The organism is Nocardia aurea, from assembly GCF_003123685.1.
Lineage (GTDB): Bacteria > Actinomycetota > Actinomycetes > Mycobacteriales > Mycobacteriaceae > Nocardia > Nocardia aurea.
Window position 1 is genome coordinate 1 of the sequence record NZ_QCYJ01000127.1, and the last position, 56,401, is coordinate 56,401.

General features: G+C 67.6%; 50 protein-coding genes, 2 tRNA genes and 1 riboswitch. Of the genes, 22 read left to right on the plus strand and 30 right to left on the minus strand.

From position 1 onward, the window contains the following. Positions 1–233 (minus strand): biotin carboxylase N-terminal domain-containing protein (locus tag DAT37_RS28820; protein ID WP_157978765.1); only part of this gene is annotated, 233 nt, incomplete at its 3' end. 292 nt (positions 234–525) lie between these two features. Then, a riboswitch (cobalamin riboswitch) is annotated at positions 526–730 on the plus strand. A 144-nt stretch (positions 731–874) separates the two neighbouring features. Here DAT37_RS28820 and metE point away from each other — a divergent pair. Both metE and DAT37_RS28830 read left to right on the plus strand, forming a co-directional pair. Further along, positions 875–3,142: a 5-methyltetrahydropteroyltriglutamate--homocysteine S-methyltransferase gene (metE, locus tag DAT37_RS28825; RefSeq protein ID WP_109528042.1), complete on the plus strand. Its 2,268-nt coding sequence runs from the start codon at positions 875–877 to the stop codon at positions 3,140–3,142. 928 nt (positions 3,143–4,070) lie between these two features. Beyond that, positions 4,071–5,492, plus strand: a complete 1,422-nt coding sequence (locus DAT37_RS28830; RefSeq protein ID WP_198654491.1) for a short-chain fatty acyl-CoA regulator family protein — start codon at positions 4,071–4,073, stop codon at positions 5,490–5,492. Between the two features lie 21 nt (positions 5,493–5,513). On the opposite strand, the gene recG is transcribed toward DAT37_RS28830, so the two are convergent. Further along, positions 5,514–7,817 (minus strand): ATP-dependent DNA helicase RecG, encoded by a 2,304-nt coding sequence (gene recG, locus DAT37_RS28835; protein WP_109528043.1) that lies wholly within the window; start codon positions 7,815–7,817, stop codon positions 5,514–5,516. A 27-nt stretch (positions 7,818–7,844) separates the two neighbouring features. Continuing rightward, positions 7,845–9,524, minus strand: coding sequence for a DAK2 domain-containing protein (locus DAT37_RS28840; protein WP_232840059.1), 1,680 nt, complete (start codon positions 9,522–9,524; stop codon positions 7,845–7,847). A gap of 297 nt (positions 9,525–9,821) precedes the next feature. On the opposite strand from DAT37_RS28840, the gene rpmB reads away from it, so the two are divergent. The 3 genes from rpmB (at position 9,822) to DAT37_RS28855 (ending at position 11,534) form a co-directional block, all read left to right on the plus strand. Continuing rightward, positions 9,822–10,013 carry a 50S ribosomal protein L28 gene (rpmB, locus tag DAT37_RS28845; RefSeq protein ID WP_011210730.1) on the plus strand — a complete coding sequence of 64 codons (192 nt, stop codon included), beginning with the start codon at positions 9,822–9,824 and terminating at the stop codon, positions 10,011–10,013. 166 nt (positions 10,014–10,179) lie between these two features. Next, positions 10,180–10,686, plus strand: a complete 507-nt coding sequence (locus DAT37_RS28850; RefSeq protein WP_109528044.1) for a GNAT family N-acetyltransferase — start codon at positions 10,180–10,182, stop codon at positions 10,684–10,686. 59 nt (positions 10,687–10,745) lie between these two features. Beyond that, positions 10,746–11,534, plus strand: a complete 789-nt coding sequence (locus tag DAT37_RS28855) for an enoyl-CoA hydratase/isomerase family protein (protein WP_109528533.1) — start codon at positions 10,746–10,748, stop codon at positions 11,532–11,534. 43 nt (positions 11,535–11,577) lie between these two features. Here DAT37_RS28855 and DAT37_RS28860 read toward each other — a convergent pair whose 3' ends face one another. The 4 genes from DAT37_RS28860 to DAT37_RS28875 form a co-directional block, all read right to left on the minus strand. After that, on the minus strand, positions 11,578–12,453 hold the full coding sequence (locus DAT37_RS28860) for an alpha/beta fold hydrolase (protein ID WP_109528045.1): 876 nt from the start codon (positions 12,451–12,453) through the stop codon (positions 11,578–11,580). Between the two features lie 57 nt (positions 12,454–12,510). Beyond that, positions 12,511–12,762: a hypothetical protein gene (locus DAT37_RS28865; RefSeq protein WP_109528046.1), complete on the minus strand. Its 252-nt coding sequence runs from the start codon at positions 12,760–12,762 to the stop codon at positions 12,511–12,513. Positions 12,763–12,830: 68 nt separating this feature from the next. Next, complete coding sequence (locus tag DAT37_RS28870; protein WP_109528047.1) at positions 12,831–13,514, minus strand: uracil-DNA glycosylase; 684 nt, start codon at positions 13,512–13,514, stop codon at positions 12,831–12,833. Positions 13,515–13,525: 11 nt separating this feature from the next. Then, positions 13,526–14,554 (minus strand): thiamine-phosphate kinase, encoded by a 1,029-nt coding sequence (locus DAT37_RS28875; protein ID WP_269814818.1) that lies wholly within the window; start codon positions 14,552–14,554, stop codon positions 13,526–13,528. A gap of 176 nt (positions 14,555–14,730) precedes the next feature. Here DAT37_RS28875 and DAT37_RS28880 point away from each other — a divergent pair, with 176 nt between their 5' ends. Beyond that, the gene (locus DAT37_RS28880) at positions 14,731–15,525 is read left to right on the plus strand and encodes a DUF3515 family protein (protein WP_232840060.1); all 795 of its coding nucleotides are present in this window, start codon (positions 14,731–14,733) and stop codon (positions 15,523–15,525) included. 67 nt (positions 15,526–15,592) lie between these two features. On the opposite strand, the gene DAT37_RS28885 is transcribed toward DAT37_RS28880, so the two are convergent. Together DAT37_RS28885 and DAT37_RS28890 are read right to left on the minus strand one after the other, a co-directional pair. Then, a complete protein-coding gene (locus DAT37_RS28885) occupies positions 15,593–16,699 on the minus strand; it encodes a D-alanine--D-alanine ligase family protein (RefSeq protein WP_109528048.1) in 1,107 nt (368 codons plus the stop codon). A gap of 77 nt (positions 16,700–16,776) precedes the next feature. Continuing rightward, a complete protein-coding gene (locus DAT37_RS28890; RefSeq protein ID WP_109528049.1) occupies positions 16,777–17,787 on the minus strand; it encodes an NAD(P)H-dependent glycerol-3-phosphate dehydrogenase in 1,011 nt (336 codons plus the stop codon). A gap of 95 nt (positions 17,788–17,882) precedes the next feature. On the opposite strand from DAT37_RS28890, the gene cofC reads away from it, so the two are divergent. The 3 genes from cofC (at position 17,883) to DAT37_RS28905 (ending at position 21,777) form a co-directional block, all read left to right on the plus strand. Next, the gene (gene cofC, locus DAT37_RS28895) at positions 17,883–18,557 is read left to right on the plus strand and encodes a 2-phospho-L-lactate guanylyltransferase (protein ID WP_109528050.1); all 675 of its coding nucleotides are present in this window, start codon (positions 17,883–17,885) and stop codon (positions 18,555–18,557) included. 71 nt (positions 18,558–18,628) lie between these two features. After that, the gene (locus DAT37_RS28900; RefSeq protein ID WP_109528051.1) at positions 18,629–20,803 is read left to right on the plus strand and encodes an RNA degradosome polyphosphate kinase; all 2,175 of its coding nucleotides are present in this window, start codon (positions 18,629–18,631) and stop codon (positions 20,801–20,803) included. Further along, positions 20,800–21,777, plus strand: coding sequence for an NUDIX hydrolase (locus tag DAT37_RS28905; RefSeq protein ID WP_109528052.1), 978 nt, complete (start codon positions 20,800–20,802; stop codon positions 21,775–21,777). The genes DAT37_RS28900 and DAT37_RS28905 overlap by 4 nt, the downstream gene beginning before the upstream one ends. A 118-nt stretch (positions 21,778–21,895) precedes the next feature. Here DAT37_RS28905 and DAT37_RS28910 read toward each other — a convergent pair whose 3' ends face one another. From DAT37_RS28910 to leuC, 3 genes are all read right to left on the minus strand, one after another. Further along, positions 21,896–22,576: an HU family DNA-binding protein gene (locus DAT37_RS28910; protein ID WP_109528053.1), complete on the minus strand. Its 681-nt coding sequence runs from the start codon at positions 22,574–22,576 to the stop codon at positions 21,896–21,898. 157 nt (positions 22,577–22,733) lie between these two features. Continuing rightward, positions 22,734–23,342, minus strand: a complete 609-nt coding sequence (leuD, locus tag DAT37_RS28915; protein WP_109528054.1) for a 3-isopropylmalate dehydratase small subunit — start codon at positions 23,340–23,342, stop codon at positions 22,734–22,736. Between the two features lie 102 nt (positions 23,343–23,444). Next, on the minus strand, positions 23,445–24,869 hold the full coding sequence (gene leuC / locus DAT37_RS28920; RefSeq protein WP_109528055.1) for a 3-isopropylmalate dehydratase large subunit: 1,425 nt from the start codon (positions 24,867–24,869) through the stop codon (positions 23,445–23,447). Positions 24,870–25,059: 190 nt separating this feature from the next. On the opposite strand from leuC, the gene DAT37_RS28925 reads away from it, so the two are divergent. The 3 genes from DAT37_RS28925 (at position 25,060) to DAT37_RS28935 (ending at position 26,604) form a co-directional block, all read left to right on the plus strand. After that, positions 25,060–25,761 (plus strand): IclR family transcriptional regulator, encoded by a 702-nt coding sequence (locus DAT37_RS28925; protein ID WP_109528056.1) that lies wholly within the window; start codon positions 25,060–25,062, stop codon positions 25,759–25,761. Positions 25,762–25,794: 33 nt separating this feature from the next. Next, positions 25,795–26,292 carry a pyridoxamine 5'-phosphate oxidase family protein gene (locus tag DAT37_RS28930; protein WP_109528057.1) on the plus strand — a complete coding sequence of 166 codons (498 nt, stop codon included), beginning with the start codon at positions 25,795–25,797 and terminating at the stop codon, positions 26,290–26,292. 129 nt (positions 26,293–26,421) lie between these two features. Beyond that, positions 26,422–26,604: a DUF5302 domain-containing protein gene (locus tag DAT37_RS28935; protein WP_109528536.1), complete on the plus strand. Its 183-nt coding sequence runs from the start codon at positions 26,422–26,424 to the stop codon at positions 26,602–26,604. Positions 26,605–27,031: 427 nt separating this feature from the next. On the opposite strand, the gene DAT37_RS28940 is transcribed toward DAT37_RS28935, so the two are convergent. From DAT37_RS28940 to DAT37_RS28955, 4 genes are all read right to left on the minus strand, one after another. Beyond that, a tRNA-Glu gene (locus DAT37_RS28940) sits at positions 27,032–27,104 on the minus strand. Between the two features lie 153 nt (positions 27,105–27,257). After that, a tRNA-Gln gene (locus DAT37_RS28945) sits at positions 27,258–27,329 on the minus strand. A 145-nt stretch (positions 27,330–27,474) separates the two neighbouring features. Continuing rightward, the gene (gltX, locus tag DAT37_RS28950; protein ID WP_109528058.1) at positions 27,475–28,947 is read right to left on the minus strand and encodes a glutamate--tRNA ligase; all 1,473 of its coding nucleotides are present in this window, start codon (positions 28,945–28,947) and stop codon (positions 27,475–27,477) included. 30 nt (positions 28,948–28,977) lie between these two features. Further along, complete coding sequence (locus DAT37_RS28955) at positions 28,978–29,766, minus strand: fumarylacetoacetate hydrolase family protein (RefSeq protein ID WP_109528059.1); 789 nt, start codon at positions 29,764–29,766, stop codon at positions 28,978–28,980. Positions 29,767–30,095: 329 nt separating this feature from the next. Here DAT37_RS28955 and DAT37_RS28960 point away from each other — a divergent pair, with 329 nt between their 5' ends. From DAT37_RS28960 to DAT37_RS44375, 3 genes are all read left to right on the plus strand, one after another. Then, entirely contained in the window at positions 30,096–31,283 is a 1,188-nt protein-coding gene (locus DAT37_RS28960) for an MFS transporter (RefSeq protein ID WP_109528060.1), read from the plus strand. A gap of 58 nt (positions 31,284–31,341) precedes the next feature. Next, the gene (locus DAT37_RS28965; protein ID WP_109528061.1) at positions 31,342–32,415 is read left to right on the plus strand and encodes an ADP-ribosylglycohydrolase family protein; all 1,074 of its coding nucleotides are present in this window, start codon (positions 31,342–31,344) and stop codon (positions 32,413–32,415) included. Between the two features lie 63 nt (positions 32,416–32,478). Further along, on the plus strand, positions 32,479–33,039 hold the full coding sequence (locus DAT37_RS44375) for a hypothetical protein (RefSeq protein WP_157978766.1): 561 nt from the start codon (positions 32,479–32,481) through the stop codon (positions 33,037–33,039). A gap of 271 nt (positions 33,040–33,310) precedes the next feature. Here the strand turns inward: DAT37_RS44375 and DAT37_RS28975 are convergent, their stop codons facing one another. Both DAT37_RS28975 and serA read right to left on the minus strand, forming a co-directional pair. After that, positions 33,311–34,318 carry a 3-isopropylmalate dehydrogenase gene (locus DAT37_RS28975; RefSeq protein ID WP_109528063.1) on the minus strand — a complete coding sequence of 336 codons (1,008 nt, stop codon included), beginning with the start codon at positions 34,316–34,318 and terminating at the stop codon, positions 33,311–33,313. Between the two features lie 45 nt (positions 34,319–34,363). Then, positions 34,364–35,962 carry a phosphoglycerate dehydrogenase gene (gene serA / locus DAT37_RS28980; protein WP_109528064.1) on the minus strand — a complete coding sequence of 533 codons (1,599 nt, stop codon included), beginning with the start codon at positions 35,960–35,962 and terminating at the stop codon, positions 34,364–34,366. A gap of 822 nt (positions 35,963–36,784) precedes the next feature. Here serA and DAT37_RS28985 point away from each other — a divergent pair. Further along, a complete protein-coding gene (locus tag DAT37_RS28985) occupies positions 36,785–37,603 on the plus strand; it encodes a nucleotidyltransferase domain-containing protein (RefSeq protein ID WP_109528065.1) in 819 nt (272 codons plus the stop codon). Between the two features lies 1 nt (position 37,604). On the opposite strand, the gene DAT37_RS28990 is transcribed toward DAT37_RS28985, so the two are convergent. Beyond that, positions 37,605–37,811 (minus strand): cold-shock protein, encoded by a 207-nt coding sequence (locus DAT37_RS28990; protein ID WP_109528066.1) that lies wholly within the window; start codon positions 37,809–37,811, stop codon positions 37,605–37,607. Between the two features lie 248 nt (positions 37,812–38,059). Beyond that, complete coding sequence (locus DAT37_RS28995) at positions 38,060–38,551, minus strand: winged helix-turn-helix transcriptional regulator (protein ID WP_109528067.1); 492 nt, start codon at positions 38,549–38,551, stop codon at positions 38,060–38,062. 99 nt (positions 38,552–38,650) lie between these two features. Between DAT37_RS28995 and DAT37_RS29000 the strand changes: the two genes are divergently transcribed. Next, positions 38,651–39,295 (plus strand): dihydrofolate reductase family protein, encoded by a 645-nt coding sequence (locus tag DAT37_RS29000; RefSeq protein WP_109528068.1) that lies wholly within the window; start codon positions 38,651–38,653, stop codon positions 39,293–39,295. 84 nt (positions 39,296–39,379) lie between these two features. On the opposite strand, the gene DAT37_RS29005 is transcribed toward DAT37_RS29000, so the two are convergent. The 5 genes from DAT37_RS29005 to DAT37_RS29025 all read right to left on the minus strand — a co-directional run bounded on the left by DAT37_RS29005 (position 39,380) and on the right by DAT37_RS29025 (position 44,762). Beyond that, positions 39,380–39,583, minus strand: coding sequence for a cold-shock protein (locus DAT37_RS29005; protein WP_014987157.1), 204 nt, complete (start codon positions 39,581–39,583; stop codon positions 39,380–39,382). A gap of 188 nt (positions 39,584–39,771) precedes the next feature. Further along, complete coding sequence (gene iolD, locus DAT37_RS29010; RefSeq protein WP_109528069.1) at positions 39,772–41,604, minus strand: 3D-(3,5/4)-trihydroxycyclohexane-1,2-dione acylhydrolase (decyclizing); 1,833 nt, start codon at positions 41,602–41,604, stop codon at positions 39,772–39,774. A gap of 25 nt (positions 41,605–41,629) precedes the next feature. Then, complete coding sequence (gene iolB, locus DAT37_RS29015) at positions 41,630–42,517, minus strand: 5-deoxy-glucuronate isomerase (protein ID WP_109528537.1); 888 nt, start codon at positions 42,515–42,517, stop codon at positions 41,630–41,632. Positions 42,518–42,748: 231 nt separating this feature from the next. Then, positions 42,749–43,687 carry a 5-dehydro-2-deoxygluconokinase gene (gene iolC, locus DAT37_RS29020; RefSeq protein WP_109528538.1) on the minus strand — a complete coding sequence of 313 codons (939 nt, stop codon included), beginning with the start codon at positions 43,685–43,687 and terminating at the stop codon, positions 42,749–42,751. A 166-nt stretch (positions 43,688–43,853) separates the two neighbouring features. Further along, the gene (locus DAT37_RS29025) at positions 43,854–44,762 is read right to left on the minus strand and encodes a TIM barrel protein (RefSeq protein ID WP_109528070.1); all 909 of its coding nucleotides are present in this window, start codon (positions 44,760–44,762) and stop codon (positions 43,854–43,856) included. A 246-nt stretch (positions 44,763–45,008) separates the two neighbouring features. Here DAT37_RS29025 and DAT37_RS29030 point away from each other — a divergent pair, with 246 nt between their 5' ends. The 3 genes from DAT37_RS29030 to DAT37_RS29045 all read left to right on the plus strand — a co-directional run bounded on the left by DAT37_RS29030 (position 45,009) and on the right by DAT37_RS29045 (position 48,379). Next, positions 45,009–46,040: a LacI family DNA-binding transcriptional regulator gene (locus DAT37_RS29030; RefSeq protein ID WP_109528071.1), complete on the plus strand. Its 1,032-nt coding sequence runs from the start codon at positions 45,009–45,011 to the stop codon at positions 46,038–46,040. A gap of 11 nt (positions 46,041–46,051) precedes the next feature. Beyond that, a complete protein-coding gene (locus DAT37_RS29035) occupies positions 46,052–47,095 on the plus strand; it encodes a Gfo/Idh/MocA family protein (RefSeq protein ID WP_109528072.1) in 1,044 nt (347 codons plus the stop codon). A 441-nt stretch (positions 47,096–47,536) separates the two neighbouring features. Further along, positions 47,537–48,379 (plus strand): DUF559 domain-containing protein, encoded by an 843-nt coding sequence (locus DAT37_RS29045; RefSeq protein WP_232840061.1) that lies wholly within the window; start codon positions 47,537–47,539, stop codon positions 48,377–48,379. 73 nt (positions 48,380–48,452) lie between these two features. Here the strand turns inward: DAT37_RS29045 and DAT37_RS29050 are convergent, their stop codons facing one another. Further along, positions 48,453–49,178: an HNH endonuclease gene (locus DAT37_RS29050; protein WP_109528073.1), complete on the minus strand. Its 726-nt coding sequence runs from the start codon at positions 49,176–49,178 to the stop codon at positions 48,453–48,455. A gap of 107 nt (positions 49,179–49,285) precedes the next feature. Here DAT37_RS29050 and DAT37_RS29055 point away from each other — a divergent pair, with 107 nt between their 5' ends. Continuing rightward, complete coding sequence (locus DAT37_RS29055) at positions 49,286–50,575, plus strand: IS256 family transposase (RefSeq protein ID WP_109528074.1); 1,290 nt, start codon at positions 49,286–49,288, stop codon at positions 50,573–50,575. A 48-nt stretch (positions 50,576–50,623) separates the two neighbouring features. Here DAT37_RS29055 and DAT37_RS29060 read toward each other — a convergent pair whose 3' ends face one another. The 3 genes from DAT37_RS29060 to DAT37_RS29070 all read right to left on the minus strand — a co-directional run bounded on the left by DAT37_RS29060 (position 50,624) and on the right by DAT37_RS29070 (position 54,470). Further along, entirely contained in the window at positions 50,624–51,994 is a 1,371-nt protein-coding gene (locus DAT37_RS29060; protein ID WP_109528540.1) for a vWA domain-containing protein, read from the minus strand. 172 nt (positions 51,995–52,166) lie between these two features. After that, complete coding sequence (locus DAT37_RS29065; RefSeq protein ID WP_109528075.1) at positions 52,167–53,051, minus strand: AAA family ATPase; 885 nt, start codon at positions 53,049–53,051, stop codon at positions 52,167–52,169. Between the two features lie 57 nt (positions 53,052–53,108). Further along, a complete protein-coding gene (locus DAT37_RS29070; protein ID WP_109528541.1) occupies positions 53,109–54,470 on the minus strand; it encodes a DUF2252 domain-containing protein in 1,362 nt (453 codons plus the stop codon). Between the two features lie 416 nt (positions 54,471–54,886). On the opposite strand from DAT37_RS29070, the gene DAT37_RS29075 reads away from it, so the two are divergent. Continuing rightward, complete coding sequence (locus tag DAT37_RS29075; protein WP_157978767.1) at positions 54,887–55,198, plus strand: hypothetical protein; 312 nt, start codon at positions 54,887–54,889, stop codon at positions 55,196–55,198. Positions 55,199–55,255: 57 nt separating this feature from the next. Here the strand turns inward: DAT37_RS29075 and ilvC are convergent, their stop codons facing one another. Further along, entirely contained in the window at positions 55,256–56,257 is a 1,002-nt protein-coding gene (gene ilvC / locus DAT37_RS29080) for a ketol-acid reductoisomerase (RefSeq protein WP_198654520.1), read from the minus strand. Between the last annotated feature and the right edge of the window lie 144 nt (positions 56,258–56,401).

A 56,401-nucleotide genomic window follows, 5' to 3' on the forward strand; every position in this document is an offset into this window, starting at 1 on the left:
GCGTCCGCGCCCGCGGTCTTGGCCGCACCGATGATCGCCTCGATCGAGAGATAGGTACGGACCGGATGGCCCTTCTCACCGATCTGGTAGGACTCCGCCGCCTTCAACCGGTGGACCGAATTGCGGTCCTCGTACGGGAAGACGGCGACGGTCCCGATGCCGAGTTCGTAGGCCGCGCGGAAAGCGCGGATGGCGATCTCGCCGCGATTGGCAACCAAGACTTTCGAGAACATTGGCTTAAGGTACCCGCCCCGGAGGCGGCTGCCGACAGGGAAGTGCCCTTCGCAGAAATCTTCACAACAGAACTAGCACGGTTGCGAAGTTGTGTTCACCGTACGGTCACATGCTGCGACGATGAACCGCGGACCCGGCGCTGCGAATTAGCTCACACGAATCGCTCCATGGTAGCTGGAGGGTATCGCACCACCACGGCGCGCGACCGGCCGTTCTGCGTATGCTGACGGGTGCAGCTGGTTCGCCGAGCGCAGACGAGATGGAGCCCCTACGTCGCGCCTCGGCGTCGAACCCGTCCGCCGCGATATCGGTGGACAGGTGAGAGGGAACCCGGTGGGAATCCGGGACTGTCCCGCAGCGGTATGCAGGAACGACCGCCGTCATGAGCACTGGGCGCACGCCCGGGAAGCGACGGCCAGTAGGTGAGCCCCGTACGGGGTCGGCCAGAAGGCCCGTGCCCGCGAGTCCGAAGACCTGCCGCTGTGCCGGATACGCCGTATCCGGCGGCCACCGCCTCGTGGACCGGGCGCGCGGACCACCAGTGTCGATTTCTCGGGCTCCGATCGCGGCTTCCGAGACATCCGCTGGTTCGCGCTGCCCGCATGGCGATGGCTCACGACCACAGCACTGGAGTATCGACGTGACTGTTTCTCCGCACACTCCGTTCACCGCAACGGTTCTCGGGCTGCCACGGGTCGGCCCGAATCGAGAGTTGAAGCGCGCCACCGAGTCCTATTGGGCCGGGCGCATCGACGCCGAACGATTGCACGGCATCGCCCGGGATCTGCGCCGCGCCCAATTCGCCGAATTGCTCGCGGCCGGAATGGATTCGGTGCCGGTGGGCACCTTCTCCTACTACGACCAGGTCCTCGACACCGCCGTTCTCCTCGGCGCGCTGCCAGCACGTGTGGCGGGTATCACCGATCCGCTCGACCGATATTTCGCCGCCGCGCGCGGCACCGACACCGTCGAACCGCTGGAGATGACCAAATGGTTCGACACCAACTACCACTACCTGGTGCCCGAGATCACGGCGGAGACCACCTTCGCCCTGCATCCCGAACAATTGCTGGAGCAGGTGGACGAGGCGCTCGCGCTCGGCGTGCCCGCCCGGCCGGTGGTGATCGGCCCCGTCACCTTCCTGAAATCGGCCAAGGACGCCTCGGGCGCGCCGCTGCGGCGGTTGCCCGAGTTGGTTCCGCTCTACCGCGACCTGCTCTCCCGGCTCGCGGCGAAGGGCATTGCCTGGGTCCAGATCGATGAGCCGGTGCTGGTGACCGATCTCACCGAATCCGAGATCGACGCGGTCCGCGAGGTCTACACCGACCTGTCGGCCGCGACCGAACGCCCCGCGCTGCTCGTCGCCACCTACTTCGGCAGGCCGGGCGCGGCGCTGCCCGCGCTGGCGGGCACCGCGATCGACGGCATCGCGCTCGATATCAGCGACGCCGACGATCTGTCCGAGGTGGCGGGCGTACCCGCGCTGGCGCGGAAACTGCTCGTGGCCGGTGTCGTCGACGGCCGCAATGTCTGGCGCGCCGACCTGGACCGCGCCCTGGCCGCCCTCGGCACACTGCTGGGTTGCGCCGGGGCGCTGGCGGTGTCGACTTCCTGCTCGCTGCTGCATGTTCCGTACACCCTCGACGCCGAGAAGGAGCTGGACGCCGAGCTGCGCTCCTGGTTGGCGTTCGGGTCGGAGAAGGCGCACGAGGTGCGCCTGCTCGCGACCGCGCTGGCCGCGGGCCCCGACGCGATCGCCGACGAACTCGCCGCCGTGCGCGCGGCGGCGACCGCGCGCCGGACCGATCCCCGGCTGTCCGATCGGCGGGTCCGCGCTCGCCTGTCCGCGCTCGACGCGGACGCCGTGCGGCGCGCACCGGCCGACGAACGGCGCGTACTGCAATCGGAGCGATTGCGGCTGCCCGCGCTGCCCACCACCACGATCGGGTCCTATCCGCAGACCTCGGCGATCCGGCTGGCACGCGCGGCGTCGCGCAAGGGCGAGATCGACGAGGCCGAATACCTGCGCCGGATGCGCGCCGAGATCGCGGAGGTGATCGCGTTGCAGGAACGGCTCGGCCTGGACGTACTCGTGCACGGCGAGCCGGAACGCAACGACATGGTGCAGTACTTCGCCGAACAGCTCGACGGCTTCGCCGCCACCGAGGCCGGGTGGGTGCAGTCCTACGGCACCCGGTGCGTGCGGCCGCCGATCCTGTACGGCGACGTGGCGCGCCGGGCCCCGATGACGGTGGACTGGATCGGCTACGCGCAATCGCTCACCGATAAACCGGTCAAGGGCATGCTCACCGGACCCGTGACCATCCTGGCGTGGTCGTTCGTCCGCGACGATCAACCGCTGTCGGATTCGGCCGACCAGGTGGCGCTCGCGATCCGCGACGAGACCGTGGACCTGCAATCCGCCGGGATCGGGATCATCCAGGTGGACGAGCCGGCGCTGCGGGAACTGCTGCCGCTGCGCACCGCCGACCAGCCCGCCTATCTCGCGTGGTCGGTGCGCGCCTTCCGGCTCGCCACCTCCGGCGTCTCCGACGCCACACAGATCCACACGCATCTGTGCTATTCGGAATTCGGTGAGGTCATCGACGCCATCGCGGGTCTGGACGCGGATGTGACCTCGATCGAGGCGGCCCGCTCGCATATGGAGGTACTCGACGACCTGAACGCGGCGGGCTTCGCGCTCGGCGTGGGGCCGGGCGTGTACGACATCCACTCGCCGCGGGTGCCGAGCACCGAGGAGATCACCGCCTCGTTGCGCGCCGCGCTGAAGGCCGTTCCGGCCGAACGGCTCTGGGTGAATCCGGACTGCGGACTCAAGACCAGGGGTCCGGTCGAGGTGGAGCAGTCGCTGCGCAATATGGTCGCGGCCGCCGACGCCGTGCGCTGATCGGGTTCGGCTCCGCGCGCATCGTTTCGCGCGGAGCCGTTCGCCCGGCCACGACGAGGTCATTCCGTCCGCGGCTTCGGCCTGCGCCGCGAGGTGTAGGCCTCGCAGGCTTCGCCCGCGCGCTCGACGGCGCGTAACCGCGCTCTGGGATCGTTTCCGCGAGTACCGCTTTCGCGGGCACCGTCGTCACGGGGCCCGATGCCCCTGCCGTCGATCCCGCGCCGCCACGACATGTGGCTCGAACAACGATCCATTCGTCACGCCTCCTCGCACGTCGACCTCGTCCGTCACCCCTCTTCAACGCGCGATCCCGCGTTCCGGTTCCCGCGATCTCCAGCGGGTTTTCCGAGGGTGCGGAATCCGGGCCCGACCTCACGGGTCCGCGGATGATCCGAGGTGACGGCCGCATGGTCGACACCGACGCGGCGCGGCGGACCGGGCATCAGAAGATCCCCTCACGAACCTCCGGTGCCCGGTCCGGTACCACGGGCGCCACGACGAACGGCGGCTGATCGAGTGCGTCCGCACCGACTCCGGTCCTACTCGCCGTGTCGAGAAACGGTCGTACCCCGCAGGTTTACTACCCCGGCCGCGAGAATCCGAAACGTCTCGAAGTCGGACTCGCGAACGGGTCGGGACGACGGTGCGAATCCCCGCACCGCGCCGGTGACGGCGACCCGGCCCCCGCGCGCCACCCCCGAGCGATCCGTTCCGCCGGAGATTCCGAACTCGGAAACGCCGCGCGAACGGGGCGAACGCGTAATATGTGGTTCTTCACGCCTCCCAGGTCGGCTCTCGGCCCCCCGCTGCCCCTTCGCATGCTACGCAAGGTTGACCTGTCACTGAAACCCCTCGCAAGAGTGGATTTTTGTGCGCGAGAACTCCGTTTTGTGCAATGTTTGCGAAGGCCGCCGGTTACTATTCGGCCGTGCGCAAGATGTACGCGGGCGCCCGGCTACGGCGACTGCGCGAGGAAAGACGGATGACCCAGGCCGCGCTGGCGAAATCCCTCGACCTATCGCCCAGCTACCTCAACCAACTCGAGCGCGATCAGCGGCCGCTCACCATCCCGGTCCTGCTGAAACTCAATTCCACCTTCGACCTCGACGTCCAGTTCTTCGCGGCCGATTCGGACGCGAGGCTGGTCTCGGATCTGCACGAGGTGCTCGTCGACGCGGCGGGCGGTGACAGCGCGCCGCTGACCGAGGTGGAAGAACTCGCGACCAGGCAGCCCGAAGTGGCGCGCATCCTCGTCGCCATGCACCGCAGGCTACGGGCGGCCACCGATCAACTCGACCTGTTCTCCTCACGGGTTTCCGCCCCGTCCGGGGTCCCCGGCGCCCCCATGCCGTACGAGGACGTGCGCGATTTCTTCTACGACCACCACAATCACATCCCGCACCTGGATCTGGCGGCCGAGCACCTGTTCGACGAATGTGGGCTCACCATCGGGTCATTGGATCGTCAGCTGGCGCGGATCGCCGAGGAACGCGCCGGGGTCACGGTGCTGGTGCGCGGCGACGGCGCCGATCCGTCTATTCCGAAACGCCACTACGACGCCGACAGCCGCACCCTGACCCTGGCGCGCCGATTGCGCCCCGGCCAGCGCGCGTTCCAGATCGCGACCACACTCGGATTCCTGCTCTACGGCAACGATCTCGACATCGTGCTCGACGAGACCCCCTCACTCGTCGGCGAATCGCGCACCCTGGCCCGCATCGGTCTGGCCAACTACTTCGCCGGCGCGCTGGTACTTCCCTACGGCCGTTTCCTGCGCTCGGCCGAGGAACTGCGCTACGACATCGACCTGCTCAGTCTGCGTTTCGAGGTCGGCTTCGAGACGATTTGCCACCGGCTGAGCACGTTGCAACGCCAGGGGCAGCGCGGCGTTCCGTTCTTCCTGGTCCGCACCGACCGCGCGGGCAATATCTCCAAACGCCAGTCGGCGACCGCGTTCCACTTCTCCCGGGTCGGCGGCAGCTGCCCGCTGTGGGTGGTGCACGAGGCCTTCGCCCACCCCGGCCGCATACTCACCCAGGTCGCGTCCATGCCGGACGGGCGGCGCTACCTGTGGGTCGCGCGCACCGCGACGACCGCGCCGCAGGGCTTCGGCACCGCGACGAAGAATTTCGCGATCGGAGTCGGCTGCGATATCGAATACGCCGACCGCCTGGTGTATTCGACCGGATTGCAACTCGGCGATCCGGCGGCCGCGGTGCCGATCGGGGCGGGGTGCAAGGTGTGCGAGCGGCCGAGCTGCGCGCAACGCGCCTTTCCGCAGATCGGCAGCCCACTGGCCGTCTCCGAGCACATCAGCACCGATTTGCCGTATCCGCGCGCCCTACGCTGAATTCGGCGCGCCGCCACCGGGTCAGGACTTCGCCAGATACTCCAGACGTTCGGCGTCGACGGCGGCGCGCATCATGCTCGCCAGGCCGGGATGCTTGTCCAGACCCGGATCCTCGCGCACCACTTCGCGGGCGAAATCCTGTGCGGCGGTGATCGTTTCCAGATCATCGAGCAGCGAGAGCAGTCGTAGCGAACGCGCCGTGCCGGACTGGGCCGAACCGAGGACGTCACCCTCGCGACGCTGGCGCAGATCGAGCACCGAGAGTTCGAAACCGTCGGTGGTCCCCGCGACGGCGGTCAGACGCGCCATGGCCGAACCGCCCGGAGCGGCATCGGTGATCAGCAGGCACAGACCCGGATGCGCGCCCCGTCCGATGCGACCGCGCAACTGGTGCAGCTGACTCACCCCGAAACGATCGGCGTCGAGGATCACCATGACCGTCGCGTTGGGCACGTCGACGCCGACTTCGACCACGGTGGTGCAGACCAGCACATCGATATCGCCGTCGTTGAACGCGCGCATGGCCTGGTCCTTCTCGTCCGAGTGCAACCTGCCGTGCAGCAGTCCGACGCGCACGTCCGCCAGCGGACCGGCCCGCAACATGTCGAAGACCTCGACGGCGGCCTGTGTGGTCGGGGGTTCCTTCTCCTGGGCCGCCTTGGCCTTGCCTTTCGCACCGCCTTTCCCCGTGCCGCCTTTCCCCGTGCCCGCGCCGCCGTCCTCCTCGTCCTCGCCGATGCGCGAACAGACCACGTACGCCTGCCTGCCCGCGCCGACCTCTTCGAGGATGCGTTCCCACGCGCGGTCGACCCAGTTCGGATGCTGTTTGCGCGGAACCACTTTGGAGGTGATCGGCGAACGGCCCCGCGGAAGCTGGGTGAGCGTCGAGGTCTCCAGATCGCCGAGGGTCGTCATCGCGATGGTGCGCGGGATCGGTGTCGCGGTCATGACCAGAAGATGCGGGCTGGTTCCGGATTTCGCCTTGGCGCGCAACGCGTCCCGTTGCTCGACGCCGAACCGATGCTGTTCGTCGACGATCACCATGCCCAGATCGAAGAATTCCACCGCGTCCTGGATGAGCGCGTGGGTGCCGATCACGATCCCCGCTTCGCCGGTCACCGCGTCCAAGAGCGCGGCCTTCTTGGTGGCGGTGGACATCGACCCGGTCACCAGCACCACCTTGGTCGCCTGATCCGCCGCGCCGAGTTCACCCGCGGTCGCCAGTTCGCCGAGCATCGCGCGCAGCGACCGATAGTGCTGGGCGGCCAGCACTTCCGTCGGCGCGAGCAGCGCGCATTGCTGACCGGCGTCGACGACCTGCAACATCGCGTGCAGGGCGACGATGGTCTTGCCGGAACCCACCTCGCCCTGGAGCAGCCGGTGCATGGGCTGCACGCGGGAGAGATCCGAGGCGATCTCCCCGATCACCTCCTGCTGCCCCGCGGTGAGTTCGAACGGGAGTTTCTTCTCGAAGGCCGCCGCGATGCCGTCGGTACGCGGCGGGCACGGCCGCGCTGTCCGGCCCGCCACCTCGTGCCGACGCTCGGCCAGCACCAATTGCAAGGCCAACGCCTCGTCGAAACGCAGCCGTTCCTTGGCCTGGTCGATATCGGCTCTGCTCTCGGGCAGGTGGATCGAGCGCAGGGCGTCGGAGATCTTCATCAACGCGCGTTCCTCGCGCGTGCGCTCGGGCAGCGGGTCGTCGATCGGGTCGAGTTGTTCGAGCACCTGGCGCACACAGGCGAGCAGATCCCAGCTCTGCACCTTCGCCGTGGCCGGATAGACCGGGATGAACTCCCGCTCCATGAACGAGACGTCCACGCCACCGGCGCCTTTCGCGCTCTCCGCGAGTCCCCGCAGATCACCGCCGCCGCGCACCCTGGTGAAGGTGCCGACCGAATCGTCCTCGGTCTCGGGCAGAATCAGGTAGCCGGGATGCGAGAGATTCCAACTGCCGGGCCGCCAGTAGCTGACCGTGCCCGACATCATCGCCCGCAAACCTTCCTTGACGACGTATTTCACCTTGTCGCCGTTGAAGAAGGTCACATCGACCGGGCGTCCGGCGCCGGTATCGAGCATCACCTTGAGCAGGGAGCCGCGCCGATTGCGCATCGGCTTGAGTTCGGTCTTGGCGATCCGGCCGATGACGGTGATGTGCGAACCGTCCTCGGGTTCCTCCTCGGTCAGCGGCTGCCCCTGGGTCGCGTAGCGCAGCGGGTAGTGCCGCAGCAGATCCTCCACGGTGCCCATGTCGAAGGCCTCGGCCAGCGAATCGGCCGCCTTCGCCCCGAGGATGTGATCGAGCCGATCACCGAGTGTCGCCATGCCTCATTCCTTCGTCCGCGCGCGGGGTCATTCCACCCCGATCTGCACCAGATCCTCCTGCTGCCCACCGGAATACACGGTGACCTCGACTCCGGGGAAGCCGCGCGCGATATGCGCGGACAGTGCCCCGGCGAGTTCCTCCGGTGTACCGGCGCCCATCAGCAGGGTGACCAATTCTCCACCGAGACCGAGCATCCGATCCAACAGCGTCCGCCCCGCCGACAGTACGTCGCGCTCGATCAGCACCACGTCGTTGCCGACGAGTCCGAGCCCGTCGCCGGATTCGCAGGTGCCGACCATCGTCAGCGCGCGATGCGCGGCCGCGCGCAGCGAACCCCAGCGCGTCGCCGCGGCCGCCTCCGACATGGCGAAGGCGTCATCCACCGCGATCCGGCCCCGATCGTGGACGGCGAGCGCGGCCAGCCCCTGCACCATCGAGCCACTCGGCAGCATCAGCACATCGCGGCGCGCGTCACGCGCCGCGACACCGACCGCGACCAGTTCGTGCGCGGGCAACGCGCCGTTGGGCAGCACGAGTACTTCCCGATTCGGCATCCGCCGGATGGCGGTGAGCAGCGCGTCGGCGGTGATCGGCTCGTGCCCGCCGAGTACGACCGCGCCCGCGGCCTCGAACAGCACCGCCGCGCCCTCGCCCTCGGCGACGGCGAGAACCGCGCGATCCACCGGCATGTCGGTCGCGTCCGAATGCCCGCCCTCCCGTGTATTGCGCGGATCGGCGGCGCAGTCGTCGTCGACGCGCGAAGCGGTGACGACGAAACTCTCGATACGGATCGCGGCGAGTGTCCCCGCCGCTATCCCCGCCTCGACGGCGGCGCCCGCGTCGGCGCAGTGCACGTGCGCCGACCACGATCCGTTGCCGTCGCCGACCACGCCGACCGAATCACCCAGTGCGGCGAGCCGATCACGCAGTGTCGCGACCCTGGTCTCGTCGGTGTCGGCGAGCAGGTACATCACCTCGAAACACGCCTCGGGCGAATCCGGCCCGGAATTCGCGTGTTCGGGATGCTCCCGGCCCGACACGACCTCGATATCGCCGGGCAGATAATCCGGCCGTGCGGGCGCTTCGCCCCTGATCACCGAGACCAGTCCGTCCAGCAGGACCACAAGTCCCCTGGCGCCCGCGTCCACCACACCGGCCTCGCGCAGTACGCCCAGCTGGGAGGGGGTGTCGCCGAGCGCTTTGGCCGCGCCGTCCGCCGCCGAGAGCGCGACCTCGGCGAGCGAGGTCCCCGACCGCGAGGCCGCGCTGGCCGCCGCGCATTCGAGCACCGTGAGGATCGTTCCCTCCACCGGTGAACTGAGCGCTCGGCGCACCAGCGACGACGCACGCTCGAGCGCGTCGGGCAGGGTGTCGGCGGTGAGGTCGCCGTCCCTGGTCGCCTCGGCGATCCCGCGCAGTACCTGCGTCAGGATGATGCCGGAGTTGCCGCGCGCACCCAGGGTGGCTCCCCGTGCCATCGCCGCCGCGACCTCGTAGGTGGACTGCGGATCAACGCGCGCCTGCGCCGCCTGCACGGCCGCGCGCATGGTGGCCAGCATGTTGGTGCCGGTGTCGGCGTCGGCGATCGGGAAGACGTTCAGCGCGTTGATCTCCTCGCGCCGCTGCTCCAGACCCGCGAGACAGGTCCACCCCCAGCGCAGCAGTGCCGTGCCGTCGATCGCGTCCCGCTCTGCCCGCACCGTCACCTCACTCCCATAGCCGTACCGCCGCACCCGTTCCCCGCCAGGTTAGCGGGATATCCCGGCTCCGGATCGACGACACCGACCGAGTACTGTTGCCGTGTGCCGGGTCGCCCCGGCCCGTACGCCCGATCACCGGTTTGGAGGATCGGGGGGCCGTTGGCTACCCTTGCAGGGTTGCCTCGCGCGGCCCGCCCCGGTTTGCGCTGGCCGACAGCTGTCGGCAGGGCACATCACGACATTGTTTCCGGACATGCTGCCGCGTTGCAGCGGTCCCCACTTGACATGAAGGAGTTCGCGACTATGGCTGCCGTCTGCGACGTCTGCGCCAAGGGCCCCGGCTTCGGGAAGTCGGTCTCGCACTCGCACCGGCGTACCAACCGTCGCTGGAACCCGAATATCCAGACCGTCCGTGCCCAGGTTGCCCCCGGCAACACCCGCCGGATGAACGTGTGCACCTCGTGCCTGAAGGCCGGCAAGGTCGTCCGCGGCTGATTCGCCACGGACGATTCCGCACCGTTTCGGCGGTACGGCACTCGACCCGGATCCGTGAACCATTCGGATACCCGTATGGTTCCGCGTCCGGTCGAGCGATGATCGAACGAAGCCCCGATACTCGCTTCGAGTGCCGGGGCTTATTCGTGTTCGAGGACGGGCGACGATGAGCGGCTGGCGCGTCGAACCGCTGACCGCCGAACACACCTTCGGCCTGGCCGAATGCCACATCTCCTGCTGGCGCGAGGCCTACGACGATCTGGTGCCGAGACATGTGCTCGACGCCTTCGACGTCGATCGCAGGGCCGCGCAGTGGGAACGCATGCGCGTCAAGTATCCGCACGGCACCCATATCGCGCTGTCCGGCGACACCGTCATCGGATTCGCGAGCGTGGGTGCGCCGAAGGACACACCGGCCGCGTCGGAGCTCGAACTCACCGCGCTCTACGTCCGCGCGTCCTGGTACGGCACCGGCGTGGCCGACGATCTCATCGGCATCGCGCTGCCCGACGACCTGCGCTGTTCGCTGTGGGTCTTCGACGAGAACCCGCGCGCGCAGGCCTTCTACCGCAGGCACGGCTTCGTCTTCGACGGCGCGCGCAAGATCGAGGATTTCACCCCCGCGCTGATGGTCCGCATGGTGCGCGCCCCGGGACGGGACGACCTGCGCTGACCCCGATTTCGGTGGGCGGGGCGTTGGCCCGCACCGAGCCGGAGGATAGTGTGCGAAATATGACCTCCACCGAGCAGACCGATTACGTCACCGACGTCGACGGCGTTCTCCAGATCACCATTGCCACCGCCGCGAACGGCACCTCGATGGATTTCGCGGGTATCAACGCGGGTAACGCCGCACTGCGCGCACCCGGATTCGACGCGGGCGCGATCCTGCTCACCGGTTCGGGCGCCAATTTCTGCGCGGGCGGCGACGTTCGCGGTTTCGCCGCCGCGCAGGACCGTTCCGTCCATATCCACGGTCTCGCGACCGATCTGCACGAATTCGTGCGCGCGCTCGACGCCGCCAGGGTCCCCGTGATCGCCGCCGTGCACGGCTGGGCGGCGGGCGCGGGTATGAGCCTGGTGCTCGCGGCCGATATCGCCATCGGCGGCTCCTCGACCAAGATGCGCCCCGCCTACCCCGGCATCGGACTGAGCCCCGATGGCGGCATGTCCTGGCTACTGCCGCGCATCGTCGGCACCGGCCGCGCGAGCGAGATCCTGCTCACCGACGCCATCCTCGATGCCGAGGAGGCGCGGCGCCTGGGCATCCTGAGCCGGATCGTCGAGGACGAGCAGGTCCTCGCCGAGGCGCGCGCACTCGCCACCACCCTGGCCAACGGCCCTCGATCCACCCACGCCAGCATCAAGAAGCTGCTCGTGCAATCCAAGACCGCGTCGTTGAGCGAACAGCTCGACAGCGAACGGGAAGCCATCGCGACCGCCGCCGCCAGCCCCGCGGGCCGCGAGGGCGTCGACGCGTTCGCCCAGAAGCGCAAGCCGAACTACGCCGGCCAGGCCTGATCCGAAACCGGTTCGCACCCGCCGATACCCGGTGGGTGCGATCTCAGCTCGGCGTGCTCAGCACGAAATCGATGACGGCTTCGGTGAACGCGTCGTTGTCGTCACCGGCCGCCGTGTGCGCGGCTCCGCCGATCTCGGCGATCCGCACGTGCGGCACGAGTTCCTGGAACGCGGCGGCGCCCTCGGCACTGACCACGTCGGACCGCATGCCGCGCACCAGCATCACCGGGATCGTGAGTTTCGCGGCGGCGGCTTCCATGTCCTCGGTCATCAGGGTGGCGTCCTCGACCCGGTCCGACAGCATGCCCGGATCCCAGTGCCAGTACCAGCGGCCGTCGCGTTCGCGCAGATTCCGCAGCAGACCGTCGGTATTCTTCGGACGCGGCCGGTGCGGCATGTACTCCGCGACCGCGTCGGCGGCCTGGTCGACGGTGTCGAACCCGTCGCGATGTTTGCTCAAGAAATCGAGCACGCGGGCGACACCCTCGTTTTCCGGGCGCGTGACGATATCGACGAGCACCAGCGCGCCGATCGCCGCACCGCCCGGCACCTCGGTGGCGAGCAGACCGGTGATACCGCCCATACTCGCGCCGACGACCACCGCGGGGTTCTCCGGGGTCGCGCCGAGCTGATCCAGTACCGCGACCAGGTCGTCGACCATGGTCGTTCTCCGGTAGTCGCGGTCCTTCGCCCATTCGCTGTCGCCGTGGCCGCGCGCGTCCAGGGTGACGACGCGCATTCCGGCGAGCCCGAGTGTGGCACCGGTCAGCTTCCAGGAATGCCGGGTCTGACCGCCGCCGTGCAGGAAGACGACGAGCCTGCCGTCGACCGGCCCGAAGTGGTCACCGGCCAGCTCGATCCCACCCGAACCACGCAGCCGCAGCCGAACCGGTTCGAGGAGATTGTTCGCTTTACTCACGATCTGAGGATCGCACAGTGCCGAATCCGGTCACGCGCGAGCCTCGTGGATCGGATTTCAGCAGTTCAGCTTGGTACCGCTGAAGGTGTTCTGGAACAGGCAGGTGACCTTGGCGTTGACGCCCGAGGAGATGGTCGAGGAACCGGTGGAGGTGAATTCCTCGCCGACCGGTGCGGCGGCGGTATCGGTGGCGGGTTCGAGCGCGAGCCCGGACGCGCCTGCGACGGAGGTGCCGCCCGCCAGTGCGGCGCACAGGGCGAGAGTGGCTGTGGTGCCGCGCAGCGCGCCGCGAACGGTTCGGTTGTGCATGGAGATGCTCCTCGGTTGGATCCGGTACTGCGGGTCGTGCTTCCCGGCGAAGGCCGGAAGGTGGATGGTCAGGGCAGGCGCCAGTCGACAGGTTCGGCACCCAGTTCGTCGAGCAGTTCGTTCACCCGGGAGAACGGCCGGGAGCCGAAGAACCCGCGCGAGGCCGACAGCGGCGAGGGATGCGCGGATTCGATGAAGGGGACTTCGGCGGCGGCGAGCGTCGGCTTGAGCGTCGACGCGTCACGGCCCCACAGGATGGCGACCAGCGGCTCGTCCCTGGCGACCAGGGCGCGGATCGCCTGTTCGGTCACCGCCTCCCAGCCTTTGCCGCGATGCGAGGCCGCCTTGCCCGGCTGCACCGTGAGCACGCGATTGAGCAGCAGCACACCCTGATCCGCCCACGGGCTCAGATCGCCGCAGCTCGGGGTGGGGTGGCCGAGATCCTTGGCGAGTTCGGCGAAGATATTGACGAGGCTGCGCGGCACCGGCGAAACATCGGGTGCGACAGAGAAACTCAGGCCGACGGCGTGGCCGGGAGTCGGGTACGGATCCTGACCGACGACGAGCACGCGGACCTGGTCGAACGGGCGCTGGAAAGCGCGTAGCACGTTGTCGCCCGCGGGCAGGTAACCCCGGCCCTCGGCGTTCTCCGTGCGCAGGAACTCTCCCATGGTCGCGATCTGCTCGGCGACCGGTTCCAGTGCGCGCGCCCAGCCCGCATCCATGATTTCCGACAATGGTTTACCGCCCATGACCGCACAACCTATCGTGGCTCGGCCGCCGCCGCAGAGTCCGCCCCACCGAACGATTCCCAGCCGCCACTGCCCGGCCGCACCACACCGTCGACGGTAACGCCGTGACCTGCGAGCACGCGTCCGACGGCGTGCCAGCCGGGCGGCGGCGAGACCTCGGCGGGCCAGGCCGCGGCGAACGCGTGCTCCTCACCGCCCGCCAGAATCCATTGCGCCGCATCGGCATCCAGCGCTCGCGCGATCGACTCCAGGACCGGATCGCGCAACGTTGACGAGTCCAGGTCGATCCGCACGCCCGAGGCCGAGGCGATATGCCCGAGATCGGCCAGCAGACCGTCGGAGATATCGGTGAGCGCGTGCGGCGCGCTCGGCCCCGAACCCGGGCCGGACGCCGGATCGCCGTGCAGGAACTCCAGCACCGAGGCATAGGGCGGCTGTGGAACACGATGGGCGGCAACGACTTCGGTGAACCGTTCGATATCGGCTCCGGCGGCGAGTACCGCGAGTCCCGCGGCCGACCAGCCGAGTCTGCCCGCCACCGCGATGGTGTCACCGGCGCGGGCGCCGGATCTGGTGACGGGAGCGCGGCCGCGCAGATCGCCGAACGCGGTGATCGACAGGACCAGTTCCTGGCTGCGCACGAGGTCGCCGCCCGCGATGGATCCGCCCGCCCTGCCCGCTTCCTCCCACAGTCCGTCGGCCAGACCGTCGATCAGCTCCAGCGGCGTGTCCGCCGGGCAGCCCAGCGCCACCACGAACGCCGTCGGCACCGCGCCCATCGCGACGACATCGGCCGCGTTCTGCGCGATGGCCTTGCGGCCGATATCGCGTGGACTCGACCAGTCGAGCCGGAAATGCCGTCCCTGCACCAGCATGTCGGTGGTCACCACGAAACGCCCGTCCGGCGCGGCCACCAGGGCGGCGTCGTCGCCCGGCCCGAGCAGCACGCCCGCGGCCTGCACCCGGCCCGCGTTCATCCGGTCGATGAGCGCGAACTCGCCCAGCTCGCCGACCGTCCGTGGCGTCGCGCTCTCGCTGATGACCGAATCCTTCCCGAGGTGGATCGCCCGGCCCGGGCACCGTGCCGGGCGAAAACGGGTCGACGGTACCCTGTCCAGGGCAATCGAGACCACCGGACCGGTGCGCGGCGCCTGGCACGACCGCGGGAGACCGGTACGGCGACGCGCTCGGCGAATCGGAAAGAAGGTCGGTAGGGATGGCGGCGGACTCGTCGGACAAGGACTCGACGGCGACACCGTCACCGGCGGACGACCCCGCCGTCGGCCCGAACGAGTCCGCGAACGAGATGGCCGACAGTTCCTCGGAGCCTTTCGTGCCCTCGGAGCCCTCTGCGACCTCCGTGCCCTCCGCACCCTCCAAGCCTTCCGCGACCTCCGAGACCTCCGTGCGTTCCGCGACCTCCGCGACCGAAGCGGACGACACCGAGGCATCCGAAGCCGACACCGGCCAGACCGACACCGCCGCCTACCCACCCGCGCTGATCGCCACCGCCGTCGCCCTGCCGGTCGTGCTCGTGGTCGCGGTTCTGATCGCGGCGGTCATGGCCAGGAATATGCCGACCGAACACGAACCGCTGGTGCTGGGCCCGGTGCCCGCGCCCGCCGCGGACGGACCGGCCTGCACGAGCCTGCTGCCCGCGCTGCCCGCCGCGCTCGACGACTACACCAAGGCCCAGTTGGTGGAACCCGCGCCGCCCGCCACCCGCGCGTGGCAGCGCGAGGACGGCGCGACGATCGTGCTGCGCTGCGGCCTGGACCGCCCGCTGGAATTCAACCGCGCCTCCCCCCTGCAACTGGTGAACAACGTGCAATGGTTCGAGGTGCGCGACCCGGCCGGGTCGGCGAGCACGTGGTTCGTCGTCGACCGGGAGACCTACATCGCGCTGACCGTCCCCGACGGTTCCGGACCGACGCCGTTGCAGGAAGTCTCCGACGCCATCACCGCGAATCTGCCGGAACGCGCCCTCGATCCGGGTCCGCTCCCCAACTGAGGCACGCCGCCGGACCGAGACCGCGCCGGATCGGCCCGAGCGACCGCCGTCGACGGCGCGCACGTGCTCAGCGCAGGCCGGTCCCCCGCGCCATCGCCGTCTCGATCAACGTGGAGACGAGTTTCGCGTAGTCCAGTCCACTGGCTTCCCACATCCGCGGGTAGAGCGAGATCGCGGTGAAGCCGGGCATCGTGTTGATCTCGTTGAGCACCGGGCCGTTCTCGGTGACGAAGAAATCGACGCGAGCCAGGCCCTGGCAGTCGAGTGCGCGGAAGGCGCGCACCGCGAGGTCGCGGATCAGCTCGGAGGTGTCGTCGTCGAGATCGGCGGGGACATCGAGTTCGCAGATATCGTCGACGTATTTGGTCTCGTAGTCGTAGAACCCGGCGTCCGCCGAACCGGCGACGTCGGCCGTCGGCATCCGGATCTCGGCGACCACGCTGGCCTCGATCCGGCCGTCCGGGAATTCCAATACGCCGCATTCGACTTCGCGCCCGACGATGCCCGCCTCGACGATGACCTTCGGATCGTGCGCCCGCGCCGTGGCGATCGCGCCGTCGAGCGCGGCCCAGTCGGTCACCTTGGTGATGCCGATCGAGGAACCAGCGCGCGCGGGTTTGACGAACACGGGCAGTCCGAGTTGCGCGCGCTGCTTCTCGGTCAGCGTCTCGACGCCGGGACGCAGCACCACCTGACTGCCGATCGGCAGTCCCTCGGCGGCGAACAGTTTCTTGGTGAATTCCTTGTCCATACCGGCCGCGCTGGCCAGCACTCCCGGACCGACGTACGGGATGCCCGCGAGTTCGAGCATGCCCTGCAGGGTGCCGTCCTCGCCGAAGGGACCGTGCAGGATCGGGAACACCACGTCGACCGAGCCGAGCGCGACACCCGGTGCGTCGAGGGCCACGAGCGCGCCGGACCGTTTCGGGTCGGCGGCGAGGGTGAGGGCGGTACCGGAGCTGTCGACCGCGGGCAATTCCTTGTCGCGCAACCCGAGCGACGCGATGTCGGCGCCGCCGAGCACCCAGCTGCCCTCGGTGGTGATGCCGATGGGGACGGCCTCGTACTTGTCCGGGTCCAGGTTGCGTAGCACGCTGCCCGCCGATACGCACGACACGGCGTGCTCATTGCTCCGCCCGCCGAACACGACAGCCACCTTGATCCGGTTCGTCATGGTGGGAACCGTACCCGTTTCGGGCGCGCGATACCGGTCCCGGCCCTATCATGCCGGGCTGTTGTCGCCCCGGAAGATCATTCGGGCTTCATCCGCCTGCCCAGCAGGTTGCCGACCGCCTCGGCCACCGAAACGCCCTCGTGACACACCTGATGGACCGCGTTCGTCAGCGGCATCTCCACGTCGTGCGCCGCCGCGAGGGCCCGCACCGATGTGCAGGACTTCACACCCTCGGCCACCTGACCGTGGGTCGCCTGCTGCGCCGCCTCCATGGACCCGCCCGCCCCGAGCACATTGCCGAAGGAGCGGTTGCGCGACAGCGGCGAAGTGCAGGTGGCGACGAGATCACCCACTCCGGCGAGACCGGCCAACGTCACCGGTTCGGCGCCCAGCGCCACCCCGAGCCGGATGATCTCGGCGAGGCCGCGGGTGATCAGACTCGCGATGGAGTTGTCCCCCAAGCCCATTCCCGCCGCGATGCCGCACGCCAGCGCGATGACGTTCTTGCACGCGCCACCGATCTCGCAACCGATCACATCGGTGTTGGTGTAAGGCCGGAAGTAGGCGTTGGCGCTCGCCTGCTGCAACGCGATCCCCCGCGCCTCGTCGGTGCACGCGATGACGGTGGCGGCGGGCTGTTCGGCGGCGATCTCCTTGGCCAGGTTCGGGCCGGACAGCACCGCGATGCGGTCCTGGTCCGCACCGGTCACCTCGCCGATCACCTGACTCATCCGCAGCAGGGTGCCGGTCTCGATACCCTTCGCCAGGCTCAGCAGGGTGGCGTCGTGGTGGGTCAGCGCGTCGCCGAGCGCGTCCTTCCAGGTCTCCAGATTCGCGCGCAGCGACTGCGACGGCACCGCGAGGACGACGATCTCCGCTCCGCGCAACGCTTCGACGTGATCGTCGGTGGCATCGACGGCGGGTAGCTGCACATCGGGCAGATAGGACGGGTTGCGATGTTTCGTGGCGAGCGCCTCGGCGACCTCCGGCCTGCGCGCCCAGATCGTGACGTCGGTACCGGCGTCCGCCAACACCTTTGCGAACGCTGTGCCCCACGACCCCGCACCAAGTACCGCCGCCCTCGTCATCCGCCCAATATGCCATTCGGAACCGCCGCGGCTGCCCGATACCCCCGAAAGAGTCGCGTGGCGGGGCGCGTGGGCCGTCATGGAAGTATTGGTCCATGCGCCCGCACGACGTGCATGCCGTGATCGCGGTCAAGAACCTCGATCTCGCCAAGAGCCGACTGGCCGAACGATTGCGCCCGGAACTCCGGGCGCGGCTGGTGCTCGCGATGCTCACCGATACCGTGACGGCCGCGCTGACGGTGCCCCGCATCGCATCGGTCACCGTGGTCACGCCCGATCCCGTGGTCGCCGCCCTGTCCGCCGAACTCGGCGCGGCGGTGCATCCCGAGCCGCGGATCTCCGATCTGAACGCCGCGCTCGACGACGCCGCGGCGGCGCTGCGCCGGGCCAACGGTCCGGTCGAGCTGCTCGCGCTACAGGCGGATCTGCCCGCGGTCCGTCCCGAGGAACTGTGCGCGATGCTCGCGGCGGCACCGAGGGGCAGACGGTCGATCGTCGTCGATCACGCGGGCACCGGCACGGCGGCGCTCTACGCCGCGGGTCCCGCTGTCGCGCTGGACCCGCGCTTCGGTCCCGGCTCGGCGCGCGCGCATATCGCGGCGGGCGCGACGGATCTGGACGGCGACTGGCCCGGACTGCGGAGAGATGTCGACACGGCGGTCGATCTGGAGCGCGCGGTCGAACTCGGCGCGGGTGACGCGACGCGCGCCCTCCTACGCGACATCGGCTGGTCCGGCCATGTTCACGAGGCTGTTCGACGGGTGTGCTAGTCGATCGCCACGAGAGAACGAACCCGGGTGTAATCGCGGAGTCGACGTGCAATCGGACCCGTGAGTAGGGGATGATCGATTGCGTGAGCGATACGGAAATTGTCAAGCAGCAGCAGTTGCTTCCCACACCGCCGCCCGCTGTGACGCCGGTCTCGGCGGATTCGGCCGAGCAGCAGTTGCCACGTGATCGCTACCTCAACCGAGAACTCAGTTGGCTCGACTTCAATTCCCGCGTTCTGGCCCTCGCGGAGGACTCCTCGCTACCTTTGCTGGAGCGCGCGAAATTCCTGGCTATCTTCGCCTCGAATCTCGACGAGTTCTACATGGTCCGGGTGGCCGGCCTCAAACGCCGCGCCGAAACCGGCCTCCTGGTGCGCTCGGCCGACGGCCGCTCCCCCGGCGAGCAACTGGAGCTGATCGCGGCGCGTGCCCAGGAGATCGCCGATCGCCACGCCAGGGTCTTCCTCGATTCGGTGCTGCCCGCGCTGACCGCCGAGGGTATCGCGATCATCGACTGGTCCGACCTCGAGGAAGGGGAACGCACCCGACTATCGGGCCATTTCCAGGACCAGGTCTTCCCCGTCCTCACACCGCTCGCGGTCGATCCGGCCCACCCGTTCCCGTATATCAGCGGACTGAGTCTCAATCTCGCCGTGACGGTGAAGGACGGGGCGACCGGCGGCGAGCATTTCGCCAGGGTCAAGGTGCCCGACAACGTGGATCGCTTCGTGCGCGTACGCCGTGGCGAATCCGGTTCACCCATCGCCGCGTTCCTTCCGATGGAAGCGCTCATCGCCGCGCACCTCGATCTGCTGTTCCCCGGTATGGAAGTGGTCGAACACCACTCCTTCCGCATCACGCGCAACGCCGATTTCGAAGTCGACGAGGACCGCGACGAGGATCTGCTCCAGGCACTCGAACGCGAACTCGCCCGTCGCCGCTTCGGATCCCCGGTGCGCCTCGAGGTCTCCGACGACATGACCGAGCACATGCTCGATCTACTGTTGCGCGAACTCGACGTCTACGAGGGCGACGTGATCCAGGTGCCCGGCCTGCTCGACCTGTCCTGCCTGTGGCAGGTGTACGGGGTCGACCGGCCGAATCTCAAGGACACGCCGTACGTCCCCGCGACACCGCCCGCGTTCGGCGAACGCGAGACCCCGCGCAACGTCTTCCAGGCGCTGCGCGAGGGCGATGTGCTGGTGCACCACCCCTACGACTCGTTCTCCACCAGCGTGCAGCGCTTCATCGAACAGGCCGCCGCCGACCCGCAGGTGCTGGCGATCAAGCAGACCCTGTACCGCACCTCGGGCGATTCCCCGATCGTCAACGCGCTCATCGACGCCGCCGAGGCCGGTAAGCAGGTCGTCGCACTGGTCGAGATCAAGGCCCGTTTCGACGAACAGGCCAACATCAAATGGGCACGCGCGCTGGAACAGGCGGGCGTCCACGTGGTCTACGGCCTGATCGGCCTCAAGACGCACTGCAAGACCTGCCTGGTGGTGCGCCGCGAGGGCTCGACCATTCGACGCTACTGCCACATCGGCACCGGCAACTACAACCCGAAGACGGCGCGACTGTACGAGGATGTCGGATTACTCACCGCCGCACCCGAAATCGGCGCTGACCTGACCGACCTGTTCAACTCGCTGACCGGCTATTCGCGAAAAGCCAACTACCGCAATCTCCTTGTCGCGCCGCAGGGTGTGCGCGCGGGCATCATCGAGCGGATCCAGCGCGAGACCGAACTGGCCCGCGAGGGCGCCGCGGCCCGAATCCGCTTGAAGGCCAACGCGATCGTCGATGAGCAGATCATCGACGCGCTCTATCGCGCCTCGCAGGCCGGAGTGCCGGTGGAGATCGTGGTGCGAGGTATCTGCGGCCTTCGGCCCGGCGTCCCCGGCGTGAGCGACAACATCGAAGTGCGTTCCATACTCGGCCGCTTCCTGGAACATTCACGGGTACTGCACTTCCGGGCGCAGAACGAGTACTGGATCGGCAGCGCCGACCTGATGCACCGCAATCTGGACCGGCGTGTGGAAGTCATGGCGCAAGTGAAGGATCCGCGATTGAGCGAGCAGCTCGACGCGGTATTCGAATCGGCGCTCAATCCCGCCACGCGCAGTTGGAAACTGAGCGCCAACGGAAGTTGGCACGCCTGGCCCCAACAGGCGGGCGCCGACGACGTCGAGGTCAGAGATCATCAGGAGTACCTCATGCGGCTGCGGAGACCGGAACAGCAGTGAACGACGCGACGGGATACGAGGCAGCAGGTCCGTTCTGGGATCCCCGAGTCAGAGCCAACATTCACGCCGCGGGCGCGGTGGTGTGGCGGCGGTCCCCGGGGAAGTCGCGCGCCATCGAGATCGCCGTGGTGCACCGGCCGAAGTACCGGGACTGGTCGCTGCCGAAAGGCAAACTCGACCCGGGCGAGACACCGATCATCGCCGCGGTGCGTGAAGTCCACGAGGAGACCGGCCTCGAGTGCAGACTCGGCCGATATCTCGGGCACGTGACCTATCCGATACCGGGCCACCGCAGACTCAAGCGGGTCGACTACTGGGCGGCCGAGGTCACCGGCGGTGAATTCAGCGCCAACTCCGAAGTCGACGTCCTGCACTGGCATCCGCTGGAGCGGGTGATGGACGAACTCTCCTATCCGATGGACAGACAGGTGGTGCGAACCTTCGCCCGCCTGCCCGCGCACACCTCGACACTGCTGTTGGTGCGGCACGCGAAGGCGGGCCGCCGCGACGCCTTCGACGGCCCGGACGAACAGCGCCCGCTGGAGCGGGCGGGTTCGGCCCAGGCGCAGGCGCTGATCCCGAACCTGCTCGCCTTCGGCGCCGAGGAGATCTACTCGGCCGATCCGGTGCGCTGTGTGGACACGGTACGGCCGTTGGCCGAGAAGTTGGGTACCGACATCACGTTGGAGCCGTTGCTGTCCGAAATCCGTTATGCGACCGATACCGACGCGGCGCGTGAGCGGGCCGTGTCGCTGGTCTCCGACCGCGCGGTGCGCGTGGTGTGCAGCCAGGGCAAGGTCATTCCGGATCTGATGGCCTGGTGGGCGAAGAAGGACGGCCTGACCTTGCAACCCGCCCGAAATCGCAAGGGCAGCGTCTGGGTGTTGTCGTTCGTCGACGGCACGCTGGTCGCCGCCGACCACCTCGACCGTTCCATCTCCACCGAGGTCGTGAAGGATTCGCGGCCGTCCTGACCGGTATGACCGAGAGACGGCCCCGGAGGTTATCCGGGGCCGTCTCTCTGCGGTATGGCGGGTGATTCGGCTGCGTTGGGGCGAATCTCCCGGCGGCGCTGGACCGCCGATGCTCGGGTCAGCGAGCGCGACGAGCCGGGGCCTTCTTGGCCGGGGCCTTCTTGGCGGGCGCCTTCTTGGCCGCGGTGGTCTTCTTGGCCGCCGCGGTGGTCTTCTTGGCCGCCGCTGCCGTGGTCTTCTTGGCCGGTGCGGCCTTCTTCACCGTGGCCTTGGCCGCCGTCGTCTTCTTGGCGGGCGCCTTCTTGGCGACCGTCTTGGTGGCAGTGGCCTTGCGAGCGGCGGTCTTTGCCGGAGCCTTGGCCGCGGCCCGCTTGGCCGTCGTCTTGGCGGGCGCCTTGGTGGCGGTCGCCTTCTTGGCGGCGGTCTTCTTGGCCGCTGCCGTCTTCTTGGCGGCGGTCTTCTTGGCCGCCACAGGGGCATTCACACCCCGCTTGACCGCAGGGCCGCTGGCGGCAAGTTTCTGCTTGCCCGCGATAACAGCCTTGAATTGGGCACCGGGACGGAACGCGGGCACCGAAGTCGGCTTCACCTTGACGGTTTCACCGGTGCGCGGGTTCCTGGCCACACGGGCGGCACGCTTTCGCTGTTCGAACACACCGAAACCGGTGATCGTGACGCTCTGGCCTTTGTGCACCGCGCGCACGATGGTGTCGACAACATGCTCGACTGCCGCGGTAGCCGTGCGCCTGTCCGTACCCAACTTTTCGGTCAGAACGTCGATCAGTTCCGCCTTGTTCATTGAATCCTCCGCAGACTAATGGCCCGTCGTCGGACCGACTAGGTACCACGGTAAACCCAGTTTGAGCAAGAGTCTATGTGCCACGCCAAAATTCATCGTGGTTTAGCACACGTCTAGCTACCGCCTCCCACGATGACCAGCTATCGGAACCCAGTGATTACGCCTGTGAAATGCGCGCGGGCAGGGTAGTGGGCTTCCAACTCGGCCTTACCTTTTCGAACTCGGTGATGACGTCGCTACGCCGCAGCGTAAGACCGATGTCGTCCAAACCTTCCAGCAGACGCCAGCGCGTGTAGTCATCAATTTCGAACGGCAACACGACGGTTCCAACCGTCACCGTTCGCGCTTCGAGGTCTACTACCAATTCGATGCCGGGTTGTTCCTCGATCATCTTCCAGAGCAATTCGACATCGTTCTGTGACATCTGCGCGGCCAACAACCCGCCCTTACCCGCATTGCCGCGGAAGATGTCGGCGAAGCGCGACGAGATGACCACCCGAAAGCCGTAGTCCGACAGCGCCCATACGGCGTGCTCCCGAGAGGATCCCGTTCCGAAATCCGGACCGGCCACGAGAACGCTGCCGCGGTTGTACGGCTCGACGTTGAGAATGAAGTCCGGATCGTTACGCCACGCGGCGAAGAGTCCGTCCTCGAATCCGGTTCGGGTCACCCGCTTCAGGTACACGGCCGGGATGATCTGGTCGGTATCGACATTGGACCGGCGCAACGGCACCCCGGTCCCCTTGTGAACGGTGAAAGCTTCCATCAGATTCTCCTGGGTCGGTTGAGGTATTCATGGGCGACGCGAGCCCGTCGGTGGCCGTTCATCGGCCCGAGACGGCCGCGTACGGCCCGGAAACGGCGGAATTCAGTCCAGATCCGCAGGCGAGGACAGAGTTCCGCGGACCGCCGTCGCGGCGGCCACCAGCGGGGAAACAAGGTGCGTACGACCGCCCTTGCCCTGCCTGCCCTCGAAGTTCCTGTTCGAGGTGGAAGCACAGCGCTGACCCGGCGAAAGCTGATCCGGGTTCATTCCGAGGCACATCGAACATCCGGCCTGACGCCATTCGGCGCCCGCCGCGTCGAAAATCTCGCCCAATCCCTCTTTTTCCGCCTGGGCGCGCACGCGCATCGAACCCGGTACGACCAGCATTCGAACCCCGTCCGCGACGCGACGGCCCTTCAGAACGCTCGCGACGGCGCGCAAATCCTCGATACGGCCGTTGGTGCAGGAACCGACGAACACGGTGTCGACCGAGACATCCCGCAGCGGGGTTCCCGGGATCAGATCCATGTACCGCAGCGCCTTCTCCGCGGACTGGCGCGTGCCCTCGTCGGCGATCCGGGCCGGATCCGGCACCGTATCGCTGAGCGGCGCACCCTGACCGGGGTTGGTGCCCCAGGTGACGAACGGGGACAGCGTGCTCGCGTCGATGTGGACCTCGGCGTCGAAAACCGCGCCCTCGTCGGTCTTCAGTGCGTCCCAGGCGGCCACCGCGGCATCCCAGTCGGCTCCCTGCGGCGCGTGGGGGCGGCCTTCGAGGAATTCGTAGGTGATCTCGTCCGGGGCCACCATGCCCGCCCTGGCGCCCGCTTCGATGGACATGTTGCACATGGTCATCCGGGCCTCCATGGACATGGCCCGCACGGCCTCGCCCCGGTACTCGAGGACATAGCCCTGACCACCGCCGGTGCCGATCTGGGCGATCACCGCCAGGATGACGTCCTTGCTGGTGACTCCCTCGGGCAGGGTGCCGTCGATATTGATCGCCATGGTCTTGAACGGCCGCAGCGACAATGTCTGGGTGGCGAGCACGTGTTCGACCTCGGACGTGCCGATTCCCATGGCCAGCGCGCCGAAGGCGCCGTGCGTCGAGGTGTGACTGTCACCGCAGACGACGGTGGTGCCGGGCTGGGTCAGTCCGAGCTGCGGACCGACGACGTGCACGATGCCCTGGTCCAGATCCCCCATCGGGTGCAGGCGGATACCGAATTCCTCGCAGTTGCGCCGCAGCGTCTCGACCTGGGTGCGGGAAACGGGGTCGGCGATCGGCTTGTCGATGTCGACCGTGGGGACGTTGTGGTCCTCGGTCGCGATGGTCAGATCGGGACGGCGTACCGGACGGCCCGCGGCGCGCAGGCCGTCGAAGGCCTGCGGACTGGTCACCTCGTGGACGAGGTGCAGGTCGATGTAGATCAGATCGGGTTCGCGCGAGACACCGTCGCCCGCTCCGCGGGCGACGACATGTTCTTCCCACACCTTCTCTGCCAGGGTGCGTGGGCGGTCGGCCATTTCTCGATCACCTTTCGGACGGCGACCGGATCACGCGTTCTGGGCTGAGACGCGCTGCCGGCCGCACAGATTTGTTGACAGCGATGTCCCGGACATCGGACCGAACTTCGCACCGAGTGAAATCCCGTTGGACTTCTCGGTTGAGATTCTCAGTGTCCATTCTCAGTATCCGAGACGCTAGTATCGTTCTATGAGACAGCATAGCGGTATCGGCGTCCTCGACAAAGCAGTGGCGGTGCTCTACGCGGTCGCCGAGCACCCGTGCGGCCTCAACGAACTGTGCACCCGCACGGGCTTGCCCCGAGCCACCGCGCACCGCCTCGCGGTCGGCCTGGAAGTGCACCGCCTGCTGGCCCGGGACAACAACGGGCTCTGGCGGCCGGGCCCGGCGCTGGCCGAACTCGCCGCGGGCGCCTCCGATCCGCTCCAGGAGGCGGCGGGCGCCATTCTGCCGCGCCTACGCGAGATCACCGGCGAGAGCGTGCAGATCTACTGCCGTGACGGAAATGCGCGGGTCTGCATCGCGGCCCTGGAACCGCCGGTCGGATTGCGCGACACCGTCCCGATCGGAGCGCGACTGCCGCTCACCGCGGGTTCGGCCGCCAAGGTGCTGTTGGCCTGGGCCGATCCGGAGTTGCAGCGCACCATCCTGGCCGACGCGGTGTTCGGCGACCGAGCCCTGGCCGAAGTGCGCAAACGCGGCTGGGCGCAGAGCGCGGCCGAACGCGCGGCAGGGGTGGCCAGCGTCTCCGCCCCGGTCCGCGACGCGGCGGGCGCCGTGGTGGCGGCCGTCTCGGTCTCCGGCCCGATCGATCGGATGGGCCGCCGTCCCGGCGCCCGCTGGGCGGCCGATCTGGTCGCCGCGGCCGAGGCGCTGCACAAACGCCTGTAACGCGTTCCAGATCGAGCGTTCTACAGTGGGCCCATGGGAGTCAACCAGCGGGCACAGATCGTGATGTCCGATACCGAGATCGCCGAATTCCTGGAGCGCAGCCGCGTCGCGACGATGGCGACCATCGGTCCGACGGGAGCGCCGCACCTGATCGCCATGTGGTACGCCCTGATCGACGGCGAGGTGTGGTTCGAGACGAAGGCCAAATCGCAGAAAGCCGTCAACCTGCGCCGGGACCCCCGCATCACCTGCATGATCGAATCGGGCGACACCTACGACCAGCTGCGCGGCGTCTCGCTGGAGGGCACCGCCGAGATCATCGACGACCCGGAGCGGTTGTTCGCGGTCGGCGTGAGCGTGTGGGAGCGCTACACGGGGCCCTACAGCGAGGAGATGCGGCCCGCGGTGGAGGCCATGCTGCACAAGCGTGTCGCGATCCGGGTGCGGCCGGAGCGGGTGCGCAGCTGGGACCACCGCAAACTCGGGATGCCCGCCATCCCCCTCGGCGGTACCACCGCCCCCTCGGCCTGAGGCGGCACACCGGATAATGCAGCTGACAGCCGTCGCGTCGCGCGTTAGCGTTTCCGGCGGTTGGACACGAATCGGCCCCGCACGGCGTCCGTGGACGCGGTGCGTGGTCGCGATGACGAGGAGCAGGCGATGACGGATTCGGGTAGTTCCAACGGCGGTGCCGACGAAGTGAAGCGCAAGTTCAAGGAGGCGCTCGACCGCAAGAATTCCCAGAACGCCAAGGCGAACGACCATCTCGACGGCCGTTCCAAGGCCGCCGCGCCGCAAGGCAACGCCAGCCACAAGCGGGAGTTCCGCCGCAAGAGCGGGTAGCCCCGGCTTCCGCCGCAGCTCACAGGCGCCGGATACAAAGAGAAGCCCTACTGGTCGACCGACCAGTAGGGCTTTTTCACGTGACGAGGCTCTCACCACCCGCGACACACCGCGGAGGCATCACTCGATACCTAGCCGAGCAAACTCCGGCAACTCCGGTAAACACCCCGGCACAATCACGGAACAAGATCACAGAAAAGCCCGAACCCACCCGCGGCGCCGCCCCCGAAAATAATGGCAACAAAGCCAATCCACTTAGAACGCAAGATATTTCGGAAACCGAACCACGGGAGCAAGGGCGAAGCCCAACAGCGGGACCGGGGGGCGAAGCCCCGCCCGGGCCGGGGTGTGTGGGCCGCGCCCCCCACAAGACAATGCGAAACAAGAAAGGCCCACGCTCTGTGTGAGCATGGGCCTTCCACTTGTGTAGCCCCGACGGGATTCGAACCCGCGCTACCGCCTTGAGAGGGCGGCGTCCTAGGCCGCTAGACGACGGGGCCAGGACTTGATCTCCCGCGTTTCCGCGGTGATCAACCTTGTGGATCTTGCGATCCGAGGAAGCTCGGCTAGCTTAACCGACCGAAGCTCGGCGACCAAATCGCCGGATGCTGAACCACTTTCGGTCGCGAACCGAGAGATGTACAACATTTCCGCTGGGGTACCAGGACTCGAACCTAGAATGGCTGAACCAGAATCAGCTGTGTTGCCAATTACACCATACCCCAATGACCAGGACGTCAGCCCCGGAGTCGGACCAGTCTGACTGGCCGGCCGCGGGGCCGTGTTCCGGCCGAGAAGAAGAGTACCAAACCTCGGCCGGTAAACTACAAATCGCCTGGTCAAAGCCCTATTTTTGGCTGTTTCGCCGGATCAGGCGGTGGCGGTCCATGCCCGAGCGGAGCGCAGCCTGTCCAGCGACAGCTCGCGTCCGAGCAACTCCAGCGACTCGTACAGCGGCGGGCTGATATGCGATCCGGTCACCGCGACGCGTACCGGCGCGAAAGCCTTGCGGGGTTTGAGGCCCAGATCGTCGATCAGCGCGGTTTTGAGCGCCTCCTCGATACCCCCGGTAGCCCATGCGGGAAGGGACTCCAGCGCGGCGATCGCGGCGTCGAGAACCGGCACGGCCTCCGCGCCGAGATTCTTCGCTCCGGCCGCCGGATCGATAGCGAACTCCTCGGCGGGCGCGAACAGGAATCGCAGCAGTTCCCACGCGTCGGAAAGGACGACGATCCGGGTTTGCACCAAGTCCGCAGCGGCGGCGAACAACTTGTCGTCGACTTCCGCGCCGATATGTCCATGCCCCGTCAGGAACTCACGCAGCCGATGCGCGAAATCGCCGGGATCCAGCATTCTGATGTGCTCGGCGTTGAGCGCGTCGGCCTTCTTCTGGTCGAATCGGGCCGGATTCGAATTCACTTTCGATATATCGAATGCCTCGACCATGTCCGACATCGAGAACACATCGTGATCATCCGAGATACCCCACCCGAGCAACGCCAGGTAATTCAGCAAACCCTCGGGAATGAATCCGCGATCCCGATGGGCGAACAGATTGGATTCCGGATCGCGCTTGGACAGCTTCTTGTTGCCGTGACCCATTACGAACGGCAGGTGACCGAACTCCGGGGTGAACTCGGCGACGCCGATTCGTTCCAATGCGGCATACAGCGCGAGCTGACGCGGAGTGGACGAGAGCAAATCCTCCCCGCGCAATACATGGGTGATACGCATCAGCGCGTCGTCGACCGGATTAACCAGGGTGTAGAGCGGATCACCGTTACCCCTGGTCAACGCGAAGTCGGGAACCGTACCCGCCTTGAATACCGTCTCACCGCGGACCAGATCGCGCCAGCCGAGATCAAAATCGGGCATCCGCAACCTGATCACCGCCGGACGTCCGGAGGCCCGATGGGCCTCGATCGCCTCGGGCGTGAGATCGCGATCGAAATTGTCGTAGCCGAGTTTCGGATCCCGGCCCGCGGCCCGGTGTCGCGCTTCGACCTCCTCGGGAGTCGAGAAGGATTCGTACGCCTCGCCCGCCTCGAGCAGTTTGCCGACCACGTCCAGATGCAGCGCGCGACGCTGCGACTGCCGGTACGGCTCGTACGGTCCGCCGACCTCCGGGCCCTCGTCCCAGGTGAGTCCGAGCCAGCGCAGCGCGTCCAGGATGGCCGCGTAGGATTCCTCGGAATCGCGTGCGGCGTCGGTGTCTTCGATACGGAAGACGAACGTGCCACCGGTGTGACGGGCGTAGGCCCAGTTGAACAGCGCCGTGCGGATCAGGCCGACGTGCGGTGTTCCGGTCGGTGACGGGCAGAAGCGGACCCGTACTTCAGTCATGGCTCTCTTTCGGACTCGTTCGAACGGTCGCTAGCGGTGTTTGGTCGCAACGGAATTGGTCAGGGTGCCGATACCTTCGACGGTCACCGACACCTGCTGCCCCGACTGCATCGGACCGACTCCCTCCGGTGTTCCGGTGAGGATCACGTCGCCGGGCAGCAGCGTCATCACCCTGGTCACCCATTCCACGAGCTTCGGAATATCGTGCAGCAGAAGCGATGTACGGCTACGCTGCTTCACCTCGCCGTCGAGTTCGGTGACGATCTCCAGATCCGATGGGTCGACGGCGGTTTCGATCCACGGGCCGAGCGGGCAGAACGTGTCGTAACCTTTCGCGCGGGTCCACTGCCCGTCCTTGCTCTGCTGATCCCGTGCGGTGACATCGTTGGCGACGGTGTACCCGAGGATCACATCCAACGCGCGGGCAGCGGGCACATCCTTGCACGGACGGCCGATGACGACCGCCAGTTCGCCCTCGTAATCCACCCGGGATGAACTGGGCGGCAGGATGATCGAGGCGTTGGGACCGACGATCGATGTGCTCGGCTTCATGAAGATTACCGGCTCTTCGGGTGCGCTACCACCCATTTCGGCGGCGTGTGCGGCGTAATTCTTGCCGACGCAGACGACCTTGCTGGCGAGGATCGGCGCGAGCATCCGCACATCGGCCAGGGGCCAGCTCCGTCCGGTGAACGTCGGAGTGCCGAACGGATGCTCGGCGATCTCTCTGGCCGTCAGCGACGCCGCGTCGGCGCCGCCCTCTCCTTCGATGCTGACGAACGCGACCCCATCGGGACTGGCAACTCGACCTAGACGCATGCCCGGCAGTCTATCGACCGGTCGCCACCTGCCCGAACGCACCCGACCGAGTGGTCCGGAACGTGTTATCGCCACTTCCGCGTGGCGCGAGTACCGCCGCGGCGGCCGGACGGCGCGGCGCGCGGCGAGGTCGGAGCAAACGCGCAGGCGAAGCCGTCGACGCGGGTGCCCGAATACCGCCAGATGTGACAAGTTCGACATCGCTTCGCCGAAATCGACTTGCCCGCACGGTGTAGCGTAGCGCCAGAAGTTCATTCAATGGGATTTCCATTCCACATATTGGGATGCCAGCGAGATGCGCGGAGACGCGAGATACCGGGGTGAGGCCGATGGCTACCGTGACACAGGTGCGCGACGTTCGACGGTGGTCCATGCTCGGCCTCGGTGTCTTCGCCCAGGCGTCGAGCGCGGTCTTCGTCCACGGGGCGCCCTTCCTGCTCCCCGCGCTCACCGACCGAGGCATGTCGCTACCGACGGCGGGCGTGCTCGTCGCCATGCCGACCGTCGGCCTGGTGTGCACACTGATCGCCTGGGGATACGTGGTCGACCGGATCGGCGAGCACAAGGTGCTGGTCGGCGGTCCGCTGGTCATGTTGGCCGCGGGCTGCGCGGCCGCGGCCACCACGAACGACATCGCACTGGGCGCGCTGCTGTTCGTCGGCGGCGTCGGCGCGGCGAGCACCAACGGCGCGAGCGGGCGGGTCATCGTCGGATGGTTCCCGCCGCGGCGTCGGGGACTGGCGATGGGCATCCGCCAGACGGCACAGCCGCTCGGCGTCGGCATCGCGGCGCTGGCCATTCCGGCCGTCGCCGCGGCGCACGGTATCTCGGCCGCCGTCCTCGTTCCGGCGCTGATGGCCGGATTCGCCGCCGTCGGCTGCTATTTCGGCATCATCGATCCGCCGCGGCCCGACGCGAAATCCGTCGACCGGGTCAACCCGTACCGCGGCGACTCCACGCTGTGGCGCATCCACGCGGTCTCGGTACTGCTGTGCGTGCCCCAGGGCGTGGTGTGGACTTTCGCCCTGCTGTGGCTGCACCGCGATATCGGCTGGTCCCTGCCCGCGGCGGGGGCCCTGGTCACCGTCACGCAGTTGCTCGGCGCCGGCGGGCGGATCGGCGCGGGCGCGTGGTCGGATCACGTGGGCAGCAGGCTCGGCCCGTTGCGCACGGTCGCGGTGGCCGCGGTGATCTGCATGGCCGCGCTCGGACTGGCGGCGTGGTCGAGCTGGTGGTGGGCGGCGATCCCGCTGCTGATCGCGGCATCGGTGATCACGGTGTCCGACAACGGCCTTGCCTTCACCGCCGTCGCCGAGATCGCGGGTCCGTACTGGAGCGGACGCGGCCTCGGCGTCCAGAACACCGGTCAGAATCTCGCGATGGCCGCCATTCCACCGGCTTTCGGCGCGTTGATCACGGTCGGCGGATTCCCCGCCGCCTACCTGGCCGCCGCAGCGCTGGCGACGGCGGCGATCCCGTTGGTGCCGTCGGATCGGACGAAGACACCGCGCGAGTAGAGGTTTCGCGAGTCGATTATCACCGCGCGCGGCGGCCCGAACCTGACAAGATCGGATCATGGTGGAGTATGTGGAGATCGTCGACCGCGTGCGCGGCACACTGCTGGGCGGGGCCATCGGGGACGCGCTGGGTTGGCCGATCGAATTCCGAAGTCTGGCCCAGATCAGGGAACAGCACGGCGACGCGGGCGTGACCGGGTTCGTCCCCGATTACGGCCCGCCGCAACAGGTTACCGACGATACCCAGATGACCCTGTTCACCGCGGAGGGTCTGTTGCGCTGCCCGCCCGGCGCCGACATCGCACCCGTGATGCGCCGGGCCCTCCTACGGTGGCGGCACACCCAGAATGCCCAGGCACCCGGTACCGCACCCGACGGCTGGTTGTCGAATCACCGGTTCCTCTACGCGGTCCGGGCCCCGGGCGACACCTGCCTGAGCGGAATCTCGCGACAGTCGCAGGGCTACGTGGCCCCCGCCCCGATGGGGCATCCCGGCCCGGTCAACGCCCATTCGAAGGGGTGCGGAACGGTAATGCGCTCCGCGCCCTTCGGATTGGTGGGATCCGGCCCGGACGCCGCGTTCGAGACGGCCGCGCGCTGCGCGCAACTCACCCACGGCCACCCCACCGGATATCTGGCCGCCGGGGCCTTCGGCGCGCTGGTCGATCGCGTGATGAGCGGATTCGACCTTCGGAAAGCGCTGCGGGAAACCATCATTCAGGTCGCATCGATGCCGCGCGGCACGCAGACGGCCACCGCCCTGGAACGCGCGCTCACCCTGGCCGACACCGAACCGCCCACCTCGGAGGTCGTGCAACAGGTGGGTGCGGGGTGGATCGCCGAGGAGTGCCTCGCCATCGCCGTGCACTGCGCGTTGCGGGCCGAGACCGAGGGGGTGCGCGCGGCGCTGCTGCTCTCGGTCAACCATTCCGGCGATTCCGATTCCACGGGCGCGGTCGCGGGCAACCTGCTCGGCGCACTGCACGGACTGTCCGGCCTGCCGCACGAATGGGCCGCCGCGGTCGAAGGTCGCGACGTGCTGATCCAGATCGCCGACGACCTCGTCGTGAACTTCGTCCTGCGCGATTACGGGCGGGTGGCCGAACGCCATCCCCTCGAATACGTGACATAGGCCCCCACACGAGGATGTAAACCCAGCCTTGACACACAGATCGCGTCAAGGCAGCCTTTACATATGACCGAAGAACCTCGTACCGACGTCCGCGACGAGCGGGCGACGCTCGCGACACTGCTCTCCGCGAATGCCGAACTCGTCGTCGGCGTGCTGCGTCCCGGGGAAGGCACACCGGCGGTTCCGGTGCTCGCCGCGCTCAGCGCGACGCGCAATCTCGGCAATCTCGTCGACGACATCCTGCACACGCTGGCCAGGCAGGCTCGCGAGGAAGGCCACACCTGGGCCGAACTCGGCGACCTGCTCGGCACCTCGCGCCAAGCCGCCTACCAGCGGTTCAGTGGACCGATGCCGCCGACCGGCCCCTTCCCGCCACCGCCGCACCTCCCACCGGGACCGCACGCTCATCCTGGCGACGGGCCACGGTCACAGGTACCGCCCACTCGACCGGGGCCTGCCGACTTCCCCGGTTCGGACCGACCGGATCACCCTCCGATGCCTCGACCTCCCGTACCGCCCGGCGCACCGGGATATCCCATCCCTCCCCACCCGACTCCGCCCGGCGGCTCGTCGGAACACCCTGCCCCGCCGCGGTTTCCGGCACCGCCGACTCCCCCGCGCTGACTGCGGATCGGTGATTCCGGCGGGATCGCCCTCGTCCGTGAACGACGCACTCGTGCGCCGGGCGATACGCGCGGCGGTCTCGCCACCGCTCCGCCCGAACGCCGGTACTCACTCCGACCAGCGCACCGGATCGACCACATCGGCAGGAACTCACCGCACTGCCAGGGCATCGCCTAGGACCAACACCGCTGCGAGCGTGACGGTGCCACGGAAAAGTAAGCCCCGCACTCCATTCGAGTGCGGGGCTTACTTCTCGGTTGTGCTGTTCGCGCTAGACCGCGGCCGCGATGCGGTCACCGATAGCGACGGTGGACGCCGCCTCGGTGCGCGAGGTGAGATCCTTGGCGACCGCCGCCTCGATACGGGCGGCGGCCTCGGTGTCACCGAGGTGCTCGAGCAACAGCGAGACCGACAGGATCGCCGCGGTCGGATCGGCCTTGGACTGCCCCGCGATATCGGGGGCGCTGCCGTGCACCGGCTCGAACATGCTCGGGTTGACCCCGGACGCATCGATATTGCCGCTGGCCGCCAGACCGATTCCACCGCTGACGGCGGCGGCGAGGTCGGTGATGATGTCGCCGAACAGATTGTCGGTGACGATCACGTCGAAGCGGCCCGGGTCGTTGACCATGTGGATGGTCGCGGCGTCGATGTGCTGATAGGCGGTCCGCACCTCGGGGAATTCGGCGGCGACCTCGTCCACGGTCCGCTGCCACAGCGATCCGGCGAAGGTGAGCACGTTGTTCTTGTGCACCAGCGTCAGATGCTTGCGCCGGGCCTGCGCCTTGGCGAAGGCGTAGCGCACCACGCGCTCGATGCCGAAACGGGTGTTGGTGCTGACCTCGGTCGCCACCTCGTGCGGGGTGTCGACGCGGATCGCGCCACCGGTGCCGGTGTACGGGCCCTCGGTCCCCTCACGCACCACGACGAAGTCGATGTCGGGATCACCGGAGAGCGGGCTGGTGACACCCGGGTACAGCTTCGACGGCCGCAGGTTGACGTGGTGATCCAACGCGAATCGGGTGCGCAGCAGCAGGCCGCGCTCCAGCACGCCGCTGGGCACCGACGGGTCGCCGATCGCCCCGAGCAGGATGGCGTCGTGCTGCTTCAACTCGGGCAATACCGAGTCGGGCAGGATCTCGCCGGTCGCGTGGTAACGCTTGGCGCCCAGATCGTATTCGGTCTTCTCGACGCCCGGCACCACGACGTCGAGCACCTTGAGCGCCTCGGCGATGACCTCGGGACCGATTCCGTCACCCGGGATGACAGCAAGCTTCATGACAACAATGCTCCGTTCAGTTCTGACCGTGAGGTGTAGCGGCGATCAGAACAGATCGACGAGGACGACCTTGGCCGCGCCGACGGCTTCGGCGATCGAGGCCTGGACCTCGGCCGGAACCTCGCGGTTGACGCGCAGGATGACGGTGGCGCCTTCCTTGTCCACGTCCTGGCTCAGCTGCGCGGCCAGGATATCGACCTCCGCCTCGCCCAGCTTGGTGCCGATCTTGCCGAGCGCGCCCGGCCTGTCGTCGTAGTTCAGCACGGCCAGGTTCAGGCCCTCGGCGCGCATGTCGTAGTTACGGCCGTTGATGTTGACGATCTTCTGCACCTGCTGCGGCTCGGTGAGCGTGCCCGCCACATTCAGGGTGCGTCCGTCACCGAAGACGGCGCGCAGATCGACGACGCTGCGGTGGCTCGGGCTCTCCGGCGCGGTGGTGACCTGCGCGGCGATACCGCGTTCCTTGGCCAGCGTCGGCGCGTTGACGAAGGTGACCTGATCCTCGACCAGCGCCGAGAAGACACCGCGCAGCGCGGACAGTTCCAGCACTGCGACATCCTGGGCGGCCAGTTCGCCGCGCACCTGCACCTCGACCGATACCGGCAGTTCGTCCGACAGCGCGCCGAGCAGGGCGCCCTGCTTGCGCACGATGTCGAGCCACGGCGCGACCTCGTCGCCGACCGTGCCGCCGGTGACATTCACCGCGCCGGGGACGAATTCGCCCGCGAGCGCCAGCAGCACGGACTTGGCGACATCGGTGCCCGCGCGATCCTGGGCCTCGGAGGTGGAGGCGCCGAGGTGCGGGGTCACCACGACCTGCGGAAGGTCGAACAGCGGGCTGTCGGTGCACGGTTCGGTCTCGAACACGTCCAGACCGGCGGCGCGCACGTGGCCGGACTTGATGGCGTCGGCGAGCGCGGCCTCGTCGACCAGGCCGCCGCGCGCGGCGTTGACGATGATCACGCCGGGCTTGGTCCTGGCGATCGCTTCCTTGCCGATGATGCCCTTGGTCTCCGGGGTCTTCGGCAGGTGGATAGAGATCAGGTCGGCGCGCTCGAGCAGTTCGTCCAGGCTCAGCAGTTCGATGCCGAGCTGGGCCGCGCGGGCCGGGGAGACGTAGGGGTCGTAGGCGACGATCTTGGTTTCGAAGGCGGCCAGCCGCGCGGCGAAGAGCTGGCCGATTCGGCCGAGGCCGACGACGCCGACGGTCTTGTCGAAGATCTCGACACCGTTGAACTTGCTGCGCGCCCAGGTGCGCTCGCGCAGGGTGGCGTCGGCGGCGGGAACCTGGCGCGCGGCGGCGAGCATCAGCGTGACCGCGTGCTCGGCGGCGGTGTGGATATTGGAGGTCGGCGCGTTCACGACCATGACGCCGCGTTCGGTGGCGGCGGGCACGTCGACGTTGTCGAGGCCGACACCCGCGCGGGCGACGATCTTCAGATTCTTGCCCGCTTCGAGAACCTCGGCGTCCACCGTGGTCGCGGAGCGGACGAGCAGCGCGTCGGCCTCGGGGACCGCGGCGAGCAGCGCCGGGCGGACGGGGCCGTCGACCCAGCGAACCTCGACACCGTCACCGAGCGCGTCGACGGTCGACTGGGCGAGCTTGTCGGCGATCAGAACAACAGGACGGCCTGCTTGGCTCACGGTGGGATACTCCTGGGAAGAGGGTCGGCAATTACCGACGTCAAGCTTAGTCGGCGCGTTTTCGGGTGCCCTTGCCCCCCGGCAGGCGCGGCGTCGCCGTCGGCCAATCGCGGTGTCACGACGGCGGAAGGCCCCGCACCGCCGGGTGCGAGGCCTTCCCACAGTGGTCGCGCCGAGCATGCGGCGCGCAACCGGGTCGATGACCGACCGACAGCGTGATCAGCCGCCGAAGGAACCCGTCCACAGGGTGTTGAAGAGACCGGTGAGCGCCGCGCCCGCGGTGCTGAAGATGCCGTTGAGGGCAGCGGAACCGGTGTCGATGATAACGGGGATCATTTGTTTTCCTCTTCGTCGAAATATATCCAGTCGCAACTGGCTGACATTGGACACATCGGAGGTACCACGAATCCGGTTACGTAATCGAGATATTTAGTGACGCAGAACACATCACGCCAGAAAGAATGGCTCAGGCCACGAAAACTCAGGGCTTGCGCCTCCAAAAAATGACTCTGACCTGCACATATACATGATCAAGTTGATGGACAAGCGACCAACTTCGCTCTTCGATAAGATCTTGTCGAAATCATTGAGATCGGATGAAAATTCGAGGTGAGCGCGATGATCGTCCCCCGAAAATTCCTCCATACAAGGCACACGCGCCATTAACTCCGGTGCCCATGAAAATAGGGTCACACCGCACCGTGATTCTTTGGTGATAGATGTTCGCACCCGTCCGGAACCTCCTGGCAGTCCCCGACCGCGCTCCCGCCAGCCGCCGAAAACCAGCTGCGTCGATCGATCGTCGACCCCTACCATCGGCCCATGGCACTGCGCGCGATCCCCGATTCCATGGACCCGACCGTGGTCGGGGACATCGACGCCCAATTGGACCGGGTCGAGCTCGACCATCGGGTATCGGTGCGCTTGGCCATCGAAAGCGGGAGCCGCGCATGGGGGTTCCCCTCCCCCGATTCCGATTACGACTGCCGCTTCGTCTACATCGCGAGCCTCGACGACTACCTGACACCGTGGCGCGGTCGGGACGTGATCGAAACGCCGCTGGTCGGCCTGCTCGACGTCAACGGGTGGGATCTCGCCAAGGCGCTGCGACTGCTGGTGAGCGGTAACGCCGTACTCATCGAGTGGCTGATGTCACCCATCGTGTACCGGGGCGACGACCGTTTCCGGGACGACCTGCGCGCACTGGCCGAGCGGGTCGCCGACCGGAACAAGGTGGCGCGGCACTACCTGCACCTGGGCCGCAAACAGTGGGAGTTGGCCGAACACCATCGCTCGCTCAAGAAGGTGTTCTACTCACTGCGTCCGGCCATGGCGCTGCGCTGGCTGCGCGAACACCCCGGCGCCGCAGTCGCGCCCATGCACCTGCCGACACTGCTCGAACAGTGCACGCTCGCCGATGATTTCGTCGCGGCGGTGACGGAGCTGACCGAACTCAAGTCGCGCACCAGGGAAATGGGCAGCGGCGCGGTGCCGACCCCGATCGCGACCTTCATCATGGACGAATTCGACCGTGCCGCAGACGTTTTTCCCCGGACACCCGACCCGGACACCGACCGGGCCAGAGCTCTGACCGCGGAATTCTTCCGCGCCGAGGCGCTGGCCGTCGGCGCGCGACGATAGTTCAGCCCACGACCCGCACGGCGACGGCTTCCGGCCCCGCCTTCACCAGACGCACCTCGAACTGCACCCGCTGCCCGGCGGTCAGCACGCGGAATCCCGAGCCCTGTAGCTCGAGATAGTCGACGAAGACATCCGGACCGTCGCCGTCCTGGTCGATGAAACCGAACCCCTTTTCGGTGTCGAACCATTTCACCGTGCCGTGAACCATGGTGCGCGTTCCTCCATACCCGGCGCCGACCGCCCACTGCGGACGTGCCCGATGGATCCATGGTGTCACGTGCGCCAACGCTCGGCGCGCCCGGTTGCCCTAGCGGGCTCCGTCAGCGTTCACAACGTGGTGCGCCGTGATCGCCTGTGGCGCAGACGCACCGATCCCGATCGGCTTCGGACACGCCGCGCTCGTCCTCGCTTCGCGGGTGCGGGTTCGAGCGGCCGCGCACGGACGCGGCCCGGCGCCTACCTCTCGGTGACCGCCGCGTACGCCCGCGCCATCCGGTCGGTTGCGGTGGGGCGGTCGGGATCGGGGCGCGGAATACCCAGGTGCGCTTCCCTCAGTTCGTCCATGAACTCGGACCACAATTCGGGACCACCCCGCTCGAGCAGTTCGGCGCGCACCCGCAACCGCTCGGTGGTCGGGCGATGCCGCAAGCCCCACGCGCCGAGTTGCGCCATGACCGGGACGAGTTGGATGGCGGGTTCGGTGAGCCGGTATTCGGCCTTCTGTCCGCGTCCGGTGTCCTCGCGAGTGAGCAGCCCGGCGGCGACGAGGCGTTTGAGCCGGTCGGCCAGGATATTGGTGGCGATACCCTCCTCGGAGCCCGATTGGATCTCCCGGAAGTACCTGCGGTTACCGAACATCACGTCCCGCAGCACCAGCAGGGTCCACCGATCGCCGATGACCTCGATGGTCGCGTTGATCGGGCAACCCGAGCGTCCTTCGTCGCGCATGATGCTCCTCCGTCGGTTCTGCCGCTTGCAATATACAACCGGAACGGTCTAGCCTTGCCCCAACCAATTGCATAATGCAAGCACACAGGACGGGCGACCATGGCGAAGCTGCGCGCGCACAACATCTCCCTCTCCCTGGACGGCTGTGTCGCCGGACCGAACCAGGGACGCGACAATCCGCTGGGCGAGGGCGGCGAGGCGTTGCACGAGTGGCTCTTCGCGACCCGATACGCCGACGACAAGGGCGGTCCCGGCGACGGCGAGACCGGAATCGACAACGACTACGCGATCGCCGGGGATGTCGGCATCGGCGCGACGATCATGGGCCGCAATATGTTCGGCCCGATTCGCGGACCGTGGCGGGGCGAGAGCTGGACAGGCTGGTGGGGCGACAACCCTCCCTACCACCACGACACTTTCGTGATGACGCACCACCCCCGCGCCTCGGTGCCGATGGAAGGGGGAACGACCTTCCATTTCGTCGACGGCGCCCTCGACTCGATCCTGGGCGTGGCATTCGAAGCCGCGCGGGGCAAGGATGTGCGTCTGGGCGGCGGGGCGGAAACGATCAGGCAGTTCCTGCGCGCCGGACTGTTGGACGAGATCCACCTCGCGGTCGTACCGATCCTGCTCGGGTCCGGCGAGCGTCTCTACGACGGTCTCGGCCTGTGGCCGGGTTACGAGGTCACCCGCGTCGATCGTTCGCCGCGCGTCACCCACGTCACGTTCGGCAGGACGGCCTGACCCCGGACGTGGCGACGGCCCCCGCACCGGAGGGTACGGGGGCCGTCGAAGCCTGGTCGCGATCAGAGAGCGCGGCCGCTGCGATCAGAGAACGCGCACGTCCTGGGCCTGCGGGCCCTTCTGGCCCTGGCCGATCTCGAACTCCACGCGCTGACCCTCATCGAGGGAACGGAAGCCCGAACCGCTGACAGCCGAGTAATGCACGAAGACGTCGGGGCCTCCGCCGTCCTGCGCGATGAAGCCGAAGCCCTTCTCGCTGTTGAACCACTTCACAATGCCTTGAGCCATTTCATACTTTCTGTTGACGAGCCAGATTCTGGCAAAACGGAATGCCCTGGTCTCGTACATCAACGATGCCACGATCCGTGGAATTCCTCCACCTGCGCCGCCGCCCACTGTGAGCTATCCCTCGCCGGAGACACGAATATGCGTGCGATCTCCCAAAAGGGGCACACATCACCGAATACGGGGCGGATTCATCGACCGCGCAGGTAGCGCAGCTGATCCCGCTTCCCGGCCCGGTACTCGGCGGCCCCGGAAAGATGGTGTGGCACACCGACTTCCCACCAGGCCCCGGATTCGGTCCAGACGCGCGGATCGGTGCGGACCACCACGACCGAGGGCCGCGACACCGCGGCGGCGCGGGCCCGCGCGTACGCGTCCCGGAATTCGTCCGGCGCGGACGCGGTGAAAACCGTGCAGCCGAGCGCCCGCGCGTGCGCGGCGAAATCGACCCTCGGCGGGGCCGTGCGCTCGGTGCGGCAGTCGGCGAAGAAATTGTTGAACGCCGTGCCGCCCTGGCCCTCCTGTAGCCGGGCGATCACCGCGTATCCGTCGTTGTCGCAGACCACGGCCACGAATGGATGCCCGGCGAAAGCGGCGGAGAAGAGTTCGGAATTCGCCATCAGATACGAGCCGTCGCCGAGCAGGGTCGTCACCAGACCGTCCGCGCGCGCCATCGCGGCGCCCCACGCACCGGCGAGTTCGTAACCCATGCACGAGAAGCCGTACTCGACGTCCATGGACGACGAGCCGCCCGTCGCCCGCCAGCCCCCGACGAGTTCGCCGGGTAGGCCGCCCGCGGCGGTCATGACGTAGTCACCGGCCTCGCTGAGTTCGTTGACGACTCCCACCACCTGGGCGTACGTCGGCATCCCGGTGACCGGAGCGCGCAGCGCGTCGATCCGCGCGTCCCAGGCGACGCGCAGTCGCGCCGCGCGAGATGTCCAGTCCGGGTCGGCGGCCCACCCCGGCGGGGACAGTTCGGGCAGGGTCGCTGCGGCGTCACCCACCACGGCGAGGGCGCCGTGTTTGACCGCGTCGAAACGGGCGGTGTTGACGGTGATCAGCCGGACGCCCTCGGCGAAGACGGACCAGGACGCGGTGGTGAAATCCTGGAGACGGGTGCCGACGGCCAGCACCACGTCCGCCTCTGCCGCGAGGGTATTCGCCGATTCCGACCCCGTGACACCGAGCGGCCCGGCGTAGAGCGGGTGATCGTGCGCGACCAGGGTGCGTCCCGCTGTGGTCTCCGCGAGGGGTATGCCGTGCCGTCGCGCGAGTTCGGTCGCGGCCGTCGCCGCCCCCGAGTACCGCACGCCCCCACCCAGCACCAGCAGCGGCCGCCGTGACGTTCGCAGCAGCGCCGACGCAGCGTCGAGTTCGCGAATATCGGCGCGGGGACGTGGAATTCGGTGCACGATCGGCTCGAAGAGCGTCTCGGGGAAATCGAATGTCTCGGCCTGCACATCCTGCGGCAGGGCAAGGGTGACCGGTCCGGTCTCCGACGGGTCGGTGAGCACGCGGAGCACCTGGGGAAGAGTCGCGAGCAACTGTTCGGGGCGGGTGATCCGGTCGAAGTATCGGCTCACCGGGCGGAAGGCGTCGTTCACGGTGGCGGTCGCGTCGCCGAAATGCTCGACCTGTTGCAGGACCGGATCGGAGGCCCGGCCGACGAAGGTGTCGCCTGGCAGCAGGAGCAGCGGAAGACGGTTCGCGTGGGCGACGGCCGCGGCGGTCACCATGTTCAACGCCCCCGGACCGATGGAGGAGGTCACCACCCCCACCTGCCTGCGGTCGGTGGCCTTCGCGTAGCCCACGGCGGCCAGCGCCATACCCTGCTCGGTCTGACCGCGCCAGACCGGGATCTCGGCGACGCGCTCCTGGAGAGCGGTGCCGAGGCCGAGCACGTTTCCGTGCCCGAAGATGGCGAAAACCGCGGGGAACAGCGGGACTTCGCGTCCATCGATACCTTCCGAACGCTGGGCGATCAGCCATGCCACCAGTGCCCGAGCCGTGGTCAGTTCCATACGGGCCGTCCTTCGGAGAACACGTTCACGGACGCCTGCCCCGATGGTCGGTGACCGGGCAGCGCGGATCGGCGGGCTCGTCGCGCCAGCGCTCGCGGATCCAGGTGTGCGCGGGGTCGTCGCAGAACGCCATCGAACGCTGCGGAGCGGGGCCCGCGAGCACGTTGAGGTAGTACATCGGATATCCGGGCGAGGCGACGCAGGGGCCGTGGTATCCGCGCGGGATCAGGAAGACGTCGCCGTCGCGGACCGCGACGTTCTCGTCCAGCGCACCGTCGGCGGTGTAGGTGCGGTGCAGGCCGAAACCCGCACGCGACGGCATGATTCCGTCGCGACCGGCGATGCGGAAGTAGTAGATCTCCTCGTTGACGACCTCGCAGTCGCTCACCTCGTCGTGTTTGTGCGGCGGGTAGGAGGACCAGTTACCGTCCGGGGTGATCAGTTCGCAGGCGTTGAGTCTGTCGGCGTGGTCCCAGACTCCGGGGACGCCGAAATTGGTGACCTGGCGCGTCGCCTGTCCGGCACCGCGCACCTCGACGGGAACGGCTTCGGCCGGACCGTATTTCGGCGTCAGCCTGCGCTCGCATCGGGCCATGGGTAGCGCGGCTTCGAGGCCGTGCGCGCTCGACAGCCGGACTTCCGCGTCGCGCGGGATGTAGGCGAAATCGGTGACCCGCGTGAACACCGAATCGCGGCCGCGCAATTCGAGGGTCAGGCCGTCGACGTGGACGGTGCCCGATCCGGCCAGTGGCACGACGAAGGCCTCGGAATCTCCGGTGTACAGGATGCGCGTCGTCCCGGCGGGTATCAGGACCACGCGGAGGCCGGTGTAGGACCACCCGGCGTCGTCCGGTGTGAGCGATACCGGGTCGTTGCCGTCTGCGAGCGTGCCCGAAGGGCGGTGCAGTCTCATCGAATCCACGTCCTGTCAAGGGGTTTCATCGGACCTCGTCCTCGGTGCGCATCCACGGCCGACCTGACGCGAGTCGTCGGCGACCAGCATGTGGATTCGAGCGGTCGGCGTTCCCGCGGCCCAGCGGCAAGAGCTCCCCCACGACACCTGACGGTAAAGTAACCGCACCTCGACCAATTGCGCTCGGCGACATCGCCGTACGACGTCGAGTTCCGACCGGGTACGACCGGCTCATCGACACAGCAACTCCTCGATCTCCGCCACGGTGGGCATCGCGTCGGCACAGGCCAGGCGTGACGCCACCAGCGCGCCCGCGGCATTGGCGTAGGTGGCGATGAGGTGCGGGTCCCAGTCCGACAGCAGTCCGTGGACGAGCGCGCCACCGAATCCGTCACCCGCGCCGAGCCCGCACACCACCTGCACCGGACAGGGCGGCACCGTCCAGCGTTCCCGGTCGGTGGCGATCAGCACCCCGTCCGCCCCGAGTTTGACCACGGCCATCCGCACGCCGCGCGCCAGTAGCCGGTCGGCGGCTTCGTCCGGGTCAGCGGTGCCGACCGCGACCCGAGTCTCGGCGCGGTTGCCGACGACGACCGTCACGTGACCGATCATGGCACCTATCTCGCGCGCCGCCGTTTCCTCGTCGGGCCAGAACATCGGCCGGTAATCCAGGTCGAGCACCGTGTGCGTGCGGCGGGCGCGGCGTTCGAGGATCGCGTGCTGGGTGCCGCGAGCCGGTTCGGCGCTCACGCCGGTGCCGGTCACCCAGAGCAGCGGCACCGAGTCCACGACGTCCCACGGCACCTCGGCCGGGGTCAGTGTGAGATCCGGTGCGATCGGCGCGCGATAGAACAGCAGCGGCGGGTCGGCGGGCGGGGTGAGTTCACAGAAGACCACGGGTGTCAGCAGATCCGTGGCGGTGCCGACGTAGCGCGCGGTGACACCGAAACCCTCGAGGGCGGTGCGGACGTAACCGCCGAAGCCGTCCGGGCCGACCTTGGTGAGCACCCCGCTACGCCTGCCCAGACGCGCGGCGGCCACCGCGACATTGGTGGCGGTGCCACCGAGGGATTTCGCGAAGGTCTCGACCTCGGCGAGCGGGACACCGCTCTGCTGCGGATACAGGTCGACGCCCACCCTGCCGACGGTCAGCACTTCGAGATCGGTCATCCGCTCGTATTCCCTGTTCGAGCCGTGGAGCGGTCCTGCCGCACAACGCGAAGCGGCCTGCGCGTCGCCGGCGATCCGACGCTTCGATTCCTCACCACGCCACCCTTCGCGCCGATTGATATCGCCGCACACGCGCGAAGCGCCGGATCGGCGCGAGGCATCGTCGTCACCGGTAGACCGGCGCCGAATCCGCCGCGAACCCCACGGCGGACAGATAGTCGAGGCTGACCCGCATATCCCCGCTGGGTGTTTCCGCTGACGCACCGGTATCGAGGACGGTGTCCTGTTCGATGACGTACCAGCCGCGATAACCGGCCGACCGCATCACCCGCACCAGCGCCGCGATATCGACATCCCCCGCCCCGAGCGGCGCATACAGTCCACGTCGGACGGCATCGCTGTATTCGATACGTCCCGAACGGATTTCGTCGAGGACCGCCAGGCGGACATCTTTGAGGTGGATGTGGCCGATCCGGGCGGAGTACCCGCGCGCCAACAGAACCGGGTCGGTGCCGCCGACGAGCAGATGCCCGGTGTCGAGGCAGAGATCGAGATCGGAGTCAGCGAGGAACCGTTCGACCTCGGGTTCGGTTTCCACGTGGGTGCCGATGTGGGGGTGCAGCACCGTGCGCACGCCGTCGGCGGCGGCGATATCGCGAATGGCGGCGGCGGTCGTCACCAGCGTCCGCCATTCGGGACCGGTGAGTCGGGGGCGCGTGTCGTAGCCGGTGAGGCCGGTGGCCGCCGCGAGGACCAGGACGTCGGCGCCGCACCCGGCGAATATCGCCACGGTGTCGCGTGCCAGCGCGAGCGCGCGTTCGGGTTCGCGGTGCAGCACCGTCGCGAGGAATCCGCCGACCGCCTCGATACCGAATCCGTCCAGCAGCCCGCGCGACACTCCCGGTTCCGTGGGCAGATATCCGGGCGGGCCGAGTTCGGTGGCGGTGATGCCGAGCGCGGCCATCTCGGCGAGCACCGTGCGCGCGTCGAGCAGGTGCCCCCAGCCCGGGACTTCGCACACACCCCAGGAAATCGGTGCGGCCGCGATACGCGGCGGGTCGAGAGATTCGGTCATCGGACTCTCCGGCCTTCGACGTGCGAGTGGACTCCGACTGTTGGAGCGCTCCAACTATGTAACGCACACCACAGCATGTCAAGGGGCGCGCCGCCGAGGCATTTATAGCGATCTACCTGCGTATTCGCCCATCTCGGCCGTCACTCGCCCGAGAGCTCACGCCATTGGAGCGCTCTATTGCCGGGGCGGCGCCGTGCTTGTAACCTCCGTCACGGCAGGTCGAACCGAACCGACGGCGGAGGCGAGATGGGACGTCCGACCATGGACGACGTCGCCGCCCGCGCCGGCGTCTCCCGAGCGCTGGTGTCCCTCGTCATGCGGGACTCACCGAAGGTCAGCGCGCATCGTCGGCGGGCCGTGCTGGCCGCCGCGAAGGATCTCGGCTACCAACCGCACCTCATGGCCCGCTCCCTGGCGGGCGGGACCTCCGATATCGTCGGGGTCATGGTCTCCGACCTGCGCAACACCTTCTTCGCCGACGTGATCGACGGCATGGACGCGGCGGCGCGGCAGGCAGGCCTCGAACTCATCCTCAACACCGGTCGCCGCAGCCCGACACGAGAACGCTCCGCGCTCGAAAGCCTGCTTGCCTTCCGCCCCGGCGGCATCGTCCTGCTCTCCCCCGTTCTCCCCGCCGCCGCCATTCGCGAAGCGGCACAGCGGAGTCCGGTGGTGCTGGTCTCCCGAAGTTCCACCGCCCCCGATATAGACACCGTCAACGACGACGGCGAAACCGGATCGGCCCTCGCCGTCGACCACCTGGTCCGCCTCGGCCACCGCCGCATCGTGCACCTCGACGGCGGCGGCGCCTCCACCTCCGCCGCCCGCCGTCGCGGCTATCGCGACGCGATGCGACGACACGGCCTCGAACCGATGGTGCTGCCGAGTGAACATACCGACTCCGCGGGCATGGCGGCCGTCCACAAACTCCTGAACCTGTTCTCCCACGGCGATTTCCCCACCGCACTGGTCTGCGGCAACGATTTCAACGCGATCGGCGCGATGTCCGCCCTCGAAGAAGCCGGACTGCGGGTTCCTCGGGACGTCTCCGTCGTCGGCTACGACAACACCTCACTCGCCGCCCTGCGCCACCTCTCCCTCACCACCGTCGACCAGCCGCGCGTCACGATGGGCAGGCTCGCCGTCGAAGCGCTCGCCGAACGTCTGCGCCAAGGCCGCACCGCCCCCGTGCGCCACCGCGTCGAACCCACCCTGGTCGTGCGCGCGACCACCGCACCGATCCCCGTGACAGACAACGACATACCACCGCATCGGTAGGAGGAGAGTCGATGACATCCCGAGGCATCGTCACCATCGGACTGGCAGGCACCGGCCGAATCGGGAAGGCCCACGCCGAAACCCTCAGGGTTCTCCCACAGGTCGACCGCGTACTGGTCACCGATATCGACACCGCCCGCGCCGACGCCACCGCCGACGCGCTCGGCGTCGAAGCCGTCCCCGACATCGAAACCCTCCTCGCCGCCGACCTCGCCGGCCTGGTCATCGCCACCGCCACCGACTCCCACCCCGACCTCATCATCCGCGCCGTCGACCTCGGCATCCCCGTCTTCTGCGAAAAGCCGATCGCCGCCGACCTCGCCGGAACCCTGGAAGTCCTGCGCCACCTCGAAAACACCAGCGTCCCCGTACAAATCGGCTTCCAACGCCGCTTCGACCCCGGCTACCACGCCGCCCGCGCCACCGTCAGATCCGGCGAACTCGGCCGACTCCACACCCTGCGCGCCACCACCCTCGATCCAGCACCGCCGACCGCCGCCTACATCCCCCACTCCGGAGGAATCTTCCGCGACTGCGGCATCCACGACTTCGACATCATCCGGTGGGTGACCGGGCGGGAAGTGGTCGAGGTGTACGCGCGGGGGGCGAACCGCGGAGATCGGATGTTCACCGAAGCGGGTGACGTCGACACCGCCGCCGTCATCCTGACGCTCGACGACGACACCCTCGCCACCGTCTCCCTCTCCCGCTACAACGGCGCCGGGTACGACGTGCGACTGGAAGTGCTCGGCTCACGAGCCAACGCCGTCGTCGGACTCGACAACCGCGCACCACTGCGGTCGGTAGAACCCGGCCACCCCACCTTCGCCCCACCCGCGTATCCCAGCTTCATGGATCGCTTCCGGCGGGCTTATACCGAGGAGTTGACCGCGTTCATCGGGGTGGCGACCGATGGACACGAAAATCCCTGCGCGCCTTCGGAAGCGCTTGAGGCTTTCTATGTCGCCGAGGCGTGCGAGTTGTCCCGGGCGGAGCGTCGCCCGGTCGCCGTCGCGGAGGTTCGGGACCGAACAGCTGTCGGCCGGCACCTCTGAGGCAGGGTCCCATCGCAGCGTCTCCTCCACCGCCACATCCCAATCGACATCACCGGAGCTGACCTGCGCCAACTGCTCCGGATTGGTCAGCAGCGCGCGAACCGCGCAGAGGATGAGACCGATCGTGGTCTCGTGGCGCCACGCCCACCGCTACACCAGACAGGCGTCATCTTGCTACGTCACGACTCCGATCGGCCGACGTCCGATCGGCCGGTCGCGGATCGGTGCCGCACAGTCGCGGCGGTGAGGGTGCCGTCCGGATGGCCGGGAGCCATCCGGCCTACACGGACAATCCCCAACCGAATCGACAGCATTCCGCCACCCTGAACCAACAATGTCCGCCCAGACCGACTTGTCCACAGCCCCACCCCTATCCCCAGCCTCACCGTTTCCCCAGGTCGCCGCCCACCCGCCGCATTCGAGCCCATGCATGCTGCGCTCATGACCTACGGAATCGCCACCCGTGCAGAATTGCTGGCGCAAGGGTTGGCGGCAACGACCATCGATGATCGGTGCCGTCGCGGCGTCTATACCCGGATGCTGCCTCGCACCTACTGCCTGGGCGTTCCGAGTGGACTGGCCCGCTGCGCCGCCGTCGTCGCCTGGATTCCCAGCGCCCGGATGAGCCACCGTACAGCGGCCTGGCTGCACATGATGCTGCCGGAACCCACGGTGTTCGAGGCAACCATCCCTCGAGCTGTGCATCGGGCTACGCCGAAGTGGCTGAAACTCTATCGACGTGACCTGCCTCCGACTGCAATCGACGAGATCATGGGCATCCCGACGACGACCGATGCCCGGACACTGCTGGACTGCACAGCGGTGATGCCGGACGCCGACGCCGGAGCGATGGTCGACAGCCAACTCCACCGTGCAGTCTCCGGAACCGAAGCGCTGATGCTGGCCCACTCCGGCGAGGTCGGTGCACCGGCCCTGCGTCGACAACTTCGCATCGCCGCATTACATTCCGCGTCCGAACCGGAGCGGCTGTTCGCCCGAGCACTGGCCGAACGCCACCTGCGACTGCTGCCCAACCATCCGGTCGGGCAATACATCTGCGATTTCGTCGATGAACGTTCGCGCACGATCATCGAGATCGACGGTCGTGCATTCCACAGCGAACCCGCCACTTTCCGCAACGACCGCCGTCGCCAGAATCATCTGACGCTGGCCGGGTGGATGGTGCTCCGCTACGCCGCGGCCGATGTGTACACCACGCTGGATGCCTGCGCTGACGAAGTGGCGGCAGTGGTTCGACGTCGCCGCCGGTCGAGGCCGGTCTGAGCGGACACTCTGGCCAACATTCGCCAGGTATCTGTCGGTATCTGCGGAGAATGACCGGTTAGGCCGGAGCCACTCACCGCTCCAAAAGCTCGCGCAACTCCGCCGGTTCCAGCCACTTCTTGCGGTAGTGGATCATGCTGTGGCAGTTGGAACACAGCAGGATCAAGTCCGCCAGTTGTGTTGTCGTTTCGCCCGAGGCGTGGAGTGGAACTACGTGGTGGCACTCGATGAATCCGTGGCCGTGGCTGCCGTAGACTTCTTCGAAATCGAAGGCACAGAGCTGGCAGCGGACACGGTCGTGGGAATCGAGGAAATCTGCGATCTTCCGGGAGCGAAGCTTTCTGTCTCTTTCTCTCCTGAGGTGTCGCGTAGCGAGTAGACCGCCCTCCTTTGCGCCCACGTCGCCGACGAAAGCGATGTCCCAGGCTTCTCTGCTCAGCTCCGATGTCAATTCGCCGGTGGCAACGCCTTCCTGGATCGCTATGGCAGCCATATGCATTTCGAGTGGCGTCGTCAGGAAGTCTGCCAGCACCTCACGGTCCAGTTTCGAACCGCGTGTCGGATCACGGGAGTAGTCCGGATGAATGGTGACGAGATCAGCGGTCTTGCGGGACACACTGCCGAGGCTTCTGAAACGCGGGCCTCTCTTCTCCGCAGGATGGATGCGCAGGCTGCGCAGTAGGTCCGACAAGGTCTTTGCCCGGGGATCGTGCTCACGGATCTGACGCCAGCCGTTTTCGACCACGAGATCGCACGCGAGAATCAGTTCGTCCCGTGTCCATTTCGGTTCCGACACCATTGAATCACCCTACGGCGGCGCGGACCGCCTCTCGAATCACAGCGGGACTGTGGATTCATCGGTGTTTCCGGCCTGATTCGCTGAGTGATGCTCAGCGGGAAGGTGCCGTGATGGCGACACTTGATGCCGTGACGAGGAAGAAGAAGCCGACCGAGGCTTCGGCGGAGGAGTTGGCCGCTCAGGAGTTGGTTCGGGTGGCCAAGGAACAGGGTCTGTCGTTGACGGGGCCGAACGGACTGCTCAAGCAGTTCACCAAGACCGTCCTGGAGACGGCGTTGAACGAGGAGATGACCGAGCACCTCGGCTTCGACAAGGGCCAGGCCACGCCCGAGCGGGAAACGAACAATGTCCGTAACGGGACTCGTTCGAAGACGGTGCTGACCGAGGCGACCGGTCATGTCCCGATCGAGGTGCCCCGCGACAGGGACGGCACATTCGAACCGCAGATCGTCAAGAAGCGCCAACGACGCCTGACCGGTGTGGACGAGATCGTGTTGTCGTTGTATGCGAAAGGCTTGACCACCGGCGAGATTTCGGCGCATTTCGCCGAGATCTACGGGGCCTCGGTATCGAAGGAAACAGTCTCACGGATCACCGACAAGGTGATCGCCGAGATGCAGGAATGGTCGGCTCGGCCGCTGGACGAGGTCTATGTGGCAGTGTTCATCGACGCCATCGTCGTGAAGGTCCGTGATGGTCAGGTCGCCAACCGACCGATCTACGCCGCGATCGGCGTCACGGTCAACGGCGAGAAGGACATCCTGGGATTGTGGGCCGGCACCGGCGGTGAAGGCGCCAAATTCTGGCTCAGTGTGCTCACCGACATCCGCAACCGCGGGGTCAAGGACGTGTTCTTCCTGGTCTGCGACGAATTGAAAGGCCTTCCCGACGCGGTCGGCAATGTGTGGCCGCTGGCCACGGTCCAGACCTGCATCATTCATTTGATCCGTAACACGTTCCGGTTGGCGGGCCGTCAGGACTGGGACGCGTTGCGTCGGGATGTGAAACCGATCTACACCGCCGTCAACGCCGCAGCAGCCCGGACGGCGCTGGACGAACTCACCGAGCGGTGGGGAACCAAATATGCTGCGATCACACGTCTTTGGGAGAATTCGTGGGAGGAATTCATTCCATTCCTCGACTACGACATCGAGATACGCCGGGTGATCTGCTCGACGAACGCGATCGAGTCCCTCAACGCGCGATATCGGCGGGCGATCAAGGCGCGTGGTCATTTCCCCACCGAGCAAGCCGCCCTGAAATGCTTGTATCTGGTCACCCGATCACTGGACCCGGCCGGGGCGGGTCGGGCACGATGGACCATGCGCTGGAAACCCGCCGTCAACGCCTTCGCGATCATCTTCGCCGACCGCTGGCCCGACGCCCAAACCTACTGACGCAAACCGCCGGAAACACCCTTGGCGAAACAGTCCCATCACAGCTGCTCACACCGGAAGCAGGCGGCCGATGACGGTGGTGAGTTGTTCGACGTTGCGGCATTCGTGCATGGTGACGTGCTCGGCGTAGACGGCGGCGGCGGAGTCTCCGGTGGACCAGGAGCGGGCGGGTTCGGGGTTGAGCCAGTACACGTTTTTGGCTCGGTCGAGCATCAGGTGGAGGGCGTCGAGGTTCGGGTCGGTGCGGTTGGTGCGGGCGTCGCCGAGGATGAGCAGGGAGGTGCGGGGGCCGAGGGCTTCGAGGTGGGTGGTGGTGAAGGCGCGGAAGGCTTCGCCGTAGTTGCTGCTGCCGAAGCGGGATACGTGGGTTTCGCGGATGATTCGGGTGGCGATGCCGGGGGCGGGTGGGGTGCCAGGGGTGAAGTAGGGGGTGATCTCGTCGCAGGTGTCGACGAAGCCGAAGCTGCGGACCCGGGAGAACTGGTCTTGCAGGGCTTGGGTCAGGTGGAGGGTGAATTCGGCGAAGCCGGTGACGGAGCCGGAGAGGTCGGCGAGGATCACCAGGTCGGGGCGTCCGTGTTTGCGGGCGCGCAGGACGGGGTCGATGGGGACGCCGCCGGTGGCCATGGAACGGCGCAGGGTGCGGCGCATGTCGATGTGGCCGCGGACGGATTTCTTGCGACGGGCGGCGAGGCGGGTGGCGAGTTTGCGGGCCAACGGGGTGACCAGACGGCGCATTTCGGCGAGGTCCTGTTCGCGGGCGCCGAGGAAGTCGACGTGGTCGGTGGCGGATTCGACACCGCGGCGCGCGATGTAGTCGGTGCCGCGCAGTTGTGCCGAACGCAGCATGGCCTCGGTGCGGACGGTGGCGCGGAAGGCGTCGACGCGTCGTTCGGCTTCGATGGTGTGGACGGCGGTGGCGAGTTCGTCGGTGCCGCCCATGGTTTCGGCGATGCGGTCGATCAGTTCTTCGGGGCGCAGGGCTTTCATGGTCTGGTAGGAGGACCAGCCCATGCCGGAGCCGGTGCCGACGGGGTTCGGGGTCGGGCCTGCTCCCGCGCCGCCGTAGCCGCCGAGTCTGGTGAGTGTTTCGCGGGCCAATTCCGTTGTGGTGGTGCGCTCGTCGTCGGCCAGGACCGAGACGACGCGGTCGCGTATGGCCTCGAGCGATTCCGGCTGCTCGGGTGGGTGCGGGTCGATGGTGTCGATGCCGAGGAAGTAGAGGTCGAAGAGTTGGTCGAAGACGGCGCGTTGGCCGTTGCGGCGCAGCAGGGTCGCGGCCAGGCCGGAGCGGAGACGGTGCGTGTCGGTCAGGCCGAGGGCGAGGATCGCTTCGGCGGCGTCGACGGTTTCGCTGGGACCGGCGGTGATGCCGTAGTCGCGCAGGACGCCGACGAAATCGACGAGGCGGTCGGTCATCGGTGCGTGGTCGACGCCGCCCGTCCGGCGCGGTGCCGGGGTCACCACGGCTCGCGATGACATGCGGCGGGCGCTGCCGTGAACCGTGCGGTCGATCGGGAAGCGGAAGTGGTGCGGCGGATACTCCGGCGTCGACCGTCGAGCCGAGCGGACCCGCCGATCGTCACATTCCTCATCGCGAATCATCCCGATCCGGGACGTCGAGCGACAGGCGCTCGACGGCGATGCGGTGGTCCGACTGATATTTGAGCAGCACTCCCAGCGTCGATCGCACCACACCGGTGGTGAGACCCCGTGTCCCCAGCGTCACCAGGGTCCGCGCCCAATCCACGGTTTCGGCGATGGACGGCGCTTTCCGCAGTGGCAGTCGACGCAGGGCGCCCACGACCTCGACGGCGGACGCCGCCGTAGCGGAATCCAGCTGCGGAACTCTCAGACGCACGATCGCGCGTTCCAATTCGGATGTCGGATAGTCGATATGCAGGTACAGGCAGCGACGTTTCAATGCCTCGGAGAGATCGCGGTCGGCGTTGGACGTCAGAATGACGACGGGTTTCCGGACCGCGGTGATGGTGCCCAGTTCGGGAATGCTCACCTGGAAGTCGCCGAGCACCTCGAGCAGCAGGCCCTCGAGTTCGACATCGGCCTTGTCGAGTTCGTCGATGAGCAGCACGGTGGGGTTCGGGTTGCGGATGGCGGCGAGGAGGGGTCGTTGGAGGAGGAACTCCTCGGTGAAGACATGGTCGCGGGCGCTGTTCCAGCCTTCGTCGTCCGTGGCGGTGATGCGTAGCAGTTGTTTGGCGTGGTTCCACTCGTAGAGGGCACGCGCTTCATCGATGCCCTCGTAGCACTGCAGTCGCACCATCTCCGCGTTCGCGGCGCTCGCCACGGCCCTGGCGAGTTCGGTTTTGCCGACACCCGCCGGACCCTCGATCAGCAAGGGTTTGCCGAGACGGTCGGCGAGGAAGACGGCGGTGGCGATATCGGTGGACGGTAGATAGTCCGCGGCGGTGAGCCGCTGGATCACCTCGTCTACCGAATCGAAGAACTTACTCATCGGTAGCCAGTGTAGTTCGGGGGCTCAGCGGCAGAACGGCCCGCCTTGTCGCGCGGTTCAGAATTCCGCAGCCGCCTCCACTCGCCCCGACTCGACCGCCGCGACCAATCCCCGATGATCTTCCACCGTCTGATCCGCGTAGCCCATCGCGAAGTCGGCCATGGCCCGGTCGAAGGCGTCGCCGCCGCCCAGATACGCCGCGATCGCGATCCGGTCGCCGGACCGGGCGTGGGCCCGGGCGAGGGTGTGACCGCACAGCATCGCGTATTTGGCCAGCGCGCCGGGCGACAGGTTCTCCAGTACCGCCGAACCCTTCATATCGCGTAGTTGCCGCCAGTAGAAGTAGCGGCCGTTGGGGCCGGTGGCCCAGCCGAGGAAGATATCGCTCGCGGCCTGCGTGAGGCGCTGACCGTGCACGACGCGGTGGCCCTGGTGTTTGAATTTGCTCGCGGTCAGATGCGGTGCGAGGACCGAGGTTTCGGCCTCTTTCACCTGGAGGAACAGGGGGCTTCCGGTGTCGCGGTCGGCCATCAGGCCGACGAAGCATCGGGTGCCGACGCTGCCGACGCCGACCACTTTGAGCGCGAGGTCGACGAGTTCGTGACGGTCGAGCAGGATCCGGCGTTCCTCGGGGAGTGTTTTGCGGTAGGCCGCGAAGACGGCGTTGATATCGAGGGCTTCCGGTTCGTCGATTCGCACCAGAAGTGGCGGATTCTCCTTGATTCGGGGAACACCGTTCTCGTCCGGCGCGGTGAGTTTGGCGAAGGCTTGCAGGCTGGTCCTCGAACGGGCCTTGCTCAGCGCTCTCTCGACTCCTTCCCGCCGCTTGGGCTTGCGCACCAGTTCGGCGACGGCGTCGGCGTTGACCTGGAGGTACCACACCGCCATGCCGTCCATCTCGGCCAGCCGGAGCATGTGTTCGCGGTATCCGCGCGCGGCTTCCATCGCGGCGTGCTCGGCCTTGGCGTCGCCGTATCCGTTACCCCTCGCGGCGACGGCGACACTGGCGACGAGCCGTTTGACATCCCATTCGAACGGGCCGGGCAGGGTTTCGTCGAAATCGTTGAGGTCGAAGACGAGGGCGCGTTCGGGTGAGGCGAACAGGCCGAAGTTGGACAGGTGCGCGTCGCCGCACAACTGGACGTTCAGTCCGGTGTTCTCGGTGGTGGCCAGATCGGCCGCCATGATCGCGGGGCCGCCGCGCAGGAACGGAAAGGGCTCGGCGACCATCCGCGCGTATCGGATCGGAACCAGTTCGGGAAGCCGGGTGCGGGCCTGGCGTTCCAGGATGGTGATCGGGTCGGTGCGGTTCTTCGGTGGCTGCCAGCCCCCGAGGGCCGAACGTGGTACGCGTTTGCGGGCCGCGCGCCCCTTCTCGACCCCGGAACCAGCGTTCAGCACACCGACCGAATCTGTCATCCGCTCAGTCTTGCCCGGTGGATGCGACATCGCAAGAGTGTGGATCGAATGGGCGTGTTAGGCCAGGTGGGATGAGATTCACGCAGTTCGCCGATGATTAGCCGGATGGGTCGATGTGCCGGCCTACCGTGCTCGGTCACGAATGGCACGGGTTTCGCGTCCGCGGCAGCCACTCTCAGGGCTTCGCCCCATCCCGGCGCGTCCGGTCTCATACCGAAGGATGAATTTTCTTCGGAATCGAGTGACGACCGGTGACCTTTCGATCCGGGTGCGGCACAGTGTGTTCGTGCGGTGGCCGCCGCGTCGGTGAATCGGTCGAGGTTTCCCTCCCTCGGTTCCCGGCCACGCCGCCCGCTGGCCACGACGCCGCGAAGGCAGGCGACGTGCCGAATTTCGAGAAGTTGGAAGGTATTACGTTGTTCACGACGAGAAAAACCCCCACCTCCCGCCGTCTACTGGCGGGATTCGCCATCGCGGGCGCGCTCGCCGCGGTTCCGGTCACCGTCGCGGCCGGGCCCGCGTCCGCCGACCAGGGTCCCGAGGTCACCGAGGTCAAGCACGACAGGCGGGAATGCCGCCACGGCGACCTGTTCGACAATCCCTGGTCGGACCTGTGGGACGACCGGCGGCACGGACCGCGCGACCACTGCGATCCCTGGGACCGGCACGACCCGTTCGACAACCCGTTCCGCCCGCACCGCCCGCACGGCCTGTTCGGCAGCAGCTAGGAAACGCCGATGGCCCGCTCCGATCGGGAGCGGGCCATCGCGCTGTGACGCCGTGACTCAGGCGGTTTCGGTGATCGGGCGATCGACCCAGCTCATCAGGTTGCGCAGCTTGGCGCCGGTGACCTCGATCGGGTGCTCGGCGTTGGCCTTGCGCAGACCCTCGAGCTCCTTGTTGCCGCCCTCGACGTTGGCGACGAGGCGCTTGACGAAGGTGCCGTCCTGGATGTCCTTGAGGATGTCCTGCATCCGCTTCTTCGTGTCGGCGTCGATGACACGCGGACCCGAGACGTAGCCGCCGAATTCGGCGGTGTCGGAGACCGAGTAGTTCATGCGCGCGATGCCGCCCTCGTACATGAGGTCGACGATCAGCTTCAGCTCGTGCAGCACCTCGAAGTAGGCCATCTCCGGCGCGTAACCGGCCTCGACCATGACCTCGAAACCGGTCTTGACCAGTTCCTCGGTGCCACCGCAGAGCACGGCCTGCTCACCGAACAGGTCGGTCTCGGTCTCTTCCTTGAAGGTGGTCTTGATGACGCCGGCGCGGGTGCCGCCGATGCCCTTGGCGTAGGACAGCGCGAGCGCCTGGCCCTCGCCCTTGGGGTCCTGGTCGATGGCGATCAGGGCGGGAACGCCCTTGCCGTCGACGAACTGGCGGCGCACCAGGTGGCCGGGGCCCTTGGGCGCGACCATGCCGATGGTGACCTCGGCCGGGGGCTTGATCAGACCGAAGTGGATGTTGAGGCCGTGGCCGAAGAACAGCGCGTCGCCGTCCTTCAGGTTCGGCTCGATGTCGTTGGTGAAGATGGCGGCCTGCGCGGTATCGGGCGCGAGCACCATGATCACGTCGGCCCAGGCCGAGACCTCGGCGGGGGTGCCGACGGTGAGACCGGCCTCTTCGGCCTTCGGACGCGACTTCGAACCCTCGGCCAGACCGACACGGACCTCGACGCCCGAGTCGCGCAGGCTCAGCGAATGCGCGTGGCCCTGGCTGCCGTAGCCGATGACAGCGACCTTGCGGCCCTGGATGATCGACAGATCGGCATCGTCGTCGTAGAACATCTCGACTGCCACTGTGGTTCCTTCCGGGATGATCCCCGCCCGAGGCGGGGCGCACCGCGCTGCTTGCGCCGTGCATTGGTTGTCAATACGTACATATCGAAATCAGATCCCCGCGGCGGCGGGGAAGGCGCGCTGCGCCGACCG

What these genes read in the sequence shown, in the direction of transcription:
- recG (WP_109528043.1), bottom strand. Translation starts at nt 7,817, where the DNA reads ATGGCGACACTCGGTGATCGGCTCGATCACATCCTCGGGGCGAAGGCG.
- rpmB (WP_011210730.1), top strand. Translation starts at nt 9,822, where the DNA reads ATGGCTGCCGTCTGCGACGTCTGCGCCAAGGGCCCCGGCTTCGGGAAG.
- DAT37_RS28850 (WP_109528044.1), top strand. Translation starts at nt 10,180, where the DNA reads ATGAGCGGCTGGCGCGTCGAACCGCTGACCGCCGAACACACCTTCGGC.
- DAT37_RS28855 (WP_109528533.1), top strand. Translation starts at nt 10,746, where the DNA reads ATGACCTCCACCGAGCAGACCGATTACGTCACCGACGTCGACGGCGTT.
- DAT37_RS28865 (WP_109528046.1), bottom strand. Translation starts at nt 12,762, where the DNA reads ATGCACAACCGAACCGTTCGCGGCGCGCTGCGCGGCACCACAGCCACT.
- DAT37_RS28870 (WP_109528047.1), bottom strand. Translation starts at nt 13,514, where the DNA reads ATGGGCGGTAAACCATTGTCGGAAATCATGGATGCGGGCTGGGCGCGC.
- DAT37_RS28880 (WP_232840060.1), top strand. Translation starts at nt 14,731, where the DNA reads ATGGCGGCGGACTCGTCGGACAAGGACTCGACGGCGACACCGTCACCG.
- DAT37_RS28885 (WP_109528048.1), bottom strand. Translation starts at nt 16,699, where the DNA reads ATGACGAACCGGATCAAGGTGGCTGTCGTGTTCGGCGGGCGGAGCAAT.
- DAT37_RS28890 (WP_109528049.1), bottom strand. Translation starts at nt 17,787, where the DNA reads ATGACGAGGGCGGCGGTACTTGGTGCGGGGTCGTGGGGCACAGCGTTC.
- cofC (WP_109528050.1), top strand. Translation starts at nt 17,883, where the DNA reads ATGCGCCCGCACGACGTGCATGCCGTGATCGCGGTCAAGAACCTCGAT.
- DAT37_RS28900 (WP_109528051.1), top strand. Translation starts at nt 18,629, where the DNA reads ATGATCGATTGCGTGAGCGATACGGAAATTGTCAAGCAGCAGCAGTTG.
- DAT37_RS28910 (WP_109528053.1), bottom strand. Translation starts at nt 22,576, where the DNA reads ATGAACAAGGCGGAACTGATCGACGTTCTGACCGAAAAGTTGGGTACG.
- leuD (WP_109528054.1), bottom strand. Translation starts at nt 23,342, where the DNA reads ATGGAAGCTTTCACCGTTCACAAGGGGACCGGGGTGCCGTTGCGCCGG.
- leuC (WP_109528055.1), bottom strand. Translation starts at nt 24,869, where the DNA reads ATGGCCGACCGCCCACGCACCCTGGCAGAGAAGGTGTGGGAAGAACAT.
- DAT37_RS28925 (WP_109528056.1), top strand. Translation starts at nt 25,060, where the DNA reads ATGAGACAGCATAGCGGTATCGGCGTCCTCGACAAAGCAGTGGCGGTG.
- DAT37_RS28930 (WP_109528057.1), top strand. Translation starts at nt 25,795, where the DNA reads ATGGGAGTCAACCAGCGGGCACAGATCGTGATGTCCGATACCGAGATC.
- DAT37_RS28935 (WP_109528536.1), top strand. Translation starts at nt 26,422, where the DNA reads ATGACGGATTCGGGTAGTTCCAACGGCGGTGCCGACGAAGTGAAGCGC.
- gltX (WP_109528058.1), bottom strand. Translation starts at nt 28,947, where the DNA reads ATGACTGAAGTACGGGTCCGCTTCTGCCCGTCACCGACCGGAACACCG.
- DAT37_RS28955 (WP_109528059.1), bottom strand. Translation starts at nt 29,766, where the DNA reads ATGCGTCTAGGTCGAGTTGCCAGTCCCGATGGGGTCGCGTTCGTCAGC.
- DAT37_RS28960 (WP_109528060.1), top strand. Translation starts at nt 30,096, where the DNA reads ATGGCTACCGTGACACAGGTGCGCGACGTTCGACGGTGGTCCATGCTC.
- DAT37_RS28965 (WP_109528061.1), top strand. Translation starts at nt 31,342, where the DNA reads ATGGTGGAGTATGTGGAGATCGTCGACCGCGTGCGCGGCACACTGCTG.
- DAT37_RS44375 (WP_157978766.1), top strand. Translation starts at nt 32,479, where the DNA reads ATGACCGAAGAACCTCGTACCGACGTCCGCGACGAGCGGGCGACGCTC.
- DAT37_RS28975 (WP_109528063.1), bottom strand. Translation starts at nt 34,318, where the DNA reads ATGAAGCTTGCTGTCATCCCGGGTGACGGAATCGGTCCCGAGGTCATC.
- DAT37_RS28985 (WP_109528065.1), top strand. Translation starts at nt 36,785, where the DNA reads ATGGCACTGCGCGCGATCCCCGATTCCATGGACCCGACCGTGGTCGGG.
- DAT37_RS28990 (WP_109528066.1), bottom strand. Translation starts at nt 37,811, where the DNA reads ATGGTTCACGGCACGGTGAAATGGTTCGACACCGAAAAGGGGTTCGGT.
- DAT37_RS28995 (WP_109528067.1), bottom strand. Translation starts at nt 38,551, where the DNA reads ATGCGCGACGAAGGACGCTCGGGTTGCCCGATCAACGCGACCATCGAG.
- DAT37_RS29000 (WP_109528068.1), top strand. Translation starts at nt 38,651, where the DNA reads ATGGCGAAGCTGCGCGCGCACAACATCTCCCTCTCCCTGGACGGCTGT.
- DAT37_RS29005 (WP_014987157.1), bottom strand. Translation starts at nt 39,583, where the DNA reads ATGGCTCAAGGCATTGTGAAGTGGTTCAACAGCGAGAAGGGCTTCGGC.
- iolD (WP_109528069.1), bottom strand. Translation starts at nt 41,604, where the DNA reads ATGGAACTGACCACGGCTCGGGCACTGGTGGCATGGCTGATCGCCCAG.
- iolB (WP_109528537.1), bottom strand. Translation starts at nt 42,517, where the DNA reads ATGAGACTGCACCGCCCTTCGGGCACGCTCGCAGACGGCAACGACCCG.
- iolC (WP_109528538.1), bottom strand. Translation starts at nt 43,687, where the DNA reads ATGACCGATCTCGAAGTGCTGACCGTCGGCAGGGTGGGCGTCGACCTG.
- DAT37_RS29025 (WP_109528070.1), bottom strand. Translation starts at nt 44,762, where the DNA reads ATGACCGAATCTCTCGACCCGCCGCGTATCGCGGCCGCACCGATTTCC.
- DAT37_RS29030 (WP_109528071.1), top strand. Translation starts at nt 45,009, where the DNA reads ATGGGACGTCCGACCATGGACGACGTCGCCGCCCGCGCCGGCGTCTCC.
- DAT37_RS29035 (WP_109528072.1), top strand. Translation starts at nt 46,052, where the DNA reads ATGACATCCCGAGGCATCGTCACCATCGGACTGGCAGGCACCGGCCGA.
- DAT37_RS29045 (WP_232840061.1), top strand. Translation starts at nt 47,537, where the DNA reads ATGACCTACGGAATCGCCACCCGTGCAGAATTGCTGGCGCAAGGGTTG.
- DAT37_RS29050 (WP_109528073.1), bottom strand. Translation starts at nt 49,178, where the DNA reads ATGGTGTCGGAACCGAAATGGACACGGGACGAACTGATTCTCGCGTGC.
- DAT37_RS29060 (WP_109528540.1), bottom strand. Translation starts at nt 51,994, where the DNA reads ATGACCGACCGCCTCGTCGATTTCGTCGGCGTCCTGCGCGACTACGGC.
- DAT37_RS29065 (WP_109528075.1), bottom strand. Translation starts at nt 53,051, where the DNA reads ATGAGTAAGTTCTTCGATTCGGTAGACGAGGTGATCCAGCGGCTCACC.
- DAT37_RS29070 (WP_109528541.1), bottom strand. Translation starts at nt 54,470, where the DNA reads ATGACAGATTCGGTCGGTGTGCTGAACGCTGGTTCCGGGGTCGAGAAG.
- ilvC (WP_198654520.1), bottom strand. Translation starts at nt 56,257, where the DNA reads ATGTTCTACGACGACGATGCCGATCTGTCGATCATCCAGGGCCGCAAG.